The 44,719-nt window shown below is 70.9% G+C and carries 39 protein-coding genes, 2 tRNA genes and 3 pseudogenes (1 of these 44 running past the window's edge); 18 read left to right on the top strand and 26 right to left on the bottom strand.

What is annotated here, in order from left to right:
- The 3 genes and pseudogenes from JGS22_RS08670 to JGS22_RS08660 all read right to left on the bottom strand — a co-directional run.
- Positions 1–1,199 (bottom strand): annotated as a pseudogene (locus JGS22_RS08670) (hypothetical protein); the annotation flags it as partial.
- Positions 1,196–1,699, bottom strand: coding sequence for a hypothetical protein (locus JGS22_RS08665; protein WP_211040811.1), 504 nt, complete (start codon positions 1,697–1,699; stop codon positions 1,196–1,198). The pseudogene JGS22_RS08670 and the gene JGS22_RS08665, both read right to left, overlap by 4 nt.
- Positions 1,700–1,724: 25 nt before the next feature.
- A complete protein-coding gene (locus tag JGS22_RS08660) occupies positions 1,725–2,144 on the bottom strand; it encodes a hypothetical protein (protein ID WP_211040810.1) in 420 nt (139 codons plus the stop codon).
- 422 nt (positions 2,145–2,566) lie between these two features.
- On the opposite strand from JGS22_RS08660, the gene JGS22_RS08655 reads away from it, so the two are divergent.
- Positions 2,567–2,640 (top strand) — tRNA-Met (locus tag JGS22_RS08655).
- Between the two features lie 113 nt (positions 2,641–2,753).
- Here JGS22_RS08655 and JGS22_RS08650 read toward each other — a convergent pair.
- The gene (locus JGS22_RS08650; RefSeq protein WP_211040809.1) at positions 2,754–3,146 is read right to left on the bottom strand and encodes a VOC family protein; all 393 of its coding nucleotides are present in this window, start codon (positions 3,144–3,146) and stop codon (positions 2,754–2,756) included.
- Between the two features lie 104 nt (positions 3,147–3,250).
- Positions 3,251–3,544, bottom strand: a pseudogene (locus JGS22_RS08645) (ArsR/SmtB family transcription factor); the annotation flags it as partial.
- Positions 3,545–3,865: 321 nt separating this feature from the next.
- On the opposite strand from JGS22_RS08645, the gene JGS22_RS08640 reads away from it, so the two are divergent.
- The 3 genes from JGS22_RS08640 (at position 3,866) to JGS22_RS08630 (ending at position 5,962) form a co-directional block, all read left to right on the top strand.
- A complete protein-coding gene (locus JGS22_RS08640) occupies positions 3,866–4,378 on the top strand; it encodes a hypothetical protein (RefSeq protein ID WP_308405576.1) in 513 nt (170 codons plus the stop codon).
- 284 nt (positions 4,379–4,662) lie between these two features.
- Positions 4,663–5,397 (top strand): VOC family protein, encoded by a 735-nt coding sequence (locus JGS22_RS08635; RefSeq protein ID WP_211040807.1) that lies wholly within the window; start codon positions 4,663–4,665, stop codon positions 5,395–5,397.
- Positions 5,398–5,422: 25 nt separating this feature from the next.
- A complete protein-coding gene (locus JGS22_RS08630) occupies positions 5,423–5,962 on the top strand; it encodes a GNAT family N-acetyltransferase (protein ID WP_211040806.1) in 540 nt (179 codons plus the stop codon).
- Between the two features lie 232 nt (positions 5,963–6,194).
- Here the strand turns inward: JGS22_RS08630 and JGS22_RS08625 are convergent, their stop codons facing one another.
- The 5 genes from JGS22_RS08625 to JGS22_RS08605 all read right to left on the bottom strand — a co-directional run bounded on the left by JGS22_RS08625 (position 6,195) and on the right by JGS22_RS08605 (position 12,973).
- A complete protein-coding gene (locus tag JGS22_RS08625) occupies positions 6,195–7,196 on the bottom strand; it encodes a Yip1 family protein (protein WP_211040805.1) in 1,002 nt (333 codons plus the stop codon).
- A 164-nt stretch (positions 7,197–7,360) separates the two neighbouring features.
- Positions 7,361–7,807, bottom strand: coding sequence for an ATP-binding protein (locus JGS22_RS08620; protein ID WP_211040813.1), 447 nt, complete (start codon positions 7,805–7,807; stop codon positions 7,361–7,363).
- Positions 7,808–8,114: 307 nt separating this feature from the next.
- Positions 8,115–10,526: a (Fe-S)-binding protein gene (locus tag JGS22_RS08615; RefSeq protein ID WP_211040804.1), complete on the bottom strand. Its 2,412-nt coding sequence runs from the start codon at positions 10,524–10,526 to the stop codon at positions 8,115–8,117.
- Between the two features lie 236 nt (positions 10,527–10,762).
- On the bottom strand, positions 10,763–11,953 hold the full coding sequence (locus tag JGS22_RS27050) for a M23 family metallopeptidase (RefSeq protein WP_211040803.1): 1,191 nt from the start codon (positions 11,951–11,953) through the stop codon (positions 10,763–10,765).
- Positions 11,954–12,298: 345 nt separating this feature from the next.
- Complete coding sequence (locus tag JGS22_RS08605; protein WP_211040802.1) at positions 12,299–12,973, bottom strand: response regulator; 675 nt, start codon at positions 12,971–12,973, stop codon at positions 12,299–12,301.
- A gap of 527 nt (positions 12,974–13,500) precedes the next feature.
- Between JGS22_RS08605 and dnaK the strand changes: the two genes are divergently transcribed.
- From dnaK to JGS22_RS08570, 7 genes are all read left to right on the top strand, one after another.
- Entirely contained in the window at positions 13,501–15,369 is a 1,869-nt protein-coding gene (gene dnaK, locus JGS22_RS08600; RefSeq protein ID WP_211040801.1) for a molecular chaperone DnaK, read from the top strand.
- Positions 15,366–16,067, top strand: coding sequence for a nucleotide exchange factor GrpE (grpE, locus tag JGS22_RS08595; protein WP_211040800.1), 702 nt, complete (start codon positions 15,366–15,368; stop codon positions 16,065–16,067). The genes dnaK and grpE overlap by 4 nt, the downstream gene beginning before the upstream one ends.
- 39 nt (positions 16,068–16,106) lie before the next feature.
- Complete coding sequence (gene dnaJ / locus JGS22_RS08590; RefSeq protein WP_211040799.1) at positions 16,107–17,300, top strand: molecular chaperone DnaJ; 1,194 nt, start codon at positions 16,107–16,109, stop codon at positions 17,298–17,300.
- A gap of 1 nt (position 17,301) precedes the next feature.
- A complete protein-coding gene (locus JGS22_RS08585; RefSeq protein ID WP_211040798.1) occupies positions 17,302–17,760 on the top strand; it encodes a heat shock protein transcriptional repressor HspR in 459 nt (152 codons plus the stop codon).
- 295 nt (positions 17,761–18,055) lie between these two features.
- On the top strand, positions 18,056–19,054 hold the full coding sequence (locus tag JGS22_RS08580) for an amidohydrolase family protein (RefSeq protein WP_211040797.1): 999 nt from the start codon (positions 18,056–18,058) through the stop codon (positions 19,052–19,054).
- A 149-nt stretch (positions 19,055–19,203) separates the two neighbouring features.
- Positions 19,204–21,039, top strand: a complete 1,836-nt coding sequence (locus JGS22_RS08575; RefSeq protein ID WP_211040796.1) for an MFS transporter — start codon at positions 19,204–19,206, stop codon at positions 21,037–21,039.
- On the top strand, positions 21,029–21,808 hold the full coding sequence (locus JGS22_RS08570; RefSeq protein ID WP_211040815.1) for a TetR/AcrR family transcriptional regulator: 780 nt from the start codon (positions 21,029–21,031) through the stop codon (positions 21,806–21,808). The genes JGS22_RS08575 and JGS22_RS08570 overlap by 11 nt, the downstream gene beginning before the upstream one ends.
- A 153-nt stretch (positions 21,809–21,961) precedes the next feature.
- Here JGS22_RS08570 and JGS22_RS08565 read toward each other — a convergent pair.
- Positions 21,962–23,452: pseudogene (locus JGS22_RS08565) on the bottom strand (MDR family MFS transporter); the annotation flags it as partial.
- Between the two features lie 371 nt (positions 23,453–23,823).
- On the opposite strand from JGS22_RS08565, the gene JGS22_RS08560 reads away from it, so the two are divergent.
- Complete coding sequence (locus JGS22_RS08560) at positions 23,824–24,039, top strand: hypothetical protein (RefSeq protein WP_211040794.1); 216 nt, start codon at positions 23,824–23,826, stop codon at positions 24,037–24,039.
- Positions 24,040–24,302: 263 nt separating this feature from the next.
- Positions 24,303–25,559 carry an IS30 family transposase gene (locus JGS22_RS08555; RefSeq protein ID WP_443742857.1) on the top strand — a complete coding sequence of 419 codons (1,257 nt, stop codon included), beginning with the start codon at positions 24,303–24,305 and terminating at the stop codon, positions 25,557–25,559.
- 124 nt (positions 25,560–25,683) lie between these two features.
- Here JGS22_RS08555 and JGS22_RS08550 read toward each other — a convergent pair whose 3' ends face one another.
- From JGS22_RS08550 to JGS22_RS08510, 9 genes are all read right to left on the bottom strand, one after another.
- On the bottom strand, positions 25,684–26,469 hold the full coding sequence (locus JGS22_RS08550; RefSeq protein WP_236073085.1) for a hypothetical protein: 786 nt from the start codon (positions 26,467–26,469) through the stop codon (positions 25,684–25,686).
- Between the two features lie 348 nt (positions 26,470–26,817).
- Positions 26,818–27,735 (bottom strand): RNA polymerase sigma factor SigF, encoded by a 918-nt coding sequence (locus JGS22_RS08545; protein WP_211043825.1) that lies wholly within the window; start codon positions 27,733–27,735, stop codon positions 26,818–26,820.
- A gap of 198 nt (positions 27,736–27,933) precedes the next feature.
- Entirely contained in the window at positions 27,934–28,725 is a 792-nt protein-coding gene (locus tag JGS22_RS08540; protein ID WP_247486504.1) for an RNA polymerase sigma factor SigF, read from the bottom strand.
- A gap of 252 nt (positions 28,726–28,977) precedes the next feature.
- Positions 28,978–29,139, bottom strand: a complete 162-nt coding sequence (locus JGS22_RS08535) for a hypothetical protein (protein WP_211043823.1) — start codon at positions 29,137–29,139, stop codon at positions 28,978–28,980.
- A 250-nt stretch (positions 29,140–29,389) separates the two neighbouring features.
- On the bottom strand, positions 29,390–29,929 hold the full coding sequence (locus JGS22_RS08530) for a hypothetical protein (protein WP_211042277.1): 540 nt from the start codon (positions 29,927–29,929) through the stop codon (positions 29,390–29,392).
- Positions 29,930–30,172: 243 nt separating this feature from the next.
- A tRNA-Ser gene (locus tag JGS22_RS08525) sits at positions 30,173–30,259 on the bottom strand.
- A gap of 203 nt (positions 30,260–30,462) precedes the next feature.
- On the bottom strand, positions 30,463–31,002 hold the full coding sequence (locus JGS22_RS08520) for a nucleoside deaminase (RefSeq protein WP_211042278.1): 540 nt from the start codon (positions 31,000–31,002) through the stop codon (positions 30,463–30,465).
- A gap of 223 nt (positions 31,003–31,225) precedes the next feature.
- A complete protein-coding gene (locus JGS22_RS08515; RefSeq protein WP_211042279.1) occupies positions 31,226–31,774 on the bottom strand; it encodes a tRNA adenosine deaminase-associated protein in 549 nt (182 codons plus the stop codon).
- 314 nt (positions 31,775–32,088) lie between these two features.
- Complete coding sequence (locus JGS22_RS08510; protein ID WP_236073084.1) at positions 32,089–32,340, bottom strand: hypothetical protein; 252 nt, start codon at positions 32,338–32,340, stop codon at positions 32,089–32,091.
- A 101-nt stretch (positions 32,341–32,441) separates the two neighbouring features.
- Between JGS22_RS08510 and upp the strand changes: the two genes are divergently transcribed.
- The gene (gene upp, locus JGS22_RS08505; protein WP_211042280.1) at positions 32,442–33,077 is read left to right on the top strand and encodes a uracil phosphoribosyltransferase; all 636 of its coding nucleotides are present in this window, start codon (positions 32,442–32,444) and stop codon (positions 33,075–33,077) included.
- 239 nt (positions 33,078–33,316) lie between these two features.
- On the opposite strand, the gene JGS22_RS08500 is transcribed toward upp, so the two are convergent.
- From JGS22_RS08500 to JGS22_RS08490, 3 genes are all read right to left on the bottom strand, one after another.
- The gene (locus JGS22_RS08500) at positions 33,317–33,982 is read right to left on the bottom strand and encodes a LytR C-terminal domain-containing protein (RefSeq protein WP_211042281.1); all 666 of its coding nucleotides are present in this window, start codon (positions 33,980–33,982) and stop codon (positions 33,317–33,319) included.
- A 260-nt stretch (positions 33,983–34,242) separates the two neighbouring features.
- On the bottom strand, positions 34,243–34,539 hold the full coding sequence (locus tag JGS22_RS08495; protein ID WP_211042282.1) for a type II toxin-antitoxin system VapB family antitoxin: 297 nt from the start codon (positions 34,537–34,539) through the stop codon (positions 34,243–34,245).
- 276 nt (positions 34,540–34,815) lie between these two features.
- Positions 34,816–36,402: a M28 family metallopeptidase gene (locus JGS22_RS08490; RefSeq protein ID WP_211042283.1), complete on the bottom strand. Its 1,587-nt coding sequence runs from the start codon at positions 36,400–36,402 to the stop codon at positions 34,816–34,818.
- 349 nt (positions 36,403–36,751) lie between these two features.
- Here JGS22_RS08490 and JGS22_RS08485 point away from each other — a divergent pair, with 349 nt between their 5' ends.
- Positions 36,752–37,135, top strand: a complete 384-nt coding sequence (locus JGS22_RS08485; protein ID WP_211042284.1) for a VOC family protein — start codon at positions 36,752–36,754, stop codon at positions 37,133–37,135.
- Positions 37,136–37,296: 161 nt separating this feature from the next.
- Here JGS22_RS08485 and JGS22_RS08480 read toward each other — a convergent pair whose 3' ends face one another.
- Positions 37,297–37,884 (bottom strand): HhH-GPD-type base excision DNA repair protein, encoded by a 588-nt coding sequence (locus JGS22_RS08480; protein WP_211042285.1) that lies wholly within the window; start codon positions 37,882–37,884, stop codon positions 37,297–37,299.
- Between the two features lie 413 nt (positions 37,885–38,297).
- Between JGS22_RS08480 and JGS22_RS08475 the strand changes: the two genes are divergently transcribed.
- On the top strand, positions 38,298–40,619 hold the full coding sequence (locus JGS22_RS08475) for a terpene synthase family protein (RefSeq protein WP_211042286.1): 2,322 nt from the start codon (positions 38,298–38,300) through the stop codon (positions 40,617–40,619).
- A 65-nt stretch (positions 40,620–40,684) separates the two neighbouring features.
- On the opposite strand, the gene JGS22_RS08470 is transcribed toward JGS22_RS08475, so the two are convergent.
- On the bottom strand, positions 40,685–42,103 hold the full coding sequence (locus JGS22_RS08470; RefSeq protein WP_211042287.1) for an ATP-binding protein: 1,419 nt from the start codon (positions 42,101–42,103) through the stop codon (positions 40,685–40,687).
- A gap of 195 nt (positions 42,104–42,298) precedes the next feature.
- On the opposite strand from JGS22_RS08470, the gene JGS22_RS08465 reads away from it, so the two are divergent.
- A complete protein-coding gene (locus tag JGS22_RS08465; RefSeq protein ID WP_236073083.1) occupies positions 42,299–43,567 on the top strand; it encodes a sensor histidine kinase in 1,269 nt (422 codons plus the stop codon).
- 9 nt (positions 43,568–43,576) lie between these two features.
- Here the strand turns inward: JGS22_RS08465 and JGS22_RS08460 are convergent, their stop codons facing one another.
- Positions 43,577–44,149, bottom strand: coding sequence for a GNAT family N-acetyltransferase (locus tag JGS22_RS08460; RefSeq protein ID WP_211043861.1), 573 nt, complete (start codon positions 44,147–44,149; stop codon positions 43,577–43,579).
- 353 nt (positions 44,150–44,502) lie between these two features.
- Between JGS22_RS08460 and JGS22_RS08455 the strand changes: the two genes are divergently transcribed.
- Positions 44,503–44,719 carry the 5' portion of a TIGR03084 family metal-binding protein gene (locus tag JGS22_RS08455; RefSeq protein ID WP_211042206.1) on the top strand. Its footprint extends 557 nt past the window's final position, so 217 of the gene's 774 nt are visible here — the first part of the coding sequence; it begins with the start codon at positions 44,503–44,505; its stop codon lies off the right edge, out of view.

Raw genomic sequence — 44,719 nt, 5'->3', positions numbered from 1 at the left:
TCGGTGGCACCGGCCAGATCCGGCCCGGGCACCCGCACCCGTTCGCCCTCCCGCACCCCGGAGATCAGCTCGACGCGGCTGCCGTCCGTGGCCCCGAGCCGGACCGTGCGGTTGTCCAGCCCGCCGTTCGGCTCGACCACCGTCACCTCGCCGCGCGAGGAGTCGCCGGCGACCGCCTCGACGGGCAGCAGCAGGGCGTCCTTGACGCTGGCGGTGCGAATCGCCATCACCCCGACCATCCCCGCGAACACCCTGGTGTCCTCCGGCACGACGCAGACCAGCCGCATCCCGGAGTTCCGGCCGCCTCCCGCCGCCGGACCGCCCCGGGCATCCGCAGCGCTCTCCGCGGCCGGGGCGTCGTATGCGTCCGCGCCGCCGTCCGGGTCACCACCCGGGCCGTCCCCCGGGTCGCCGCTCCCGCCCGTACCGCCCGTACCGCCCTTTCCGCCCGTCGTGTCGCTCGTGCCCGTCCCCGACTCCGCACGGGGAAGCGCCGGTTGGGCATCGGCGCTCGGCACGGAGTTGGCCAACGGGCAGTCGAACGGGCCGGGGCCCTCGCTGATCTGCGCGCGGGCGGAGAGCGGCGGGTCGTACACCTTGTGAAGGCTCTGACGGTCGAGCAGGGCCACCATCGCGAAGCCCTCCACCCGCCCGCGGGCGAGCGGATAGTTGGCCGGAACCCGACGGCCGACGGCCACCAGTTCCTCGACGATGCTCAGCCCGGACGGGAAGTCGACCTTCACCCGCGCTCGCGTCGTCGACCCGCCCCTGCCCCTGTCGTCGTCGCGCCCGTCGTCGCCCGCTGCCTCGTCGCGGCTGCCCCGCGTCCGGATGACGACGCCGTCCGCGTCGATCCGCTCGACGGTGCCGGCGCTCGGTGCGGTGACGTCGACCTCCGGGCCGGCGCGGACGGTCGCCGGCACCGTCGTCACCACCTCCAGGGTCTCGCGGGTGACGGGCACGGCCTTCGGCCCGCTCCGACCGTCCGACCGCGAGCGCTCTCGCGCCCGCGCGTCGTCGTCCGCCGGACCGCCGTCGCACGAGGCGAGCAGCGCCCCGAGCACCACCACCGCTGTCCCGCCGGCCAACACCGCGCGCAGCGGCGGCAGCCGGTGCCACCCGTCCAGGCTCCGGTGGCGGGCGCGCGGGCGGTCGCCGGCGGCACGAGCGGGCGAGCCCCCGTCCCGCGGACGGTTCATCGGTGCCTCTGGGAGCAGCTCACCCTGAAGTCGGAGCGCAGCGTGGAGAGATCACCCAGCTCGGCCTCGGCGAGCATGTCCTCGTACTGCCGGCGGCCGTCCTCGTCCACGAAGTGCTTGTAGCGGGGCGTCTCCCTGATCTTCTTGGCCATCCGGAGAGCCTCGGTGCGCTCGGCGGGCCGCAGGCCGTCCTCGAGCAGCCGCCGCTGCCAGGAGCAGAACCAGTAGTCGTTGGCCCAGCCGCGGCCGTACCCGGAGCCGTAGGTGTTGCCGGCCCCGTCGTCCGGATCGGAGTCGAGGATGCCGACGCCTTCCGGGGTGCGCGGCGGCCAGTTCCAACCGGGGGCCAGCGGAAGCTTCTTGGCTTCCTCCCAGTACTGCGCGCGGGTCTCCTCCGGCGTCTGTGCGCCGGTCGACGCCTCCTCCAGACCGAACCCGCAGGAGGGCGCCAGGAGGAGGGCGGCGACGCATCCCAGGATGACCTTCCGTTGTGCTCTCATGCTGCCGTGTCCGGCCTTCCTGTGGTCAGTAGTAGAGCGAGCCACTGAACGAGTACGGCCGGCAGCGGTCGCAGGCGTCGTACTGCTTGAAGGAGGCGTACATCGGCGTGAGGGTCCGCACCCTCTTCGCGAGCACGCGCGCGAGGTCCGTCTCCCGAGCGGTCCAGTGCTCGGGGTCCCCGATGGTCCGGTTGGACTTGGTGCGGATCTTGAAGGTGATCCCGCTCTTGGGCAGGTCGTCGAAGAGTGCCCGCACCGTTCCGGTGCCGACCTTCACCCGCCGGTTCGACGAGTGGTACCAGTCCTTGCCCACGCGCTTCTGGTGGACCGTGCCCTGGATGCCGTGCCAGCCGGCCGCGTGGGCCGGCCCGGTGTGGACGCCCAGGATGCCGATGGTCACCGCGGCGGAGAAGCCGGTCCGGGCGGCGATGCTCTTCAAGCGCACTTCGTTTCCTTCACCTCGGTCAGGGCGTCGTCCGTACGCGACGGGCGGCAACGCTGAGACGAAGTCGGTTGCGCCGCACGGCAGTTGGACGGGCGCCACCGCCTCGTGGTCACGCATCGTGCCAGATGTGCGACTGGCGGTGATTAGGTTTCCGCGGCGATCGATGCATATGCCACTCGAAGGAGCGAAAGACCGGTCACTCACACGAGTTCCGCCGCGCTTCCGGGGTTGCCGACTCAGGGTGAACTCGTTTGTGCGAGTGCGGAGTTGATGCGTTCGCGCGGCCTGCGACTGGTGGGTGCGCACCTCTGCCGGTGCGCCCCGCAGTCAGGCCGAAAAGTGTCGCAAGCGGGCCGGATCGCCCTCGGTGGGACGCCGATTTCCCTCCGGGGGCCACCATGGCGTAGTGTCGTATTCACCGACGCGGGGTGGAGCAGCTCGGTAGCTCGCTGGGCTCATAACCCAGAGGTCGCAGGTTCAAATCCTGTCCCCGCTACTGATCACCCGAGGCCCGGCACTGCGAAAGCAGCGCCGGGCCTCGGGTGTTTGCCGGCTCCGTGCTCTCGGAGTGACGGGTGCGGTGGTCGTCGCCCCGGAGAGGCTTTCGGATCAGCCGTGGTGCTGGGCGAGTTGGAGGAGGTTGCCGCAGGTGTCGTCGAGGACGGCGGTGGTGACCGGGCCCATGTCGGTCGGCGGCTGGGTGAAGACCACGCCGAGCTTGCGCAGCCGCTCGTACTCGGCCCGTACGTCGTCCACCGCGAACGAAGTGATCGGGATTCCGTCCGCGACCAGCGCGTCCTGGTACGGCTTCACCGCGGGGTGGGTGTCCGGCTCCAGTACGAGCTCGGTTCCGTCCGGCTGCTCGGGGGAGACGACGGTGATCCAGCTGTGGTGTTCGTCGAGCGGGATCTCGACCTTCTTCCGGAAGCCCAGGGCTTCGGTGTAGAAGCGCAGGGCCTTCGCCTGGTCGCTGACATGGATGCTGGCCAGATTGATGCGCATCAGTGCTCTCCGGGTGTTGCGGCTCTGTCGGTCGGCTCGGGGCCGTCGGGTGTTCCGGGGCCGGATGTTTCGGGACCGGGTGTTTCGGTTGCGTCCGGCGACTGCGGCCCGCCGTCGCCGGGCCCCTCGGGCGGGAGCCAGCGCGCCACGGCACGACGCAGTGGCCCGGTGTCGAGGTCGTGGAACTTGTAGCGGCCCTCGCGCCGCGTCCGTATCAGGCCGGCGGCCTCCAGGACGGCGAGGTGCTGGCTGATCGCCTGCCGGGTGAGCCCCAGGCCGTGCCTGGTGGTCAGCCGTCCGCAGATCTCGAACAGCGACTGCCCGTCCCGCTCGGCGAGTTCGTCGAGGATGCGCCGACGGGTGGGATCCGCGAGCGCCTTGAAGACATCGTCCATCACTCCACCAGGATAGGCAAGTCACCACTTGCCTATCAAGCGGGACGATCGTGCGGGGCGGCTTGGCGGCGCTCCGGTCGCGGCGGCCCGGAGGTCTGCGGCTGCGGCAGTTCGAAGCGGCGGTACGACTTCGGGTGCTTTTGCCCGGGCCGGTTGCCTTTCCGGGTCTCCGTGTGAGGTCGAATTGACGCGGAGTCATTCTGCGTGGTGAGGGAATTCAACCCGTTGCACCGCCGTTGCGGGCGCTGCTACCGTGAGCGGCTCGAAGATCAAATGCTCTGACCAGGCATTTGACGAGTTCCAGGTATCAGGGGGATTTCTGTTGTGAATATTCGACGCAAGGCGTTCTCGACGGTTGTTGCCGTGGCGATGGCCGGTGTGATGTGCGGTACCGCCGCGGGGGCGGCGCAGGCGTCCCCGGTGAGTGACCGCGAACCGGCGAATTCCGCCCCGCGGACGGCGGGTTCGGTCAACAGCGCAGCCGGTGCCGACGAGATCTGCGCGGTCCTCGGCATCGGCAGCGGGGCGGCGGGGCTGACCAAGGCCCTTGCCCGCGGCGCCTCCTGGGTGGGAATTGGTGCCAGCGTGGGCTGCTACCTCTACACCCAGGCAAAGAAGGTGACCCCCGCCGAGCAGCGGGCGGCCATGGAGAAGTCGTACAAGAACTACCAGTCGAAGAGCGCCCTCCAGAAGCTCGATGCGCTCGGCTATTACTGCAAGAAGGAAGGCGGCGGTGGCGGTGGTGGCACCGACTCGGCGCCGATGGAAGTGAAAGCGGGCTGGCGGACGATCGTCATGAAGGGAGTGGAATACAAGTGCACCGCGATAAGGGACTGACGAAAAGTCGAAATCCGGGAAACGGGGAGCGCTTCCTTTTCTCTCTCGCGTTGATCCTGGTGGGTGTGCTGTGGATCGCGAAGGGGCTGGCCGTCTGGGCTGCGGTCCTCTGTGTCGCCGCGATGGTCGGTGGCACGGCGGGCGCGCTTTTCTTCGGCGCGCGATTTGTCAGCGCGAAGAGGCGGGCCTCGTAGGCGAGTCGACGCAGGCGGGGCACGGCGTCCGAGGGCGTCGTGCCCCGCTCTTTCGACTGTGTGACCGAAACTTAGGCTAGCCTAAGTTGCATGCGGCGATTCGATGAACGTCCCGAGTTCGACCATCTGCTGCACTGGGTGCGCGGGGTCCCGGAGGCCACCGAGGCGTACCGGGCGGCAGGCGTGCCGGCGCACACCAACGAGGCCCTGGACGGTTTCCAGAACGGCGGTTGGCGCCTCGACACGCGCTACATCGAGACGCTGACGATCACCGACCCCGACGCGCTGCGCGCCTCGCGCTACGCCGATGCGCTGCGGCTGCTGCGCCCTGCCGTCGAGGCCCTGGAGGGGCCGGCCGGTGCGTTCACCTTTGCGGTGAACGTGACGGACGCCCGCGCCACCGCCGAGCGGCTGCGTGCGCAGGGGCACGAGGTCGCCGAGTTCGAGGTCGAAGTCGCCGAGCACGGCGTCTCGTTCGTCGAGATCTTCGTGCTGGACGGCCCGCCCTGGCAGCCGTTCTTCATCACCTACGATCCGCCGCGCGAGGAACTGCTCGCCGGCGTTGACCCGGCCGCTTTCGAACGCGGCCCCCACGACCTCACCGGGCTGGTCGTCACTGATCCCCAACCCCGGGAGGCCGCCCGCGCTTTGGCGCGGCTGCTGGGCCTGCGGGCCGAGAACGTGGAGGTGCCGCTCTCCGGCGCGCACATACGCTTCGAGCGCGGTGAACGCCGGGCGATCACCGCGGTCACGCTCTCCGACGGCAGCGGCGTCGCCGGGCCGAACACGGACGTGGAGGGCCTCGTCCTCCGCTTCACCGGGTAGCGACGGCGGCTTCTAGGCTGCGGGCATGGACAGTGGTGAGGCAGCGACCGACGACCCCTTCGTGTACCGGCCGGCGGACGCCGCGGACGCCGGCACGCTCGTACGGCTGCGGGACGACGCCGCGCGGTGGATGATCGCCAACGGCATCGAGCAGTGGCAGCCCGGCGAGAAGGGCGAGAAGCACTTCCTGCGGCGGATCGAGGACGGCGAGGTGTGGCTCGCCTCCCTGCGCGGCGAGGGAACGGTCGTCGGGGCCTGGGAGCTGTGGTGGTCCGATCCGACGGCCTGGGGCGAGCGGCCGGACGACGCGGCGTACGTGCACCGACTGATGGTCGATCGCGCCGCGGCGCCACGAGGCGCCGGCCGGCTGCTGCTGGCGGCGGCCGAGCGGCGCATCGCCGAACTGGGCCTGGCACACAGCCGGTTGGACTGCGTCAGGAGCAACCCGCGGCTCCGCGCCTACTACGAGTCGGCGGGGTACGTGCACGTCGGTGAAGGCGTGCAGCGCGACCGGGAGGGCAACCCGTACCCGGTCACGCTGCTGGAGAAGCGGTTGACGCACTAGCGGGGCCGAGGACGGATGCGGGGGCTGCCGAGGCGCCCCGGGGTCGCGGTCCCGGGGCTGAAGCGGCGGGCACCGCAGAGGTTCCGCGACAGCCGGCGCGAGAGGCCGGCGCGACGACCGGCGCACCCGCCGGCCCGCGCGCAGCCGCCGCACGCACCTGCTCGCCGCACGCACCTGCCGCGCGCGTACCCCGCCGCCGGCGCCAGGGGTGCCCGGGGCCCGCGGGGTTCGGCTACAGGGTGCCGAGCTTGATCAGCACCAGCATGGCGACCAGCTGGATCGAGGAGGCGCCGAGCGCCTTCTGCCAGGGCAGGTCGTGCGAGCGGCTGACCATTGAGGTGAAGAGGAAGCCCGCAGCCAACCAGGTTGCCCAGCCGAGGAGTTGGACGAACCCCGCGTCGCCGCCGAGGAAGAGCGCGAAGAGCAGCCGCGGCGCCTCGGTGAGGCAACTGATCAGCATGGCGAGCCCGACCGTCGGCGCCCAGGCGCCGTCGCCGCCGAACTGGCGGGCCAGGGTGTGGGTCACCGAACTGAGGATCAGGAAGCAGACCGTCACCGCGGCGCCGGTGATGAGCACCGTCGGTACGGCGTTGGCGAGGGTGGAGTTGAGAACGTCCTCTCGGGGCTTATCGAGGCCGAAGACGGCGAGCAGCCCGTAGAGGAAGGTGACGATCAGCGCGGTCGCCCACACCGAGTGGTCGCGCATCTGCCAGAAGGTCGGGTTCGGCCTGAGTACGATGCCGCTGAGCAGCTGCTTCCAGTGCAGCCTCGGCCCGGCGGGCGGTGCGCTGTCCCGCCCGGCGACGTAGGTGTTGCCGCCGGAGTAGCCGGGGTCGTCGTAGCCGCCGCTGTCGTCGACCCTGAACTGGGCTGTGTGACCGGGGGAGTTGGCGTACTGGCCCGGGTCGAAGCGGTGGTCGAAGTACTCCGGACCGCCGTCGTGGCTCTGCTGCCAGGGTCCCTCGTCCGCCGGTGGACGGCCGTGGCCGTACGGCGCGCCGGCGTCCGGCCCGTACCCCTGGTCCGGCCCGTGACCGGGCTGGGTCGGGTGCGGGGCGTACGGGACGTGGTGCCCGTACTGCTGTCCGCCGCCGGCCCGGTGCGGGTCGTGGGCACCGGGCGCCCCGTTCGGTGCACCCTGCTGTCCGTAGCCCGGTTGAGTGGGCTGCTGGGCAGGGGGCGCCTGCTGTCCGTTGCGCGGGTCCCGGCCGCGTCCGATCCTGAATCCAGCCACGTATTCGAACGTACCCCTTCCGGCGGCCCCGGCGAGTCCGGCTGGTCGTTCCGGGGGCCATTGTGGCTTGTTCGTCACATCCCCGCAGGGCTGACCCCTACGGGTTCACGCCGTTCGACCGGCGTGGACGTCGGGGCGTGCGCCGGTCGGCGTGTGCCGACCCGTCAGATGGGTGGGGTGGGGAGCCTGACGCTCAGTGTGACGATCGCGCCGACCGTGCCGCGTTCGACGGTGAGCCGGTCGGTGGTGATCGTCGCGAGCCAGAGGCCTCGGCCCAGCGGTGCGCCGTCCAGGCCGGGCAGCAGCTCGGGAATGACGTCGGCGCTGAAGCCGGGCCCGCGGTCGGTGACGGTGGCCTCCAGCTCGCCGCCGAGGTCGCGCAGCAGCAGCTGCCCCGCGCCGCCGGCGTGCTCGACGGCGTTGCTGGTGACGGCGTCGACGGCGAGCACGAAGTCCCCGCGCCGCGGCTCCGCCAGGCCCGCGCGGGCGGCGCACTCCTCGACGCCGTAGCGCAGCTGCGTGAGCGTACGGGCGGTGAAGTGGCGCTTGAGCAGCTGGAGTCGGGGTCCGGGAGCCGGGCCGGCGGGTGCCGTGCCCGGGCGGTCGGTCACGCGGTCTGCCAGAGTGCGCACCGGACACCCACCTCCCCTGCGACTGCGGCGGGGAGAAGGGCGCGAGGATGCGGACGGGCCGCCTGAACCACAGGCATAGACCTGAGGCTATGGCGCGCTCGCGCCGGCCGACAGACCGGAGCGAGCGCGGGCCGATTTGCCACCAGAAAAGACCGAAAGCGACCAGTCGATTTCCGGGCGTGCTCGATTTGGGGTCGATGCGTGCTCCGGACGACAGAGAACGGTCGGCCGGCCCCTCGGTGCGGGGGACCGGCCGACCGTTCTGACTTTCGTCCGGGGAGAGGCGCTACTTCGCCGGCGCCGGCTGGGGAGCGTCGCTCGGCCGCGCGCCGTCGCCGCTGCCGGCCGGGCCGTCGCCGCCCTCACCGCCACCGGGGCCCGCCTCGGGGCCGGAGCCCGGTGCCGGACCGGAGCCGCCGTCGCCGTCCTCGTCCGCGGTACCGGCGGGCTCGGACCGCACCGACTGCAGCAGCAGCTGGGAGACGTCCACGACCTCGACGGACTCCTTGGCCTGGCCGTCGTTCTTCTTGCCGTTCACCGAGTCGGTGAGCATGACCAGGCAGAACGGGCAGGCGGTGGAGACGATGTCCGGGTTGAGCGAGAGGGCCTCGTCGACGCGCTCGTTGTTGATGCGCTTGCCGATCTGCTCCTCCATCCACATCCGGGCACCGCCGGCGCCGCAGCAGAACCCGCGCTCCTTGTGCCGGTGCATCTCCTCGTTCCGCAGGCCGGGCACCTTGCCGATGATCTCGCGCGGCGGGGTGTAGACCTGGTTGTGACGACCGAGGTAGCAGGGGTCGTGGTAGGTGATCAGACCCTCGACGGGGTTGACCGGAACGAGCCGGCCCTCGTCGATGAGGTGCTGGAGCAGCTGGGTGTGGTGGATGACCTCGTAGTGGCCGCCCAGTTGCGGGTACTCGTTGGCGATGGTGTTGAAGCAGTGCGGGCAGGTCGCGACGATCTTCTTCTTCGCCGCGGGCAGCTTCGACGACTCGTCGGCGTCCTCGGAGGGGTCCTCGCCGAACGCCGCGTTCAGCGTCGCCACGTTCTCCTCGCCCAGCTGCTGGAAGAGGAACTCGTTGCCCAGACGGCGCGGCGAGTCACCGGTGCACTTCTCGTCGCCCCCCATGATCGCGAACTTCACGCCCGCGATGTGCAGCAGCTCGGCGAAGGCCTTGGTGGTCTTCTTCGCCCGGTCCTCCAGCGCGCCGGCGCAGCCCACCCAGTACAGGTAGTCGACCTCGGTCAGATCGTCGACGGTCTTGCCCACCACGGGCACGTCGATGTCCTTCTCGGCCTTGAGCTCCTTGGTCCACTCCAGCCGCTGCTTCTTGGCCAGGCCCCAGGGGTTGCCCTTCTTCTCCAGGTTCTTGAGCATCGTGCCCGCCTCGGACGGGAACGCGGACTCGATCATCACCTGGTAGCGGCGCATGTCGACGATGTGGTCGATGTGCTCGATGTCCACCGGGCACTGCTCGACACAGGCGCCGCAGGTGGTGCACGACCACAGGACGTCCGGGTCGATGACGCCGTTCTCCTCGACGGTGCCGATCAGCGGGCGCTCGGCCTCGGCCAGCGCGGAGGCGGGTACGTCCTTCAGCTGCTCCTCGGTGGCCTTCTCCTCGCCCTCCATCGTCTTGCCGCCGCCGGCCAGCAGGTAGGGCGCCTTGGCATGCGCGTGGTCGCGCAGCGACATGATCAGCAGCTTGGGGGAGAGCGGCTTGCCGGTGTTCCAGGCGGGGCACTGGGACTGGCAGCGTCCGCACTCGGTGCAGGTGGAGAAGTCGAGGATGCCCTTCCAGGAGAAGTGCTCGACCTGGGAGGCGCCGAACTTGGTCTCCTCGCCGCCGCCCTCCTCGTCGTCGAAGACCGTCTCGAAGTCGATCTCCTTGCCGTCCGAGGTCATCGGCTGAAGCGCGCCGAGCGCCGTACCGCCCTTGGCGTCGCGCTTGAACCAGATGTTCGGGAAGCCGAGGAAGCGGTGCCAGGCGACGCCCATGTTGGTGTTCATGCTGACCGTGATCATCCAGATCAGCGAGGTGCCGATCTTGACCATGGCCCAGAAGTACACGAGGTTCTGCAGGGTGCCGAGGCTCATCCCGCTGAAGAAGGCGACCAGCGGGTACGAGGCGAAGTACGCGGGCTCCCAGCCGTCGACGTGGTGCAGGGCGCCTTCGAGGCCGCGCAGCACCAGGATCGCCAGGCCGATGATGAGGATGATCGCCTCGACGAAGTACGCCTGGCCCTCCTTGGAGCCGGTGAAGCGCGACTTGCGGCCGGCCCGGCTCGGCAGGTTGAGCTGGCGGATCACGATCAGGGTGAGGATGCCGACGACCGTCATCAGGCCGATGAACTCGATGTACATCTCGTACGGCACGAAGCCGCCGATGACCGGCAGCATCCAGTCGGCCTGGAAGAGCTGGCCGTAGGCGTTGGCCAGGGTCGGCGGCAGCGTGAGGAAGCCGACGGCGACGAACCAGTGCGCCACACCGACCACGGCCCACCGGTTCATCCGGGTGTGGCCGAGGAACTCCTTGATCAGAGTGGCCGTGCGCAACTTCCAGTCGTTGGTGCGTGAGCCTGCCGGCACGGGCTGGCCGAGCTTCACGAATCGGTAGATCTCGGCGATGGCGCGCGCGAACAGCGCAATACCGACCACGCTGAGCGTCAGCGAGACGACGATCGCGACGAGTTGCATCTCGGCTCCTCGAACCTGCGGGGCGGAGCCTGCCGGGAGCAGCCGTGGGGTCCGGACACACAGCAGGCGTACTAATCAGTAACTTATCAAGTATTCCCGAGACTACCCACTAACGCTCTGCCGCTGTACCTCGGCATGCGGTGATCTGTGTCGCTCAGGCTTGGCTAAGTTGCCCCGCCCGCGCGGTGCGACGGTGCCGGACGCGCCGACACCGTCCACCGCGCGGGGCGCCCGGGCTATACCCGTACGCCGCGTTCGCGCAGCCACGGAAGCGGGCTGACCGCGGAACCCGACTGCTCGGTGACCCGCACCTCGAAGTGCAGATGCGGCCCACTGGAGTTGCCGGTCGACCCGGAGAGGCCGAGTTGCTGACCCGCCTTCACCCGCTGCCCTGCCTCTACCTGCAGAAGGCTGAGATGGGCGTACTGCGTGTGGTAGCCGCCGCTGTGCCGCACCACGACCTGCACGCCGTAACTGTCGCCGCAACCGGTCCTGGCGACGACGCCGTCGCCGACGGACCTCACCGGCGTACCGGTCGGCACGGCGAAGTCCTGGCCGGTGTGGTTGCTCGCCCAGCGACCGCCCTGGGCGGCGAAGCCGGCGGTGAGCGTGTAGCCGCCGTTCACCGGGCGCGCCCAGCCGCCGGAGCGGCCGGACGAGGCTGGTGCGGCGCCGCTCGGGCAGCCGCTGCGGTGCGAGACGTGCAGCGGCTCCGGCCGGGCCGGCTCGGCCGTACGCGTCGCGGGGCCGCCCTGGCCCGCGGCCTCCAGTTGCTGCGCGGCGCGTTGCCGGGCCGCGGCCCGCCGGGCGACCCGGTGCTCGGCGCGCACGAGTTGGGCCTGGATCGACTGCTTGATGCGCAGCTGCTCGCGCTGCCGCTCGTGCAGCTTCTTCAGCGCGGTGCGGGCGGCGCGCTTCTGGCGGTCGAGGGAGGTACGGGCCCGGTCGGCCTCGTGCATCATGCGCACCCCCGCTCGGTTGCCCTGTCGCAGCGAGGCGCTGCGGGTGAGGAACTCCTCGGGGCTGCGGGCGAGTACCAGCCGCGCTTCGGGGCCCACGCCGGAGCGGTACTGCATCGCCGCCGCGGCGCCGAGTGCCCGGCGGTGGGAGGCGTACTGTCTGCGCTTCTCGGTCAGCGCCGTGGTCAGCCGCTCGGTGGTGGCGCGCTGCCGGTCCACCGAGCGCCGGGTGCGCTCGTGCTGCCGGGACGCCGCGGCGGCCTTGCGGTAGAGGCCACCGATCTCCGGCGAGGCGCCGGGGCTCGGGCGGCTCGCCGCCTGGGTGCGCTGGGGCGGCGGCCCGGCCGCCGGGACGGTCGCGGGCGCTGCCGAGGCGGGGCCGCCGGTCAGCGGTGACAGGAGTAGGGCGCCCAGGAACGCGGCAGAAAGCCGGTACGGGCGCGACGGACGCGGGAACACCAGCACCATCTCCGTCTGCTTCTCAATCCGTGTATGACTGAGAGTGGTCAGAAGAATTCATCCGGTCACTGGTGTCGATCTCCCGGTGTGGTGATCCTTAAAGGGGCGAAAAGAACAATCAACCCCATTGCCGGGAAAAGACAGTTGGTCTGAAGAATACGTTTCCGGGGGCGTGTGGACCGGGTTCGCGGCTCTGTGCGGCGCCCCCGTGCGCGCTCCCGGTGCGGGCGGGTGGGCCCGCCGTTCTATGCGGATGGCGCGGCGGTGCGGATGGTGCGGCTGTGCGGATGGCGCGGCGGTGCGGTCGCGCGGAGGGTCGTACGGGGTCGCGTCGGGCGCCCGACCGGTGGGGCGTCAGCTCCCGTCGGTGAGGCCGGCGCGGTCCGCCAGTACGGCCGCCTGTACCCGGTTCACCCCGCCGAGCTTGGCCAGCAGTGTGCTGACGTGGTCCTTGACCGTGCCGTGGGCGAGGCCGAGTTGTTCGGCGATGGCCGAGTTGGAGCGCCCGTGTGCGAGCAGCGCCAGCACCTCGCGCTCGCGGGGTGTGAGCGTGTCGATGGCGTCCCTGGCCTCCGGGGAGCCGGCCGTGCGGTGGAGGTAGCCGCCGATGACAGTCGGGGTGATGCTCGGGTCGAGAGTGGAGCCGCCCGCCGCGAGCACTCGTACGGTCTCGATCAGCCGGGTCGGTTCGGCGTCCTTGAGCAGGTAGCCGGAGGCGCCGAGCCGCAGCGCCGCCGTCAGGTACTCGTCGGCGTCGAACGTGGTGAGCATGCACACCGCCGGCAGGTCGGGGTCGGCCGCGGAGCCGTCCGGGCCCTCCCGGCGCAGTTCGCGCAGGACCGCGAGCCCGTCGGTGCCGGGCATACGGATGTCGAGCAGCAGTACGTCCGGTCTGGTGGCGAGGACGGAGTCGACGGCCCCGCCGCCGGCGGCCTCCGCGACCACCTCGATGTCGGGGGCGCTGTTCAGGATGAGCCGCACGCTCGATCTGATCAGCTCTTCGTCGTCGACGACCGCCACTCGAATCATGGATCTGTCTTCCCGCCCTCTTCCGGTTGTGCGCTGTTCCCGCGGGTGCCGGCTGTTCGGGCCGTCCGCTTCCTCGGACCGTCCTGGCGGCCGGACGGTTCCCGGCAGCCCCGATCCCCGGCTCGTGCCAGGACGCTACGTCACCGTGCGGATCGGGCGAACGCCCAACTCCCGTGCCCGCGGCGCGCCCTGACGGGGTGCCGCTCCCCGGGCTCCCGGTGGCGGGTCGCGGACCGGTTCGGGTGACGTGCGGCGACGGCGTGCGCGTGGTGCGCTGGAGGGGCGGGCCGTTCGGTTCTCGGGCTGCGCCCGGGGGTGGTTTCGCCGTCGTGGGGGCCGGTTCGCGGGGAACCTCACGGGCTCAGGTGGGCGTCATCGGCAGGGGTCGGGGATGTGCACTGCGTCTTTATGCGCCGTTTGCTCGCAAGCAAGTTGAGTCGAGCACACTCAGGTACGTTGACGGCTGTGTCGAAGTGGTGCATCCTTGAGCCTGTTCCACTCAGGACTTAGTTGGAGGAGATTCCGAAATGGCACGTGCGGTCGGCATCGACCTGGGTACGACGAACTCCGTCGTCAGTGTGCTCGAAGGCGGTGAGCCCACCGTCATCACCAACGCCGAGGGCGCCAGGACCACGCCGTCCGTCGTCGCCTTCGCGAAGAACGGCGAGGTGCTGGTCGGCGAGGTGGCCAAGCGTCAGGCCGTCACCAACGTCGACAGGACGGTCCGGTCGGTCAAGCGCCACATGGGCACCGACTGGAAGATCAACCTGGACGGCAAGGACTTCAACCCGCAGCAGATGAGCGCCTTCGTGCTCCAGAAGCTGAAGCGGGACGCCGAGTCCTACCTGGGCGAGAAGGTCACCGACGCGGTCATCACGGTGCCCGCGTACTTCAACGACCACGAGCGCCAGGCCACCAAGGAGGCCGGTGAGATCGCCGGTCTGAACGTGCTGCGCATCGTCAACGAGCCGACCGCGGCCGCGCTGGCGTACGGCCTCGACAAGGAAGACCAGACCATTCTGGTCTTCGACCTCGGCGGCGGTACCTTCGACGTCTCGCTGCTGGAGATCGGCGACGGCGTCGTCGAGGTCAAGGCGACCAACGGTGACAACAACCTCGGTGGTGACGACTGGGACCAGCGCGTCGTCGACCACCTGGTCAAGCAGTTCCACTCGGGCCACGGCGTCGACCTGTCCAAGGACAAGATGGCGCTCCAGCGTCTGCGCGAGGCCGCCGAGAAGGCCAAGATCGAGCTGTCCTCCTCGACCGAGACCTCGATCAACCTGCCCTACGTCACCGCCTCCGCCGAGGGCCCGCTGCACCTCGACGAGAAGCTGACCCGGGCGCAGTTCCAGCAGCTGACGCAGGACCTGCTCGAGCGCTGCAAGACCCCGTTCCACAACGTGATCAAGGACGCCGGTATCCAGCTGTCCGAGATCGACCACGTGGTGCTCGTGGGCGGTTCGACCCGGATGCCCGCCGTCGCCGAGATGGTCAAGGACCTGACCGGTGGCAAGGAGGCCAACAAGGGCGTCAACCCGGACGAGGTCGTGGCCATCGGTGCCAGCCTCCAGGCCGGTGTGCTCAAGGGTGAGGTCAAGGACGTCCTGCTGCTGGACGTCACCCCGCTGTCCCTCGGTATCGAGACCAAGGGCGGCATCATGACCAAGCTGATCGAGCGCAACACCACGATCCCGACGAAGCGTTCGGAGATCTTCACGACGGCCGAGGACAACCAGCCGTCGGTGCAGATCCAGGTCTACCAGGGCGAGCGCGAGATCGCGGCGTACAACAAGAAGCTCGGGATGTTCGAGCTGACCGGTCTGCCGCCCGCACCCCGCGGCGTACCGCAGATCGAGGTCACCTTCGACATCGACGCCAACGGCATCATGCACGTCTCCGCCAAGGACCTCGGTACCGGCAAGGAGCAGCGCATGACCGTCACCGGTGGCTCCGCGCTGCCGAAGGACGACATCGAGCGCATGATGCGCGACGCCGAGCAGTACGCCGACGAGGACACCAAGCGCCGCGAGTCCGCCGAGACCCGCAACCAGGCCGAGCAGTTGGTGTACACGACCGAGAAGTTCCTCAAGGACAACGAGGACAAGGTTCCGGCCGACACCAAGGGCGAGGTCGAGGAGGCGATCGCGGACCTCAAGGAGAAGCTGAAGGGTGAGGACACCCCGGCGATCCGCGAGGCTTCCGAGAAGGTCGCCACCACCAGCCAGAAGCTCGGCCAGGCCCTGTACGCCGACGCGCAGGCCGGGCAGCAGGCGGCCGGTGGCGCCGAGGGTGCCGCGGGCGCCGGCTCCGCGCAGAAGGAAGACGACGACGTCGTGGACGCCGAGATCGTCGATGACGAGAAGGACAAGGACAAGCGTGGAGGTGCCGCGTGACGGAGGAGACGCCGGGCTTCGACAAGGACGAGCCCGAGGTCCCCGCCGACGCCGCACAGGCTGACGAGGCTGCCGGTTCCGCCGATCAGGCGGGGCCGGCGGCCCCGGCCGGGGACTCCCAGGAGAAGGCCGCTGCCACGGGCGGGTCGGGCGCCGCGCCGGAGGGCGACGAGCTCCAGCAGGCGGGCCTCACCGCCCAACTCGACCAGACCCGTACCGCGTTGAACGAGCGCACCCAGGATGTGCAGCGCCTCCAGGCGGAGTTCTCGAACTACCGCCGCCGGGTGGAGCGGGACCGGATCGCCGTCAAGGAGGTCGCGGTCGCCAATCTGCTCACCGAGCTGCTGCCGGTGCTCGACGACATCGGGCGGGCCCGGGACCACGGCGAGCTGGTCGGCGGATTCAAGGTCGTGGCCGAGTCGTTGGAGACGACGGTGGCCAAGATGGGCCTGGCGCAGTTCGGCAAGGAGGGCGAGCCCTTCGACCCGACCGTGCACGAGGCGCTGATGCACTCGTACTCGCCCGAGGTCACCGAGACGACGTGCGTGCAGATCCTGCAGCCCGGGTATCGCATCGGCGAGCGTACGATCCGCCCCGCGCGGGTCGGCGTCGCGGAGCCTCAGCCCGGGGCGCAGCCGACGAAGGGCGAAGAGTCATCGGGGACGGACGAGGAGAACGGTGGCCCGGAAGAGGGCTGACGTGACGGCCGCACAGGTACGGAAGGAGGGACGCCGGGGATGAGCCTCAGCAGGGAAGTGCTGGAGAAGGATCTGTACAAGGTCCTCGGCGTCCCGAAAGACGCCACCGAGGCGGAGATCAAGAAGGCGTACCGGAAGCTCGCCCGCGAGAACCACCCGGACGCCAACACGGGTGACGCCAAGGCCGAGGAGCGCTTCAAGGAGGTCTCCGAGGCCAACGACATCCTCTCCGACTCCAAGTCCCGCAAGGAGTACGACGAAGCACGCACGCTGCTGGGCTCGGGCGGCTTCCGCCCCGGTCCTGGCGCCGGCGGCAACTTCAACTTCGACCTCGGCGACCTCTTCGGCGGTCAGCCGGGCGGAACGGCCGGCGGCCCGGGCGGCGCCGGCGGTTTCGGCGGCGGCCTGGGCGATGTCTTCGGCGGACTGTTCAACCGCGGCGGTACGGGCACGGGTGCGCGCACCCAGCCGCGCCGCGGTCAGGACGTCGAGTCGGAGGTGACGCTCAGCTTCACCGAGGCGGTCGAGGGCGCGACGGTCCCGCTGCGGATGTCCAGCAGCGCGGCCTGCAAGGCGTGTTCGGGCACCGGCGACAAGAACGGCACCCCGCGGGTGTGCCCGACCTGCGTCGGCACCGGGCAGGTCAGCCGCGGCGGCGGTGGCGGCTTCTCGCTCACCGACCCGTGCATGGACTGCAAGGGCCGCGGCCTGATCGCGGAGAACCCCTGCGACGTCTGCCGGGGCAGCGGCCGGGCCACCAGTTCGCGCACCATGCAGGTCCGCATCCCCGCGGGAGTCTCGGACGGGCAGCGCATCCGGCTGCGCGGCAAGGGCGCTCCGGGAGAGCGCGGCGGCCCGGCGGGCGATCTGTACGTGGTCGTCCACGTCGACGGGCACGCGGTGTTCGGCAGGCGCGGCGACAACCTCACCGTCACCGTGCCGGTCACCTTCACCGAGGCGGCGCTCGGCGGGGAGATCGTCGTGCCGACCCTGGGCGGCCCGCCGGTCAAGCTCAAGCTGCCGCCGGGCACTCCGGGCGGGCGTACGATGCGCGCCCGCGGGAAAGGAACCACTCGCAAGGACGGCACCCGCGGCGACCTTCTGGTCACCGTGGAGATCGCCGTACCGAAGGACCTGAGCAAGAAGGCGCAGGACGCGCTGGAGTCCTACCGCGAAGCCACCGCGGACGAGGACCCCAGGGCCGCGCTGTTCAAGGCCGCGAAGGGAGACTGAGGTGACGACCGGCCGAGGTGGAGGCAGGAACAATCCGTACGAGCTGACCGAGGAATCACCGGTCTACGTCATCTCCGTCGCAGCACAGCTCTCCGGTCTGCACCCGCAGACCCTTCGTCAGTACGACCGGCTGGGCCTGGTCTCGCCCGACCGCACAGCCGGCCGCGGCCGTCGCTACTCGGCACGGGACATCGACCAGCTCCGCGAGGTGCAGCGGCTCAGCCAGGACGAGGGCATCAACCTGGCGGGCATCAAACGCATCATCGAGCTGGAGAACCAGGTGCGGGCGCTTCGGGCGCGGGTTGGCGAGCTCTCCCAGGCGGTCGAGGGCGCGGCGGTCGCGCTCCAGCAGCGCGAGGCACAGGTGCACGCCTCCTACCGGCGCGATCTCGTGCCGTACCAGGATGTGCACCAGTCGGGCGCGCTGGTGGTGTGGCGGCCCCAGCGGTCGCGGGACTGACCCGCGCGCGTCCGGGGCCGACGGCCGCCGGGCGGCAGAGCGGTGCTTCGAGCCCGCTCCCGGAGTTCCGGGGGCGGGCTCGAAGCCGTCCGGGGTGCGTCGGGCCGGTGGTCCGGGACGCGAACGCGGAGGTTCCAGTGCGCCGGGCGGCTGCCTCGACCGCAGGGCGTCAACTCCGGGCGCCGGGCGTCGGCTTCGACCGCCGGGCGCGCGTTCGACCGTCGGAGTCGGAGTCGGAGTCGGAGCCGGAGTCGGAGCCGGAGCCGGTGCGGGGAGGTGCCCGTACGCTGCCTGCATGGCGAATGCGGAGACCGCGGGCGCTCCCGCGGGCGGCGGTGCGGAAGCCGTACGGGTGCGGGCGTTCTGGCAGCGGCGGCTCGGGTTGCCGGGGTTGGTGGACGTACACACTCACTTCATGCCCGCCCGTGTGATGGCGAAGGTATGGGCGTTCTTCGACGCGGTCGGCCCCTCGGGAGGCCCCGACTGGCCGATCACCTACCGCCACGAGGAGGCCGAACGCCTCGCGCTGATCCGGGAGTTCGGGGTGCGGGCCTTCACCTCGATGATCTACCCGCACAAGCCGGGCATGGCCGACTGGCTCAACGGCTGGTCCGCCGACTTCGCCGCCCGCACGCCGGACTGCCTGCACACCGCGACGTTCTACCCGGAGCCGAGCGCGGCGGCGTACGTGGCGAGTGCGGTGGACGGCGGTGCCCGGGTCTTCAAGTCCCATGTGCAGGTGGGGGATTACGATCCGGCCGACTCGCTGCTCGACCCGGTCTGGGGGTTGCTCGCGGAGGCCGGCGTGCCCACCGTCGTCCACTGTGGTTCCGGCCCGGCTCCGGGCCGCTTCACCGGGCCGGAACCGGTCGCCGCGGTGCTGGCGCGCCATCCGCGGCTGCGGCTGATCGTCGCGCACATGGGGATGCCCGAGTACGCCGACTTCCTCGCGCTGGCCGAGCGCCACGAGGGCGTCCATCTGGACACCACGATGGCCTTCACCGACTTCGCCGAGAAGCTGATGCCCTTCCCGCCCGAGCTCCGCCGGCGGCTGACGGATCTGCGCGAACGCGTGCTGTTCGGCAGCGACTTCCCCAACATTCCCTACGGCTACCCGCACGCGCTCGACGTCCTCACCCGGCTCGACCAGGACGCGGACTGGCTGCGCGCGGTCTGCCACGACAACGCCGTACGCCTCTTCGACCTCGGGCCTCACCCGGCCACCGCACCGGAGCCGGGCCGGGACCGAGTGCAGGGCCGGGCGAAGGGCCGGGCGCCGGACGGGAGCAGCTGACCCGAGCGCGCCGCGCGTACCTGCCGGTTCGAAGAGGCCCGAGGGCGGGCGGCCGTATTCCTTTACGGTGTACGACAGAATTCTTGTACGGTGTACAGCGATTGCGTCCATGCCGTCCATGCCGTCCATGCCGTACGAAGGGGCTTCCCTTGGCCGCGCCCGCAACCGCCCCCGCCGACGCGTCGTCCACCCGGGGGCACCCCCGGCGGTGGATCATCCTGGCGGTGATCTGCCTCACGCAGTTCGCGGTCATCGTGGACAACACCATCCTGAACGTGGCGATCCCGACGCTCGGCGCCGAGCTCGACGCCTCGACCGCCGACATCCAGTGGGTCATCAACGCCTACGCACTCGTCCAGGCGGGGCTGCTGCTGCTCGCGGGCAACACCGCGGACCGGGTCGGCCGCAAGAAGATGCTGCTCACCGGTCTGGCGATCTTCGGAGCCGCCTCGCTCTGTGCCGCTCTGTCGCAGAGCGCGGGCCAACTCATCGCCGCCCGGGCGGCGATGGGGGTCGGCGGGGCCCTGCTGGTGACCACCACGCTCGCGGTCGTGGTGCAGATCTTCGACGACCGGGAGCGGGTCAGGGCGATCGGCATCTGGTCGTCGGTGCTGTCGCTCGGGTTCGCGCTCGGGCCGCTGGTCGGCGGTTTCCTGCTGGACCACTACTGGTGGGGGTCGCTCTTCCTGATCAACGTCCCGGTGGTGGCCGTCGGCCTGTACGCGGTGGCCCGACTCGTTCCCGAGTCCAGGAACCCGGCGGGGGAGGCGCCCGACCCACTGGGCGCCGTGCTCTCCGTCGTCGGCATGACCACGATCGTGTACGCCATCATCGCCGGCCCGGAGCACGGCTGGTCCTCGCCGCAGGTCCTGGTCCCCGCGCTGGTGGGTGTGGTGGTGATGGCCGGCTTCGCGCTGTGGGAGCTGCGCGCTCCGTCGCCGATGCTGGACATGCACTTCTTCCGCAACCAGCGCTTCGTCGGCGCGGTCGCGGGCGGACTGCTGGTGGCATTCGGCATGGCCGGCTCGCTCTACCTCCTCACGCAGCACCTCCAATTCGTGCTGGGCCACAGCCCGTTGGAGGCGGGGCTGCGCATGGCGCCGATGGCGCTCACGGTCATCGTGGTCAACTTCGGTGGCGGCGGGGCGAAGGCCGTTCAACGGCTCGGCACTCCGCTCACCGTGCTGCTCGGCATGGGGCTGCTCTCCGGCGGCCTGGTGGCCGTCTCGGCGTTCGGCGACAGCGCTCCGACGTTGACGGCCGGGCTGGTGCTGATGGGCGCCGGAGTGGGTTTCGCGATGCCGACCATGGCGAACGCGCTGATGTCGTCCATACCGCCGGCCAAGGCCGGAGTGGGCGCCGGAGTCAACGGCACGCTCGCGGAGTTCGGCCACGGGCTGGGCGTGGCGGTGCTGGGCGCGGTGCTCAGCTCCCGCTTCGTGGCGCTGCTGCCCGCCGGTGCTGCGGGGGCCGGCTCGCTGACCGCGGCGCTGGACGGGGCGCGTACGGAGGCGGAGGCGGCAGCGGTGCTGGACGCGTTCGACAGCGGCGTGGGCACCAGTCAACTGGTCGGCGCGGCTGCGGTGTTGGCGGGCGGAATCGTCGCCTGGGCGCTCCTCCGCCGCGCCGAGGCCACCGCGGCGGCGGACGCGGTCGGGGATGCGGTCGGGGATGCGGACGTCAGCGCGTGCGTCGAGGCGGACGCGGACGCGGTTGCGGGGGGCGGCGGGCTCGGTGGGGATGCGGCGCGGGACGCTGCTCCCGTCGGGCCCGACGGCGCCGGGCCGCGCGAGCCCGGTTCGAGTGGGTCCGGTTCGCGCGAGTCCGGTTCGGCTGGGTCCGGGTCGGGCGTCGGTGGGAAGGACGGGCCCTGGCATCGTTACCCTTCGGCGGCCGAACCCCGGAGCGGGCGTACGGCCGCCGACCCGTACGCGGAACGCCCCCGTCCGTCCGTACCGCCAGCCGAGGAGCCCCGTGGCCGCTGAACGCCCTGCCGAACCCGCACCCCGGATCAGCGTCTGGCTGGACGACCGGCCCGCGCCCCGGCGTTACTCCCGTACGGGCGCCGAGCAGCCCGGGCTGGATCGGGCGGCAATCACCGCGGCGACCGTGGCACTGCTGGACGCGGAGGGCACGGCGAAGTTCTCGATGCGCCGCCTGGCCGGGGAGTTGGGCGTCACGGCCATGTCGCTCTACTGGTACGTCAACTCCAAGGAAGAGTTGATGGAGCTCGCGGTGGACGCGGTGCAGGCGGATCTGACGCTGCCGGATCTGGCGGGGGCCGACTGGCGGGAGAGCCTGCGCCTGCTCGCCGGGGCGTACCGCAGGATGCTCGTCGACCACCCGTGGGTGGCCCGGACCGTCGGCCAGTACCTCAACATCGGCCCGGAGGCGATGCGGTTCGCGGGCGCGGCGCAATCGGTACTCGGCAGCGCGGGGCTGCGGCCGGAGCAGCTGCCGGGGGCGCTCGCCGCGGTGTTCCAGTTCGTGAACGGCTTCGCTTCGGTCGAGGCGAACTGGAACGCTCGGCTGGCCGACACGGGCATGCAGCCCGACGAGTTCTACGCGATGGTCCTCGCCCGGGTCGACGGGATGCCGCAGTACGCCGATTCGCTGGAGCTGCGCGACGAGGCGGACCGCGGTGTCTCCGTGCGGCAGATGCGGCAGAACGACTTCGACACCGCGCTGGAGCTGTTGATCGCCGGAGTCGGCGCCCTGCGCGAGGGGACCCACGACCCGCCCGCACCGCGCTAGCCGATCCCCACGCGCCGTACGCGGCCTGCCCGAGTCCGTACCCGCCGGGCGGTGCCGTACGCGGTCCGTACGCGCCGTGTGCGGTCGTACGGCGCTTGTACGTGCCGACGGCCGGTGCGCGGGCGGGCCGGCGGCCGAACTCCTCGCCCCTCAGCGGGTTCTGAGGGGTACTTCCTTCACCGCCACCACCAGCGCCAGCACCAGCAGGGCCGCGGGCGCCGCGTACAGGTAGATGTCGGCGATCCCGTGCCCGTACGCGCTCTCCACCACGGCGCGCACCGGGGCGGGCAGCGCGGACAGATCGGGGATGGTGCCGTTGTCGGCGCCGCCAGGGGCGTCGCCGGCGTTGGCGAAGCCGTCGGCCATGTGGTGGCTGATCCGCTCCGCGAGCACGGCCCCGAGCGCCGAGACCCCGATGGCTCCGCCGAGCGAGCGGGAAAAGGCGATGACCGAGCTGGCGGCGCCGATCCGGTCGCTGCTGACCTGGTTCTGGGTGGCCAGTACGAGGTTCTGCATCAGCATGCCGATGCCCAGGCCCAGCACCGCCATGTACGTGCCGACCTGCCAGTACGCGGTGTCGTGGCGCATCGTGCCGAGCAGCCCGAGGCCCGCCGTCACCAGCGCGCCGCCGGTGACCAGCCACCGCTTCCACCGACCGGTGCGGGTGATGATCAGCCCCGAGCCGGTGCTGGCCAGGAACAGGCCGCCGATCATCGGGATCGTCATCACCCCCGACATGGTCGGGGACTGCCCGCGCGCCAACTGGAAGTACTGGCTGAGGAACACGGTCGCGCCGAACATCGCGATACCGATGAAGAAGGAGGCCAGCGCGGTGAGCGTGATGGTGCGGTTGCGGAAGAGCGAGAGTGGGATGACCGGTTCGGCGGCGCGCTTCTCGACCAGGACGAAGAGCCCGCCCAGCGCGATCGAGCCGCCGACCATCGCGGCGGTCTGCCAGGACAGCCAGGCGTAGGAGTCGCCGGCCAGGGTGACCCAGATCAGCAGCAGCGAGACCGAGGCGGCGATCAGCAGCGAACCGAGCCAGTCGATCCGTACGCCCTTGCGCCGTACCGCGCCGCCCGGCAGCGTCAGCGTCCGCTGGAGCACCACGAGTGCGATGACCGCGAACGGGACGCCGACGTAGAAGCACCACCGCCAGCCGAGCCCCGGGGCGTCGGTGATCACACCGCCGAGCAGCGGGCCGCCGACCGTGGCGACGGCGAAGGTGGCGCCGAAGTACCCGCCGTAGCGCCCGCGTTCGCGCGGCGGCACGAGCGCAGCGAGGATCACCTGGGCCAGTGCGACCAGGCCGCCGACCCCGATTCCCTGCACCGCGCGCCAGGCGATCAGGGTGCCGGTGGACTGGGAGAGCCCCGCGCCGGCCGAGGCCAACACGAAGATCACGATGGAGAGTTGGACGAGCAGCTTCTTGCTGTAGAGGTCGGAGAGCTTGCCCCACAGCGGGGTCGAGGCGGTGAGGGTCAGCAACGAGGCGGTGACCACCCAGGTGTACGAGCTCTGACCGCCGCCGAGATCGGAGACGATCTGCGGCAGCGCGTTGGAGACGACCGTGGAGGAGAGGATCGCGACGAACATGCCGAGCAGCAGCCCGGAGAGCACCGTCATGACCTGCCGGTGCGGCATCCGCACCTCCTCGACCGGAACGGCCTCGGTGTGGTCGGCGCTCTCGACGGCAGGCGGGTCCGGGGCGCCCCTGCCGGGGCTTGCGACCGGTGCCGAGCCGGCGATCCTCTCCGCCGGAGGTGCCGCCCCCCGGGGCGTGGTGCTCGATATGCCGGATGCGCTGGACGCACCGGATGCTGCCGGTCCTGCCACCTGCTCGTCACTCCCTTCGAAGCCACCCGAGATAGTTTGTTGCTCTAAGCAACTGTACGGGCGGGGGTGGGGGCGAACAACCGGATCCGGTCAGCGGAAGGCAAACAATCTCCGCGCAAGGCAAACAATGACTAAAGGCCGGGGTGCCTGAGGGACCCCGCATTCGCTAGGGTCGCGGCATGGCTCAGAACCCCCAGGCACCACAGGGCCCCGGCGCCCAGCAAGACCCCGCGGCGAGCACCCAGATGTTCCGCGCCTTCGTCGACGACGGCAGCAGCAGCAGTCCGAGCCGCCCGGCTCCGCCCGAGCCCGCGAAATCGCGGATCGGCCTGATCGTGGGCGTGGTCGTGGCGGTCGCCGTGCTGGCCGCGGTGGTCTTCCTCGCCGTCGGCTGACCCCGGCCCGCCGCCGAGCGAAGAGCTGACGGCCGAAGATCCGACAGCCGAAGAGGCCCGGTCACCCGTACCTTAGGTTCTAGCGGTCCTCGCAACACTCATGATCGATGGGAGTTGCGAGGACTGTGGGCGGTAAGAGGCTTGATCCGGCGTTGAAGAGGCGCTTCCTTGAACGGCTGGATGTCGTGGGGAGCGTGTCTCCCGTGGCGCGTGAGCTGGGGCTGAACCTGAATACCGCGTTCGCGCTGGCCCGTCAGGCGGGCATGAGCACCGGGCGCCTGGGGCACCCGCGGCGCGAGGAGTACGACAAGCTCCGGGCCCGGGGATTCTCTCGCCGGGAGGCCGCCAAGCAGGTCAGGGTCAACGAGCGCACTGCCAGGGACTGGGATTGCGGGATCAGGAAGAGCCGCGACGCGCGGGTCTATCCCGATGGCCGGCGTGTGGACTACGCGGCGGGAACCGTCACGATGTCCGGTGTGATCACCACGGCATCAGTGAGGCCGGTGAGCCTCAAGGCACTGGAGAAGGTGCTCCACCCGCGGTTTCTGACGCTTTCTGAGCGTGAGCGGATACGCGACCTGCACGCTGCCGGGCAGTCGCTGCGGGCCATCGGACGGGCCCTGGGGCGCCCGGCAAGCACGATCTCGCGCGAGCTGAAGGCCAACGCGGGACTCACCGGCTACTTCCCCTACGCGGCGCAGAGAGCCTCCGCCGCGCGTCGACCCCGGCCGAAGGAGCGCAAGCTACTACGCGAGAGCCCGCTGCGGAACTTCGTCCAGGACGGCCTGCGCAGACGATGGTCCCCGGAACAGATCTGCCACGCTCTGACCAAGAGCCATCCCGACGATCAGGACATGCGGGTGAGCGTGGAAACGATCTACCAGGCACTGTACTTCCAAGCCCGGGGCGGTCTGAGGCGGGAAGTTCAGGCCGCCATCCGCACCGGTCGCACGCACCGCAAGCCGCGACGCGACCCGGCCCGCCGCACTCCACGGTTCACCGAGCCGATGGTCATGATCAGTAATCGTCCAGCCGAAGTTGAGGACCGAGCAGTGCCCGGCCACTGGGAAGGGGACCTCATCGTCGGAGCAGGCGGCCGCTCCGCTATCGCCACCCTGGTCGAGCGGACCACCCGCTACACCATGCTGGTCCACCTGCCCGCCAGCTCTCACGACGCCCTGGCCGTCCGTGACGGTCTGGTCCGCACCATCCAGACCCTCCCCCGTCATCTGCGTGGCTCTCTCACCTGGGACCAGGGGGCCGAGATGGCACGACACGGGCAGTTCACCCCGGCCACCGGGATGCCGGTCTACTTCTGTGACCCGGCCTCGCCCTGGCAGCGCGGCTCGAACGAAAACACCAACGGCTTGTTGCGGCAGTACTTCCCCAAGGGCACCGACTTGAGCCTGCACAGCCCCGAGGATCTCGAACACGTCGCGCAGGAACTCAACGGCCGCCCACGCAAGACGCTCGACTGGGATACACCAGCCGAGCGTCTACGTGATCTACTCGCTGCCTGAGCCAGTGTTGCGATGATCGCTAGAACTCAAGTACTCCTGGTACGGGTGACCGGGCCTCTTCGGCTGTCGCAGGGCGCCGCAGCTCCCGATCGCCGGACGGCAGCGGCTGCTTCCCCGCCGGCGGCTACTTCCAGTCGACCTCGACGTCGGTCGTCTCGATGCTCATGCCTATCGGGACGCGCCAGCTGTCCACACAGACCGTGTAGCTCTGGTCGGCGCGTGCGCCCGCCTCGATCGGGGCGCGCAGGTTCTGCCGGGTGTCGACGTTGCCCCAGGTGCCGCCGAGCAGTCCGACGATCCTGGTCGTGAAGGTGACGGTGCCCGAACTCACCGCGGCACCACCCGAGTTCGTCACCGGGAAGGCGACGCGCTCGCACCAGCGCTCTTCGCCCGCCGCGCGCTCGTGGGCGCCCACCGAGAGCTTCGCGGGGCCGTCGGCCGTCTCACCGGGCGAGGGCGGTCCCGAGGAGTCGCCCTCGCTTCCGCCGCTCTCCCCGCCCGCTCCGGGCCCACCGGTCCCGTCCCCGCGACCCGCGGTGCCGGGGCCGTCTTCCGGATCGTCGGGATCGCCGCTCCCGCTCGCGGCGGCCCCCTCGCCGCGTTCGCCGCCGGGGGCGTCGGTCAGCGGGAGTTCCTTCTTCAGCGGGATGAGCCGTACGTCCTCGTCGGGGGCCTGTGGGCCCGAGGCCGAATCGCTCCCGGGGCCGGCCGCGCCGTCGTTGACGTAGCCGCCGCCCTCGCCCCCGCCGGAACCGCAGGCCGTGAGCAGGCCGAGGCAGAGTGCCGCCGTCGCCGCCGTGCCGAGGCGGCGCCCGGTGGTGGAGCGCCACCCCGCGGTCGCTGCCGCCTCGGTGGCCGCTGTCGGCCGGGTGGCCGCTGTCGTCGTCGCCGTAGTGTCCGTCCCGCGCATCCGTGCAGTCTCACCGGCGACGGCCTGCTTGTGAAGTGCCGACGGCGAGCAACCGGGAGCGCTTTACGGGCGCAATGCGGGCGAACCGCTGCGTTCCGCTCCGAAGTGGTACGCGTCCGTGACGCACGTCGAACCGGTGGGCCCCGGCGGGCCGTTGGGACTCGTGCGCGGCCACCCTGGGGGCGGCGGCCCGCACGGAGAAGCGACACCGTCGGACCGGCGCCGGGGCCGGCCGCCTGCGTCCGCGCAGGCTCGCTCCCGCGCCGGCTCGCTCCCGCGCAGGCTCGCTCCCGCGTCGGCTCGCTCCCGCGTCGGCTCGCTCCCGCGCCGGCTCGCTCCCGCGCCGGCTCACTCCTCCGCGATGAGGCCCTCGCGCAGCTGGGCGAGGGTACGGGTCAGCAGACGCGAGACGTGCATCTGCGAGATGCCGACCTCTTCGCCGATCTGCGACTGCGTCATGTTGGCGAAGAAGCGCAGCATGATGATTCGCCGCTCGCGGGAGGGCAGTTGGGCCAGGAGCGGCTTCAGCGCCTCGCGGTACTCCACGCCCTCCAGCGCGGTGTCCTCGTAGCCGAGTCGATCGGCCAACGACGCCTCGCTGCCGTCCTCCTCCATCGAGGGGGAGTCCAACGAGCTTGCGGTGTAGGCGTTTCCGACCGCGAGGCCGTCGACGACGTCCTCCTCGGAGACCCCGAGGCAGACGGCCAGCTCGGGCACGGTCGGCGACCGGTCGAGCTTGTGCGACAGCTCGTCGCTGGCCTTGGTCAGCGCGAGCCGCAGCTCCTGGAGGCGCCGGGGGACCCGTACCGACCAGGAGGTGTCCCGGAAGAAGCGCTTGATCTCGCCGACCACCGTCGGCATCGCGAACGTCGGGAACTCCACGCCGCGCTCGCAGTCGAACCGGTCGATCGCCTTGATCAGCCCGATGGTGCCGACCTGGACGATGTCCTCCATCGGCTCGTTCCGGCTGCGGAAGCGGGCGGCGGCGTACCGCACCAGCGGGAGGTTGAGCTCGATGAGGGTGTCGCGCACGTACACCCGCTCCGCACTGTCCGCGTCCAGCGCGGCGAGCCGCAGGAAGAGCGAGCGCGAGAGCGTACGGGTGTCGCTGGGAGCGTCGTTGACGGGAGCGGGCACGGCTTCGACGCCGGCGGCGGGCCGGCTCTCCGGCGCGCGGTCGGCCTCGGCCGGCTCCGGGGCGCCGCTCGGCGCGGAGGTCGTCATCTCGTCGGTGAGCACCTTGGAGCTGCCCAGTTCTACGGACATGCCACTCCCTTGAGGTCGCGGACGGGTCGCAGTGGCGTTGTCGCCTGAAGACAGCGCCCCCAGCTGAATACCGGAGGTGAGCCCTCGCCAAACGCGCTTCTCGCAGAATGTCACAAGTCAGCAACGCGATGTAGCGTCTTGTCGACAAACACTGCTGCTCGGAAGGGTGTTGGGCCGCTCGCGAGTCACTCGATGCGGTTACGCCTCGATGGTGTTTGCGGCGCGCAGGCGTGCGAAGCTCCGCGTGAGCAGCCGCGAGACGTGCATCTGGGAAACCCCCAGCTCCGCGCTGATCTGCGACTGCGTCAGGTTTCCGTAGTAGCGCAGCAGCAGGATGCGCTGTTCCCGCTCGGGCAGTTGGACCAGCAAGTGCCGTACGAGTTCGCGGTGTTCGACGCTGTCCAGAGCCGGGTCCTCGTAGCCGAGCCGGTCGATCAGGCCCGGCATGCCCTCGTCGCGCTCCTGGGCCGCCTCCAGCGAGGCCGGGCGGTAGGCGCGGCCGGCCTCCATGCAGGCGAGCACCTCCTCCTCGGGGACCTTGAGGCGCTCGGCGATCTCGGCAGTGGTCGGCGTACGACCGTGCTGAACGGTCAAGTCTTCGGTGGCGCCGCTGACTTGGGCCCACATCTCGTGCAGCCGGCGGGGCACGTGGACGGTGCGCACGTTGTCGCGGAAGTAGCGGCGGATCTCGCCGATGATCGTCGGCATCGCGAACGTCGGGAACTGCACGCCGCGTTCGGGGTCGAAGCGGTCGATCGCGTTGATCAGCCCGATGGTGCCGACCTGGACGATGTCCTCCATCGGCTCGTTGCGGTTGTGGAAGCGGCGGGCGACGTAGCGGACCAGCGGGATGTTCGCCTCGATCAGCGCGGACCGGGCCCGGCGGTACTCGGTGGTGCCCTTCTCGCACCCGCCGAGCCGTTCGAAGAGCGCCTGTGTCAGGGCGCGGCTCCGTGCGCTGCGCGCCTCACGTTCCTGAGTCGCAGCCACCGGCAGACCACCCCTTCGTCAGAACCGCTCCATCAGAAGCAGCCAAAGTGAAACAAAACATGGAAAAGCGGTCATAGCATCACAATTCCTGGTCGTGGTGTGCAAGCACCCGTCGGCTCCGTGTTGGCGGGCCCGACAGCCGTTCGAGGACCGCATGAAGAAGGCCCGCGGCTGGTCGGAGCGCTGCGGGCCGAGCGGTGCGGTGAAGGGGCGCAGGGTCGTGCGGGTACGCCGGGTGGCTGCCGCCGAGCCTCAGTTGACCAGGCCGGTCATGAACTCGCCGACGCCCTGCGCCGCGTCGGATATCCCCTCGAAGCCGACCTGGACCAGCTCCGCGGCACGGTCGGGGGAGTTGATGATCGTGTACAGCACGAAGACGATGAGGATGTATATCGCGATCTTCTTGATGTCCACGCGGTCACCCTCCCCGGCGCCTGCTGTCCCCGTCGGCCGCCGCAAACGGGCGATCGCGAGAGTCTAACCGGCTCCGCGCCCACGTCGACCAGTCGGTTTCCCTCCCAAACCACGGTCAACCGGGGCTCTTCGTGCACGCACCGCACCCCGAACCGCCCGTCCCCGGCCCCGGCCCGCCCCGTACGTCGCCGTTCCCGCCCCGTCCCGCTGCTGTCCCGTCCCGCTGCGACGCGGACCCTGGGCGGCGGGCTCACAGGGGAGCGCGCGGCGGACCCTGGCGGCCGCCCCGGCGCACCGCCGGTACGGCCCAGCCGACGGCCATCAGGAACAGCACCGCGCCCACGACAGTCAGCACCGCCGGGCCGGGCTGCCCGGGCAGCGACAGCCGGGTGCCCATGAAGGTGCACACCAGCACCAGTACGGTCGCGCCCCGCATGGGCACCCGCGTCGCGGCCGTTCGCAGTACGGCCGACCCTGCCGCCCCGATCGCGAACCAGGCCACCAGGTACGGCCACACCGCACCTTCGGCGAGAAGAGGTATCCCGTACTCCTCCGGCCAGAACCTGTGCAGGGAGTCGAGCCAGCCGACCGCCGTACCGGCGACCGGAACGCAGAACACCCACAGCGAGTGACGCCACCAAGGCCCGGTCCGCAGCGCGTTCTCCTCGTCGTCGATGTCGTCCACGCCACCGTTCACGGCGTCGTCCACCGGGGTGCCGGCGCCCGGACCGGCGACGTCATCGGCGACGGAGGAGCGGGCGGTGCGGTGTTCTTCGCTGGAGTCGGCCATGACCACAGAGACGGCCCCGACGCGCCTCTGGTTGCCAACCACCCGCGTGGCGGCCGTCGTTGACGATCAACCTGCGAACGAGGACGGGCCGTGCGGGCCGGGTCGGACGGTGGACCGCCGTCAGAACCTCGAAGCACCGGCCGCCGCCGAAGTCCGGGCGGGTGGGCAGCGGCCCGTGAGAACGGGCCCGGGGCGAGCAGCACGAAGGGCCGGACTCCGCAATGGAGTCCGGCCCTTCACCAGCGGTAGCGGTGGGATTTGAACCCACGGAGGAGTTGCCCCCTCACTCGCTTTCGAGGCGAGCTCCTTCGGCCGCTCGGACACGCTACCGAGAGAGATCCTAGCCCACGGGTGCCCGTGCGCCGAAATCGGTATCGGTGAGGCCCCACAGGCAGTCCGTCCGCAGTCCGTCCGCAGTCCGTCCGCAGCCTGGACGCAGTCCGGACGCGCAGTACGGCGGCCCCGGGCGGCCGTCCGAGGCGCGGCGCGTACGACGCACACCCGCCGCCGCTGCCCGTACGCCCTGCGCGCGGTTACGGCGCGGGGTTGTCCGCGGGGCCGGTGCGCGGGCGGCGGAAGAAGTCGGTGAGCAGTCGGCCGCACTCCTCGGGGAGGACGCCGGCGATCACCTCGGGACGGTGGTTGAGTCGACGGTCGCGCACGACGTCCCAGAGCGAACCGGCCGCGCCCGCCTTGGCGTCGCGGGCGCCGTAGACCACACGATCGACGCGGGAGAGCACGGCGGCGCCCGCGCACATCGTGCACGGTTCCAGGGTGACGACGAGGGTGCAGTTGGTCAGCCGCCACTCGTGGGTGGTGCGGGCGGTGCCGGGAGTCGGATCGGCGGCCGATGTGTGCAGCGCGCGGGCGGCGCGGCGCAGGGCGAGCAGTTCGGCGTGCGCGGTGGGATCGCCGGTCGCCTCGCGCTCGTTGCGGGCTGTGGCGAGGAGCTGCCCGTCCGGGCCGAGGACGACGGCCCCGACCGGTACGTCCGACTCCCGCGCGGCCTGTTCGGCTTCGGCGAGGGCCAGCCGCATCGCGGGGAGCCAGGGGTCGCGCAGCGGGTCGTCCATGGCGCCAGTCTGCCCGAGCCGGGTCGGGCCGCACTAACCCGCCGAACTCTGCTGCCCGCCGCCCTGCACCGAACGCCGCCCTGCACCGAGCGCATCAGAGCCGAACGCCGCCAGACTCCGCCTGCCGCCGTGCTCCCCGCGCCGGGCGGCTCCCCGCCGACCGCACGGCGTCGCGGTAGGGCCGCGGTCCGTACCGCCGCCGTACCGCGACTTCGCGGCCGGGCTACCGCACCGCTTCGAGGACGTCCGCGCAGCCGAGTGCCTCGGCGATACCGCTCAACGCGTCCTCCGAGCTGAGCGCGAGTACGTCCTTCTCTCCCATGCCGAGGTCCTCCAGCAACTCCGGTTCGCCGACCGGGCCCTCGGGGAGAGTCGCGGCGTCGGGCGGGGTGTCGCCGCCGTCGGAGCCCTCGTCCCGGTCGGGTTCGCCGTCCTCGGTGCCGTCGAGGTCGACGAGGCTGTCGAGGTCCTCGGGGGTGAGGGGGTCGCGGCCGAGCAGCTCGTCAGTCAGCAGCAGTTCGCCGTACGCGCTGCGCGCCGCGGCTGCGGCGTTGGAGACGTAGATGCGCGGGTCGTCCTCGCCGTCCACGCGGACGAGACCGAACCACGCGCCTTCATGTTCGATACAGACCAGCACCGTGTCGTCCTCGTCCCCGGCGACCGCTTCGCGGGCCAGATCGGCGAGGTCGGTGAGGGTCTCCACGTTGTCGAGTTCTGTGTCGCTCGCTTGCCATCCGTCAGAGGTACGCGCGAGCACTGCGGCGAAGTACACCGTGAATCTCCCACTGGTTGCCTGAGTTCCCGAGAGAGCAGAGGTCTGTCCTGGTGGATCTCGGCCCGGACCGACGGCGCCTGTGGCCGCGCTCCGCGCGTCGACTGCCTCCTCCGCCTCGCGTTGTACGGCGACGGGTTCCGCGCCCGGCCCGGCGCGGTCCGTCGGGCAGACCCCGGTGGGGAAGCTCCCCACCAATCGGAATCGTGACAGAAAGGCACCCCTGGTGAGCAGTCTTCGGGCGTGCGTCGGCGGTGCTGTTTACGGAACGGCCGGATGTCGTTGCTGTGGGGGGAGTTGGTGCGGTCGGATCTTCACCAGCGGAATGTGCGCATCCGCATCTGTCGGCGCATCCGTGCGACCCGGGCGCGCCTGGGCTGAACCCGTTCGCGCAGCGCCCGGGCCTCGCTCAGTTCCCGGAGGAACCGGGCCCGGCGGCGCAGTCGATCGCTGTCCACTGTCCCCCTGCACAGCCCGTCGTCCACCGCGGTGGACAGGACGGCGCGCGAGGTGGTGCGCCCGGACGGGGGCAGCGGCCCATCGCTGCGACCGGTCAGATCGGACATACAAGTCACCTCCGGCGTATCCGACTACCTTGCCCCGGAGCGACGGTTTCCCGCCACCCCGAGGGGGCACTGCCCTCTTGGTGCTCCGCTACTGTCGAGACATGCGGACCCACGTCGTCGACCACCCGTTGGTGGCGCACAAGTTGACTACGTTGCGCGACAAGCGCACCGATTCCCCGACCTTCCGGCGCCTCGCCGACGAGCTGGTGACCCTGCTCGCGTACGAGGCGACCCGCGACGTCCGTACCGAGCAGGTGGACATCGCCACGCCGGTCACCGAGACGACCGGTGTCCGGCTCTCCAGCCCCAAGCCGCTGGTGGTGCCGATCCTGCGGGCCGGTCTGGGCATGCTGGAGGGCATGGTCAGGCTGCTGCCCACCGCAGAGGTGGGATTCCTCGGCATGATCCGTGACGAGGAGACCCTCCAGGCCTCCACCTACGCGACCCGGATGCCGGACGACCTCTCCGGACGGCAGGTGTACGTGCTCGACCCGATGCTGGCGACCGGCGGAACCCTGGTCGCCGCGATCAAGGAGCTGATCTCGCGCGGCGCGGACGACGTCACGGCGCTGTGCCTGCTGGCGGCGCCCGAGGGCGTGGAGGTGATGGAGCGCGAGCTGGCCGGCACCCCGGTCACCGTCGTCACCGCCTCGGTGGACGAGCGGCTCAACGACCTGGGTTACATCGTCCCCGGTCTCGGCGACGCGGGTGACCGGATGTACGGCACCGCCGGCTGAGTCGCGGGTGGCGGGACGCCGAAGGGGCCGGGAAGCGCGATGCTTCCCGGCCCCTTCGCGGTGCTCGTGCCGCCGCCTGCGGACGACCGTCGTCAAAGCCGGCGGATTCTGTCGGACCGCCGACAGCCGTCGTACGGACGGACCCCGTCGTACGGACGGACCCCGTCGTACAGGCGGGGCCCCTGCGTACGGGCGGGCCCGCCGACGGACTCTGCCGACCGGCCGGGTGTCCGCCCTCGTCAGCAGGGGGACGGGGACGGGGTGGGGCGGGGCTTGGTGAGCTCGGTGACCGCACGGTCCGCGGACGCGGCCTTGACCAGGGTCTTGTACCCGTCGCCGATCACCAGGTCCACGCTCTTGGCCGCCTTGCCCTTGCGGGCGCCGTCGGTTTTGGTGTCGGCCTTGGCCAGCTGCGTGCCGAGGACGGCCAGCGAGCCGTCCTTCTGCGCGGCCGGGGCGCCCAGCAGCAGTCCGGACTTCTTGACCTTCTTGTCGAGGCCCTCCGGGGCGTTGTCGACCTCACCGATCTTGAAGCCACGTTTCTTCAGCTCGTCCGCCGTGTCCTTGGCCAGCCCGGTGCGGTCGGTGGCGTTGTAGACGTTCACGGTGATCGCGGAGGGCTTCGGAGCCTTCACCGGAGCCGCGTCGGCCCCGGCTGCGCCCGGCTTGCAGTCGCCGGAGGCCGGGCCGGACGCGCTGGACGCCTTGACCGTGTCGCCGCCGGAATCAGTGGTGAAGACATCGATGAGCTGCACCGAGCCCCAGGCGACCAGACCCAGGGCGGCCGTACTCGCGACGATCCGGAACACCAGTCGGAATCGGCGCTTCGGCCTGTGCATCTTGGGGAAACGGTTGCCCGTAATGCGGTACTTACCGCCCATGCCCGGGGGTGTCAGCATGCTCATGTTCGCAGGGTAGCCGTCAGCGCACGGCAGTCCTACAAGCTGCTCAACCGATCGTGGATCGAAGGCGCCCTGCCGGGCTTGCGCCGGGCCGCTCGCGGGCTTCTGCCGGGCCTCGCTCCGTGAAGCCGTAGGACTCCGTACGCGCCGCGAGTGAGCGGCGCGAAGGCCCTGCCGCCCCGTCAGTCCCGCCCGAGAGCCCCGCCGTGCGTGGGTCTCGGGGCGTGTGCGTGAGTCCGTGTGCGGGAGTCCGTGTGCCGGGCTCAGCCGAGCTCGAGTACGCGGGCGTGCAGCACCTGGCGCTGCTGAAGTGCCGCCCGGACGGCGCGGTGCAGGCCGTCCTCCAGATACAGATCGCCCTGCCACTTCACGACGTGGGCGAAGAGGTCGCCGTAGAAGGTCGAGTCCTCGGCGAGGAGGGTCTCCAGGTCGAGCTGGCCCTTGGTGGTGACCAGTTGGTCAAGGCGTACCGGGCGCGGGGCGACATCCGCCCAGTCGCGGGTGCTGTCCCGGCCGTGGTCCGGATAGGGCCGACCGTTTCCGATGCGCTTGAAGATCACACGGAAAGCCTACCGGGCGCACCGCCGACGGCGCAGCCTCGCCGGGGTGACGCATAGCGGGCAAGCGGAAGATTTCCTGGCACAAGTCCCCTCGCGGTGCACCGGACTTCCTCATTCCGGGGGCTGTCGGGCCGTACGTGCGGCGGGCGCCGAACCTCGTGGGTTCGGCGCCCGCCGATGCTGTCGCGGTGCCTGTGCGGAACCGAGCTGGGATCGGGGTGGCCGGATTCGGCGCTCCCGGGCGTCCCGCGGTTCGCGTACGGGGCCCGCCGCCGGTTACTTCGCGACCGGCTCCTCGTCGTGGTGGTGCTCGTGGAGACCGCCACCGCTCGGAGTGCCGCCGCTGGTGGGCGCGAACGGCACCTCGTCCTCCAGGCTGGAGGTGTCCCAGGCGTAGTGGCCGAGAGTGTGCGCGATGGCCTTGACGTTGATGTCGAGCGCCTTCTTGTCGACGTTGCCCAGGTTGTCGCACTCCTGGTGGTAGCACTCGTCGTAGTCGACGCCGGCCTTGCCGCCCCAGAGCTTCGCCTGCTCCTCGGTCTTCTTGCCCTCGGCGCCGGTGAAGGTTCCGCCGGAGGGAATGCCGACCGCGATGAACGGGCCGTAGTCGGAGCGTCCGCTGAAGTCGGTGCCCCGCGACTCCTCGCCACGAGCCTCGAAGAACTTGTTCAGCTTGTACTCGATCTGCGCCGAACCCTCCGGGCCCGGGCCCTCGCCCTCACCGTCGGAGTCGTCGCCGTCGTACACGAAGAGGCCGTAGTTGGGCGAGGCGATCATGTCGTAGTTGAGGTACAGGGCGATCTGCTCCTGCTCCTTCTTCGACAGCTCGGAGACGTAGTGCTCCGAGCCCTGGAGCCCGATCTCCTCCGCCGTCCACAGGGCGAACCGCACCTTGTTGGCGGGGTTCTTGGCGTGCTTGCCCATCCACTGCTTGGTCGCCTTGGAGTACTGGAGCGCCGCCTCCAGCACGCCGGCCGAACCGGACGCGTTGTCGTTGATGCCCGGGCCCTCGCTGACCGAGTCCAGGTGCGCGCCGGCCATCACGACGTTGTTCTCGTCGCCGCCGCGGGTCTCCGCGATGACGTTCGGGGTGGTGCGCTCCTCCTGGAACTCGATGATCTCCAGGTTGACCTTCACCTCGCCGGCCGCGATCTCCTCGGAGAGCGCCTCGCCGTCCGCCTTGCTGATGCCACCGGTCGGGATGACGCCCTCGTCCGGGTCGCCGAGGGTGCCGTTGAGCTCGCCGTCCTCGGTGTTGTAGATGATGGCGCCGGCCGCGCCGGCCTCACCCGCGGCGGACTGCTTCTCGGCGAAGGAGCAGCCACCGCGCTGGATCAGCGCGATCTTGCCCTCGAAGTCCTTGTAGTCCTCGGCGGCGCAGCCGGTGAGCGCCTCGTCGCTGTCGTCGATCGGGACCTCGGCGACCGGCGCCTCCAGCCCGCCCTCCTCGGTGCTCTTGGTGTACGTCATCAGCTTGATGCTGATGTCGCGCTCGTTGGGCGCGAGCACCTTGAGCTTCTCCTCGACCGTCTCGCGGTAGATGAAGTCGAAGTCCTGGTAGGTCACCTTGTACCCGGCGGCCTTCAGCAGGGTGCCCGCGTACTTGGCGGAGAGGTCGTGGCCTGCGGCGCCGGCGGCGCGGTTGTTCTCGTTGGCCAGCGCGATGGCCTGGAACACCCTCATGTGGTTCAGGGCGTTCTTCTTGCCGGTCTTCTTCACCAGCTTCTCGGCGAGCTTCCGACCCTCGCTCGCGGGGTCGGCGGCGCTCGCGGGGGCGGCGCTGCCGATGAGGAGCGGGGTGGCGAGGGCGGCGACGGAGAGCGCGGCGAGGGTGCGGCGTCTCCTCTTCTGCGGTGATGGCACTCGACGGAGTCCTTCCGGGCGGCGGGACGTTGCTGTTCGGCGTCGGGACAGCGGCGTCCGGGTTGCGGACGTGATGGAAGGGAAAGCTAGCGGCAGGTCGACCGGGTGGGAACGCCTGTGGCAGACATCACCGAATGTGATGACCGTATTGGGGAGATTTGGCGGAGATATGACTACTCTCCATGGGTGGAGTGTGGCAGTTTCCTGTCGATTCCTGAGGCTGAGTCAGGCGGCGCGGAATCGCTGACCTGCACGGAAAGCGACGGGCGGGTCACCTGGCGGCGTGTCGCGGAGCGGGCGGCTCGTGGGTGGGGGGTTGGTGAACCCGCCCTGACGGGAGGGGAGTTGAATGACAAGGAATGTGACGTTCCGTATCGCCGGCCTGCACCACGTGCAGATCTCTGTGCCGCCGGGCTCGGAGGACGCGTGCCGCAGGTTCTGGGGCGATCTGCTCGGGATGACCGAGGTGCGGAAGCCGCCGGCGCTCAGAGCCAAGGGCGGATGCTGGTTCCGGTCGGGCGGGCTGGAGGTGCACCTGGGCGTGGAGGCCGACTTCGTCCCCGCGCGCAAGGCACACCCCGGCATTCTGGTGCACGACCTCGACGCGCTCGCCGATCGGCTGACGGCGCACGGCCGGGAGGTCACCCGGAACGAGGACTTCCCCGGCTACCGCCGCTTCCACACCGCCGACCTGCTGGGCAACCGGCTGGAGTTCATGGAGCCGACGCGGTGACCGAGCCCCGCGGAGCTGCCGAGCCCCGCGGAGCTGCGGGGTCCGGTGCGGCGGCTGATCGGCCCGTCGGCCCGGCGGGGTCGGAGACTGCCGGCAGGTGCCCGGTGGTGGGGACGGCCGACGCGACGGGCGCCGCGGACGACTCGCTCGGGGTGCCGCGGCTACGTGGCCTTCGCTTCCTTCGCGGCGCGCTTCAACTCCTGCTTGTGCGCCCGTACCCGGTCCAGTGACTCGGGGCCGGTGATGTCGGCGACCGAGCGGTGGGCGTCCGGCGTGCCGTAGTCGCCCGCGGCCTCGCGCCAGCCCTCGGGGGTGACGCCGAGCTGCTTGCCCAGCAGTGCGAGGAAGATCTGGGCCTTCTGCTTGCCGAAGCCGGGGAGGTCGTTCAGCCGCTTCAGCAGTTCCCTGCCGCTGGTGGCGTCCCGCCACAGTGCCTCTGCGTCGCCGTCGAAGTGCTCGACGAGGTACTGGCAGAGCTTCTGCACCCGGCCGGCCATGGAGCCGGGGTAGCGGTGCACGGCGGGCTTGGCGGAGAGCAGCTCGGCGAACGCCTCGGGGTCGTACGCGGCGATCTCGTGGGCGTCGAGGTCGTCGGATTCCATTCGGTCGGCGATGGTGCGCGGGCCGCTGAAGGCCCACTCCATCGGTACCTGTTGGTCGAGGAGCATGCCCACCAGCGCGGCCAGTGGGCTGCGGCTGAGCAGCTCGTCGGCCTCGGGCTGTTGGGCGAGCCGAAGTTGAGCGTCCATGCCCCGATCATCCCCGTACGGCGACGCCCGCGCACACCCGGCCGCGTACGCTTCTGCCCCCGGCGACGACCCCGCGACGCGTGCTGCCGCGGGCCCGCCCGCCACTTGCCCGACCGGGCCCGTGAGCGGGCCTGTGCACCGGGCCCGTGACCAGGCCGTGGACCAGGGGCCTCACTCCTCGGTGCGACCTCTCGCACGGACGTCCCCCCGCCGCGCGCGGGGGCGAGCCGGATAGCGGCTGCGGGGTGCGGGTAGTCCTCGGCCGTCTGAGCACAGGCCGCCCGCTCGCATCCGACGGAGCCGCCCCCGCGTTCCGCGCCGGACCGCGGGGCGGTGCCGGACCGTACGGACCGCACCGGGTCGTACGAACCGCACAGGACTCCACAGGTACCGCCCTGGGAAAGGCCGAACAGGTGTCACAGCCATTCGAACTGCCCGACTTCTATCTGCCGCACCCCGCCCGTCTCAATCCGCACGTGGAGAGCGCGCGGACCCACACCAGAACCTGGGCGCACCGGATGGGGATGCTGGAGGGCTCGGGCATCTGGGAGGAGCGTGATCTGGAGGCGCACGACTACGCCCTGCTGTGCGCCTACACCCACCCGGACTGCTCGGACGCGGCGTTGTCGCTGGTCACGGACTGGTACGTGTGGGTCTTCTTCTTCGACGACCACTTCCTCGAAACGTTCAAGCGCTCGCAGGACCGGGCCGGTGGCAAGCGGTACCTGGACCGGCTGCCCGCCTTCATGCCGATGGACCTGGCCGACGGTTTCCCCGAGCCGACCAACCCGGTCGAGGCGGGGCTCGCGGATCTGTGGGCCCGTACGGTGCCGGAGATGTCGCTCGACTGGCGGGCGCGGTTCGCCGAGAGCACCGAGCACCTGCTGAACGAGTCGCTCTGGGAGCTGTCCAACATCAACGCGGGGCGCGTCCCCAACCCCGTCGAGTACATCGAGATGCGCCGCAAGGTCGGCGGTGCGCCCTGGTCGGCCGGGCTGGTGGAGTACGCGGCGCAGGCCGAAGTCCCCGCGTCCGTCGCGTACTCCAGGCCGCTGCGGGTGCTGCGGGACGCGTTCAGCGACGGCGTGCACCTGCGCAACGACCTCTTCTCCTACGAGCGCGAGACCCAGGAGGAGGGTGAACTCAGCAACGGCGTACTGGTGTTGGAGACCTTCCTGGAGTGTTCCACGCAGGAGTCCGCCGACTCCGTGAACGATCTGCTCACCTCCAGGCTCCACCAGTTCGAGAACACCGTCGTCACCGAACTGCCGCCGTTGTTCGTCGAGTTCGGGCTCGACCCGGCGGGTTGTGCCGCGGTGATGGCCTATGTGAAGGGGCTCCAGGACTGGCAGTCCGGCGGCCACGAGTGGCACATGCGCTCCAGCCGCTACATGAACGGCGGTGCCAACAGCGGCGGCGGGACCTGGACCCTCCCCGTTCCCCGCGGCCTCGGTACGTCCGCCGCGACGGTCAAGCCGTTCACCGTACGGTCCGAGACCGCGCGCCGGCGCAGCTTCACCCATGTGCCCTTCCGGCGGACCGGGCCCTCCCAACTCCCGGAATTCGAGATGCCGTTCAAGGTCGGGCTCAGCCCGTACCTCGATGCCTCGCGCCGGGCGACCGTCGACTGGGGCGAGGCGATGGGCATGCTGGAGCCGCAGCCCGGCGTACCGCTCTCCGACATCTGGAGCCGGGACGCGCTGGCCGGCTACGACTTCCCGCTCTGCGCCGCGGGTATCCACCCGGACGCCACCCCCGAGGCCCTCGACCTCAGCTCCCAGTGGCTCACCTGGGGCACCTACGGCGACGACTACTATCCGGTGGTCTTCGGCGCGACCCGCGACCTGGTGGGCGCCAAACTGTGCACCGACCGGCTCCCGTCCTTCATGCCGCTCGACCCGGCCGAGCCGACTCCCGTACCCGCCAACGCACTTGAGCGCGGACTGCTGGACCTGTGGCTGCGCACCTCCGAGCCGATGACGCCGTCGGCCAGAGCCACGTTCCGCGCCACCATCACGGATATGACCGGGAGTTGGCTCTGGGAGCTGGCCAACCAGGCGCAGCACCGCATCCCCGACCCGGTCGACTACCTGGAAATGCGCCGGATGACCTTCGGCTCCGAACTCACCATGAGCCTGTGCCGCATCGGGCACGGGCAGAGCGTGCCGGAGGAGGTCTACCGCAGCGGACCGATGCGCTCACTGGAGAACGCCGCCTCCGACTACGCCATGCTGATCAACGACGTGTTCTCGTACCAGAAGGAGATCGAGTACGAGGGCGAGGTGCACAACGGCGTCCTCGTCGTCCAGAACTTCTTCGACTGCGACTACCCGACCGCGCTGCGCGTGATCGACGATCTGATGAAGAGCCGGATGCGCCAGTTCCAGCACGTCGCCGCGCACGAACTGCCCGTGCTCTACGACGACTTCGACCTCGACGAGGAGACCCGCGCGGTCCTGCGCGGCTACGTGGCGGAACTGGAGAACTGGCTCTCCGGCATCCTTCACTGGCACCGGGGCTGCCGCCGTTACCGCGAGGAGGACCTCAGCCACGGCAACCCCGCCACCACCCGGCACATGCCGGCCGGGCCGCTGCCGCCCGGCGCCCTCACCGCACCCGGCACCCGGGCTCTCCCCGGCGCGCTCACCGGCCTCGGCACCTCGGCCGCCAGGCTCGGCCCACTGGCCGGCCGCCCCGGCACCTCGGTCACCACCGGCGCCGTGCACCGCGGCTGAACCCCACCGCCCCCGGCGTCGTACGGCCCACCCCGGCCGTACGACGCCGACGCGACGGGGCCGAGTCAGTCGGCCCAGGCCTCGAGCAGCTCGCCGGGCCCGTACGTCGCGTCGAGCCCGGCGCAGTCGAAGCCGCTGCGGCTGACGGCGACGAGAGGGACGGCTTCCTCGGTGAGCAGTGCACGGTGTCGTTGCAGTGCCGCCAGGTCGTGACGGTCGAACGGTGAGGATTCGAGCCATTTGACGGAGCCGAGGAAGTGCAGGCTCTTGGCGATCGGTGCCCGGTCCGCGCCCACGAGATCGATCTCGACGTCGTTGCTCCGGGTCCAGTAGCCGCCGACGGCGGGGGTGGTGGGCAGTGCGCCGTCGGGCAGCAGCCGCGCGAGCGATTCCCGGACGAGCGGCTCGACGGCCCGCCCCCGCCAACTGCTCCACTGCCGCTTGATGCGCTCCAGCGTGAGGTCCCCCCGCATGCGCTCGATCTCTGCCATGTGGGGCTCGATGAAGGTGAGCCAGAAGCGCAGATACGGATCGGCCACGCGGTAGCGGCGTTCCTTGGACGGATGGAGCGAGATCGGCAGCTCCGCGGCCACCACTCGTTTCTCCACGAGCAGTTCGGCCGCCCGGCTGAGCGTGGTGTGTGCGATCCCGCCGGCCGCCCTGGCGATGTTGGTGAAGCTGCGCTCGCCCGAACCGATGGCGCGCAGCACTTCCCGGCTCATGGCTCGGGGCGGGAACTCGGCGGCGAGTGAGCGTTCGGCCGAGACGAGCAGTGCGGAGGTCGGGTTGTTCAGGGCGCCGGTCAGGAACTCCCGGACCGAGGCGCCGGGCCGCCACTCCTGGCAGATCAGGGGCAGACCTCCGGTGACCAGCGCGGCGTCGATGGCGGCGGGCGGCTCCAGCGAGAGCATCCGGCCGATGTCCGCTGGGTTGAGCGGACCGAGCACGAGCTCGGTGCCGCGTTGGTGGAAGGGGCGTTCGTAGCTGTTGAGGGCCTCCATCATGGACAGGTCGGAGCCGACCAGCAGAAGCAGCACGGGTTTGCGGCAGAGGAGCCGGTCCCAGGCGCGTTGCAGCATTCCCTCGAAGGCGTCGACCCGGTCCATGAGGTAGGGGACTTCGTCGATGACCACCACGCTGGGACTGTGGTCCGGAAGCGCGTCGGCGAGCAGGCGAAGCGCGGCGTTCCAGTTGGCCGGAGGCTCCTCCGTGAACAGGTCGCGCCGGGGCAGTGAGGAGCGGCTCACCTCGTCCGAGAGCGCGTCCAGCTCGATCTCGGCCGAGGCGCCGGAGGCGGTGAAGAACACGTAGGGGTGCTGCCCGCGCTGGAGGAACTCCTCGACGAGGCTGGACTTGCCGACGCGTCTGCGCCCGCGAATGAGGAGGCACTTGCCGGGCTTCTCGCCGCCCTCGGCGTCGCGCACCGACTCCAGCACGTCGTCCAGGATCCTCAACTCGCGGGTACGGCCGATGAATTGCTGCAAGCGGGCCACCTCCACAACCGATGCCGTGCGCTCATCCGAATCGCTCGGATACTAGCGCTGGGAATAGTATCGCTGGCGATACTATCTCTGGCGCTAGTATCCACTTCGCTTTGGGATGGTTAGGGGTGTTTTTTCGAGGGGGCTCTACTCCTCGTGTCGTATGCGTGGCCGTCGGCGGGTGCTTACCGTCGGGGCATGGTGACGGTCGAGCGGGTGGCGGGGCTGGTGCGGGGGGTCTCGCCGGTGGCCGTGGACGTGCTGGTCGTCGTGGTCGTGGGGCTGCTGACGGGGGCGGACGCCGCGGTCAGCTACCCGGGGTACGAGCCCGCCGGTCCGTTGACGTGGGTGCTGCTCGCGGTGTCGTTGGCGGCCCTGCTGGGAAGGCGCCGATGGCCGGTTCCGGTGGCCGTGGTGACCGGTGCGGCGTGCGCGGGCTGGGCGTTGAACGGGCATGTGGGCGAGCTGCTGAACCTCCCCGTCATCGTCGCGCTCTACACGGTCGCGGTGCAGGGCGATCGCCGTCGCACCGTGGTGACGGCGGTCGTCGCCTCGGTGTTGTCCGGGCTGGTCGCGCTCACGGTCGGCGGCCGGGCCAATCCGCAGGGTGCGCCGATGCTGGAGCTGGTGTGGCCGCTGGTGCCGCTGCTGCTCGGCGAGGTCGTACGGACCAGGGCCGAACTGCTTCGGGAGTACGCGGACCGCGCCGAACGGGCCGAGGCGGAGCGCGAGGCGGAGGCCGCCCGCCGGGTGCGGCAGGAGCGGGTGCGCATCGCCCGCGAACTGCACGACATCGTGGCGCACACGGTGACCGGGATGACCGTGCAGGCCGGCCTCGCACTGGACGCGCGGGAGAACCGGCCCGAGGTGGCGGCCGAGGCGATGCGGCAGGTGCGGGCGTCGGGCCGGGACGCCGTACGGGAGCTGCGGGCCACGCTCGCGGTGCTGCGGGAGGAGCCCGGTTCGAACGCGCCCACACCCCGGCTCGCCGATCTCGACGAGCTGGTGGACCGGGCGCGGGCGGACGGGCTGCTGGTGGACCTGACCCGTGAACCGGCCGCGGCGGAGGGCGAGTTGCCGTTCGTGGTGGAGCTGGCGGCGTACCGGATCGTCCAGGAGGCGCTGACCAACGTACGCCGCCACAGCCGGGCCCGACGGGTGGAGGTGACGGTCGTCGCCGGCTCGCAGGGGCGGCTGCTGGTGGAGGTGACCCGTGAACCGGCCGCGGCGGAGGGCGAGTTGCCGTTCGTGGTGGAGCTGGCGGCGTACCGGATCGTCCAGGAGGCGCTGACCAACGTACGCCGCCAGCTCCACCACGAACGGCAACTCGCCCTCCGCCGCGGCCGGTTCACGGGTCAGGTCCACCAGCTCGTCGAGATCGGCGAGCCGGGGTGTGGGCGTGGGTGTGGGTGCGGCCTCGGGCGGGGAGCAGCTTTCGGGCCCGGTCGGTGCAGGTCGTGCGGGTGAGCCGGTGGGTCAGCGCAGGTCGAGGCGCATGAGGACGCGGGGGTGGCCGGCGAGTACGGAGGTGGTGTCGGCGGCGTGGACGAAACCGGCGCGTTCGAAGTTCCGGCGCAGCCCCGGGTAGGCCATGGTCAGGTCGACCCTGGCGCCCAGGTTGTCCAGCGGATAGGCCTCGACCGCCGGGGCGCCACGTTCGCGGGCGAACTCGACCGCGCCGGCGATGAGCGCGTGCGAGACGCCCTTCTTGCGGTGGCCCGGCCGTACCCGGATGCACCACAGCGACCAGACCGGCACGTCGTCCACGTGGGGAATCTTGCGGTTGCGGGCGAAGGAGGTGTTCGCGCGGGGCGCCACGGCGGCCCAGCCGACCGGTTCGCCGTTCTCGTACGCGAGTACGCCCGGCGGCGGTTCCTCGCGGCAGAGCCCGGCCACGTACTCGCCGCGGGCCGGGCCGCGCAGCTCCTTGTTGAGCTTCGAGGGCAGCCGGTAACTCAGGCACCAACAGACGTTGGCGGCGGGGGACTTGGGGCCAACCAGCGCGCGGACGTCGTCGTAGGCGGTGGCCGGACGCACATCGAGAGGCATGGACACACCGTGCCACGGGGAACCCCGCGCTGCCCGCAGTATCGGGGCTGCTCGCCGTGCCGGGGCTGAGCGCGTTGACCGGGTTGCTCAAGCTGTCTGTCCGCTGCTCGCGGGGAGGTGCGGACGGCGTCGGAGGCGGGCGGCGGGGGCGGCGATCGTTCCGGGCGTCGGTGGGCGTCGACGGGTGTCGGTCAGCGTTGGCCGGCGGCGGGCTGGGGTGTCGCGGACGGGCTCGTTCGGGCTGTAGGGGTGTTGTCCTTCGCCGTGGCGCGTGCGACGTTGAGGGCGTGACCTCCTCCGAGACAGCACAGGACTCAGCAGGCGCGGCCGACGCGCAGGGCCGCACCCCCCGTGTGACCGGCGTGCCCGCTGAGTTGCGCGCGGAGGGTGATGAACTGGACCGCCTCGTACGGGAGTTGGCGCCCGAGGGCTGGGGCACTGCGACACCGGCGCCCGGCTGGACTGTCGCGCACCAGATCGGGCACCTCGCCTGGACGGACGAGGTCGCCCTGCTCTCGGCGACCCGGCCGGACGCGTTCCGCGCCGAACTGGAGCGCTCGATGGGGGAGT

Origin of the sequence: Streptomyces tardus (assembly GCF_018101125.2) — a bacterium.
Lineage (GTDB): Bacteria > Actinomycetota > Actinomycetes > Streptomycetales > Streptomycetaceae > Streptomyces > Streptomyces tardus.
This window is presented reverse-complemented; position numbering and strand designations above follow the sequence as displayed.

What these genes read in the sequence shown, in the direction of transcription:
- JGS22_RS08605 (WP_211040802.1), bottom strand. Translation starts at nt 12,973, where the DNA reads ATGATTCGAGTGGCGGTCGTCGACGACGAAGAGCTGATCAGATCGAGC.
- JGS22_RS08520 (WP_211042278.1), bottom strand. Translation starts at nt 31,002, where the DNA reads ATGGACGACCCGCTGCGCGACCCCTGGCTCCCCGCGATGCGGCTGGCC.
- JGS22_RS08615 (WP_211040804.1), bottom strand. Translation starts at nt 10,526, where the DNA reads ATGCAACTCGTCGCGATCGTCGTCTCGCTGACGCTCAGCGTGGTCGGT.
- dnaJ (WP_211040799.1), top strand. Translation starts at nt 16,107, where the DNA reads ATGAGCCTCAGCAGGGAAGTGCTGGAGAAGGATCTGTACAAGGTCCTC.
- JGS22_RS08500 (WP_211042281.1), bottom strand. Translation starts at nt 33,982, where the DNA reads ATGAGCATGCTGACACCCCCGGGCATGGGCGGTAAGTACCGCATTACG.
- JGS22_RS08545 (WP_211043825.1), bottom strand. Translation starts at nt 27,735, where the DNA reads ATGTCCGTAGAACTGGGCAGCTCCAAGGTGCTCACCGACGAGATGACG.
- JGS22_RS08635 (WP_211040807.1), top strand. Translation starts at nt 4,663, where the DNA reads ATGCGGCGATTCGATGAACGTCCCGAGTTCGACCATCTGCTGCACTGG.
- JGS22_RS08460 (WP_211043861.1), bottom strand. Translation starts at nt 44,149, where the DNA reads ATGCCTCTCGATGTGCGTCCGGCCACCGCCTACGACGACGTCCGCGCG.
- JGS22_RS08580 (WP_211040797.1), top strand. Translation starts at nt 18,056, where the DNA reads ATGGCGAATGCGGAGACCGCGGGCGCTCCCGCGGGCGGCGGTGCGGAA.
- JGS22_RS08510 (WP_236073084.1), bottom strand. Translation starts at nt 32,340, where the DNA reads ATGTCCGATCTGACCGGTCGCAGCGATGGGCCGCTGCCCCCGTCCGGG.
- JGS22_RS08630 (WP_211040806.1), top strand. Translation starts at nt 5,423, where the DNA reads ATGGACAGTGGTGAGGCAGCGACCGACGACCCCTTCGTGTACCGGCCG.
- JGS22_RS08560 (WP_211040794.1), top strand. Translation starts at nt 23,824, where the DNA reads ATGGCTCAGAACCCCCAGGCACCACAGGGCCCCGGCGCCCAGCAAGAC.
- dnaK (WP_211040801.1), top strand. Translation starts at nt 13,501, where the DNA reads ATGGCACGTGCGGTCGGCATCGACCTGGGTACGACGAACTCCGTCGTC.
- JGS22_RS08530 (WP_211042277.1), bottom strand. Translation starts at nt 29,929, where the DNA reads ATGGCCGACTCCAGCGAAGAACACCGCACCGCCCGCTCCTCCGTCGCC.
- JGS22_RS27050 (WP_211040803.1), bottom strand. Translation starts at nt 11,953, where the DNA reads ATGGTGCTGGTGTTCCCGCGTCCGTCGCGCCCGTACCGGCTTTCTGCC.
- JGS22_RS08650 (WP_211040809.1), bottom strand. Translation starts at nt 3,146, where the DNA reads ATGCGCATCAATCTGGCCAGCATCCATGTCAGCGACCAGGCGAAGGCC.
- JGS22_RS08555 (WP_443742857.1), top strand. Translation starts at nt 24,303, where the DNA reads ATGAGCACCGGGCGCCTGGGGCACCCGCGGCGCGAGGAGTACGACAAG.
- JGS22_RS08465 (WP_236073083.1), top strand. Translation starts at nt 42,299, where the DNA reads ATGGTGACGGTCGAGCGGGTGGCGGGGCTGGTGCGGGGGGTCTCGCCG.
- JGS22_RS08665 (WP_211040811.1), bottom strand. Translation starts at nt 1,699, where the DNA reads ATGAGAGCACAACGGAAGGTCATCCTGGGATGCGTCGCCGCCCTCCTC.
- JGS22_RS08550 (WP_236073085.1), bottom strand. Translation starts at nt 26,469, where the DNA reads ATGCGCGGGACGGACACTACGGCGACGACGACAGCGGCCACCCGGCCG.
- upp (WP_211042280.1), top strand. Translation starts at nt 32,442, where the DNA reads ATGCGGACCCACGTCGTCGACCACCCGTTGGTGGCGCACAAGTTGACT.
- JGS22_RS08485 (WP_211042284.1), top strand. Translation starts at nt 36,752, where the DNA reads ATGACAAGGAATGTGACGTTCCGTATCGCCGGCCTGCACCACGTGCAG.
- JGS22_RS08480 (WP_211042285.1), bottom strand. Translation starts at nt 37,884, where the DNA reads ATGGACGCTCAACTTCGGCTCGCCCAACAGCCCGAGGCCGACGAGCTG.